This window comes from Streptomyces sp. Tue6028, assembly GCF_002300165.1.
Classification (GTDB): Bacteria; Actinomycetota; Actinomycetes; order Streptomycetales; family Streptomycetaceae; genus Streptomyces; species Streptomyces siamensis.
Genome location: NZ_MLCE01000010.1, coordinates 172,551 through 230,032, shown reverse-complemented (window position 1 = coordinate 230,032; position 57,482 = coordinate 172,551). Strand labels below are relative to the sequence as shown.

54 protein-coding genes (2 of these 54 cut by a window edge) are annotated in these 57,482 nt (G+C 72.2%); 40 read left to right on the top strand and 14 right to left on the bottom strand.

Features of this window, described 5'->3' with window-relative positions; all coding sequences use genetic code 11:
- The 5 genes from pgeF to BKI49_RS09150 all read left to right on the top strand — a co-directional run.
- A protein-coding gene (pgeF, locus tag BKI49_RS09170) for a peptidoglycan editing factor PgeF (protein ID WP_095933702.1) crosses the window boundary here: on the top strand, window positions 1-251 show its final stretch. It extends 487 nt beyond the left edge of the window; the window shows 251 of its 738 coding nt (coding positions 488-738); the start codon falls outside the window, past its left edge; its stop codon occupies window positions 249-251.
- A gap of 6 nt (window positions 252-257) precedes the next feature.
- Entirely contained in the window at window positions 258-977 is a 720-nt protein-coding gene (locus BKI49_RS09165) for a YggS family pyridoxal phosphate-dependent enzyme (protein WP_095933701.1), read from the top strand.
- Between the two features lie 129 nt (window positions 978-1,106).
- Window positions 1,107-1,748: a cell division protein SepF gene (locus tag BKI49_RS09160; protein ID WP_028803187.1), complete on the top strand. Its 642-nt coding sequence runs from the start codon at window positions 1,107-1,109 to the stop codon at window positions 1,746-1,748.
- A 52-nt stretch (window positions 1,749-1,800) separates the two neighbouring features.
- Window positions 1,801-2,085: a YggT family protein gene (locus BKI49_RS09155; protein WP_028803186.1), complete on the top strand. Its 285-nt coding sequence runs from the start codon at window positions 1,801-1,803 to the stop codon at window positions 2,083-2,085.
- 46 nt (window positions 2,086-2,131) lie between these two features.
- Window positions 2,132-3,277, top strand: a complete 1,146-nt coding sequence (locus BKI49_RS09150) for a DivIVA domain-containing protein (RefSeq protein WP_179332373.1) — start codon at window positions 2,132-2,134, stop codon at window positions 3,275-3,277.
- Between the two features lie 365 nt (window positions 3,278-3,642).
- On the opposite strand, the gene ileS is transcribed toward BKI49_RS09150, so the two are convergent.
- Window positions 3,643-6,786, bottom strand: a complete 3,144-nt coding sequence (ileS, locus tag BKI49_RS09145) for an isoleucine--tRNA ligase (RefSeq protein WP_095933700.1) — start codon at window positions 6,784-6,786, stop codon at window positions 3,643-3,645.
- A gap of 582 nt (window positions 6,787-7,368) precedes the next feature.
- On the opposite strand from ileS, the gene BKI49_RS09135 reads away from it, so the two are divergent.
- The 5 genes from BKI49_RS09135 to BKI49_RS09115 all read left to right on the top strand — a co-directional run bounded on the left by BKI49_RS09135 (window position 7,369) and on the right by BKI49_RS09115 (window position 12,446).
- A complete protein-coding gene (locus BKI49_RS09135) occupies window positions 7,369-8,427 on the top strand; it encodes a TraR/DksA family transcriptional regulator (RefSeq protein ID WP_095933699.1) in 1,059 nt (352 codons plus the stop codon).
- A 92-nt stretch (window positions 8,428-8,519) separates the two neighbouring features.
- Entirely contained in the window at window positions 8,520-9,221 is a 702-nt protein-coding gene (gene lspA, locus BKI49_RS09130; protein WP_095933698.1) for a signal peptidase II, read from the top strand.
- A 151-nt stretch (window positions 9,222-9,372) separates the two neighbouring features.
- On the top strand, window positions 9,373-10,317 hold the full coding sequence (locus BKI49_RS09125; protein ID WP_095933697.1) for an RluA family pseudouridine synthase: 945 nt from the start codon (window positions 9,373-9,375) through the stop codon (window positions 10,315-10,317).
- Complete coding sequence (locus BKI49_RS09120) at window positions 10,314-10,781, top strand: GNAT family N-acetyltransferase (RefSeq protein WP_095933696.1); 468 nt, start codon at window positions 10,314-10,316, stop codon at window positions 10,779-10,781. Before BKI49_RS09125 ends, BKI49_RS09120 begins: the two co-directional genes overlap by 4 nt.
- Before the next feature lie 78 nt (window positions 10,782-10,859).
- Window positions 10,860-12,446, top strand: a complete 1,587-nt coding sequence (locus BKI49_RS09115) for a Na+/H+ antiporter (RefSeq protein ID WP_095933695.1) — start codon at window positions 10,860-10,862, stop codon at window positions 12,444-12,446.
- Between the two features lie 301 nt (window positions 12,447-12,747).
- On the opposite strand, the gene BKI49_RS09110 is transcribed toward BKI49_RS09115, so the two are convergent.
- The gene (locus BKI49_RS09110) at window positions 12,748-13,872 is read right to left on the bottom strand and encodes a mechanosensitive ion channel family protein (protein WP_095933694.1); all 1,125 of its coding nucleotides are present in this window, start codon (window positions 13,870-13,872) and stop codon (window positions 12,748-12,750) included.
- 104 nt (window positions 13,873-13,976) lie between these two features.
- Between BKI49_RS09110 and BKI49_RS09105 the strand changes: the two genes are divergently transcribed.
- A complete protein-coding gene (locus tag BKI49_RS09105) occupies window positions 13,977-14,546 on the top strand; it encodes a dienelactone hydrolase family protein (protein WP_095933693.1) in 570 nt (189 codons plus the stop codon).
- A 123-nt stretch (window positions 14,547-14,669) separates the two neighbouring features.
- Here the strand turns inward: BKI49_RS09105 and BKI49_RS09100 are convergent, their stop codons facing one another.
- The 4 genes from BKI49_RS09100 to BKI49_RS09085 form a co-directional block, all read right to left on the bottom strand.
- A complete protein-coding gene (locus BKI49_RS09100; protein ID WP_095933692.1) occupies window positions 14,670-16,340 on the bottom strand; it encodes an alkaline phosphatase D family protein in 1,671 nt (556 codons plus the stop codon).
- A gap of 148 nt (window positions 16,341-16,488) precedes the next feature.
- A complete protein-coding gene (locus tag BKI49_RS09095) occupies window positions 16,489-17,337 on the bottom strand; it encodes a thioredoxin domain-containing protein (protein WP_095933691.1) in 849 nt (282 codons plus the stop codon).
- A 93-nt stretch (window positions 17,338-17,430) separates the two neighbouring features.
- Window positions 17,431-18,117, bottom strand: a complete 687-nt coding sequence (locus tag BKI49_RS09090; RefSeq protein ID WP_095933690.1) for a hypothetical protein — start codon at window positions 18,115-18,117, stop codon at window positions 17,431-17,433.
- 88 nt (window positions 18,118-18,205) lie between these two features.
- Window positions 18,206-19,534, bottom strand: a complete 1,329-nt coding sequence (locus tag BKI49_RS09085) for a DUF2252 domain-containing protein (protein WP_028803173.1) — start codon at window positions 19,532-19,534, stop codon at window positions 18,206-18,208.
- 263 nt (window positions 19,535-19,797) lie between these two features.
- Between BKI49_RS09085 and dnaE the strand changes: the two genes are divergently transcribed.
- A complete protein-coding gene (gene dnaE, locus BKI49_RS09080) occupies window positions 19,798-23,337 on the top strand; it encodes a DNA polymerase III subunit alpha (protein WP_095933770.1) in 3,540 nt (1,179 codons plus the stop codon).
- 190 nt (window positions 23,338-23,527) lie between these two features.
- Here dnaE and BKI49_RS09075 read toward each other — a convergent pair whose 3' ends face one another.
- Window positions 23,528-23,707 carry a hypothetical protein gene (locus tag BKI49_RS09075; RefSeq protein WP_095933689.1) on the bottom strand — a complete coding sequence of 60 codons (180 nt, stop codon included), beginning with the start codon at window positions 23,705-23,707 and terminating at the stop codon, window positions 23,528-23,530.
- A gap of 231 nt (window positions 23,708-23,938) precedes the next feature.
- Here BKI49_RS09075 and BKI49_RS09070 point away from each other — a divergent pair, with 231 nt between their 5' ends.
- The 4 genes from BKI49_RS09070 (at window position 23,939) to BKI49_RS09055 (ending at window position 27,873) form a co-directional block, all read left to right on the top strand.
- Window positions 23,939-25,156, top strand: a complete 1,218-nt coding sequence (locus BKI49_RS09070) for an NYN domain-containing protein (RefSeq protein WP_095933769.1) — start codon at window positions 23,939-23,941, stop codon at window positions 25,154-25,156.
- Window positions 25,157-25,282: 126 nt separating this feature from the next.
- The gene (locus tag BKI49_RS09065; protein WP_095933768.1) at window positions 25,283-26,254 is read left to right on the top strand and encodes an ABC transporter ATP-binding protein; all 972 of its coding nucleotides are present in this window, start codon (window positions 25,283-25,285) and stop codon (window positions 26,252-26,254) included.
- Between the two features lie 118 nt (window positions 26,255-26,372).
- A complete protein-coding gene (locus BKI49_RS09060) occupies window positions 26,373-27,194 on the top strand; it encodes an ABC transporter permease (RefSeq protein ID WP_179332372.1) in 822 nt (273 codons plus the stop codon).
- Window positions 27,195-27,228: 34 nt separating this feature from the next.
- Window positions 27,229-27,873, top strand: coding sequence for an AAA family ATPase (locus BKI49_RS09055; protein ID WP_095933687.1), 645 nt, complete (start codon window positions 27,229-27,231; stop codon window positions 27,871-27,873).
- 288 nt (window positions 27,874-28,161) lie between these two features.
- Here the strand turns inward: BKI49_RS09055 and ybaK are convergent, their stop codons facing one another.
- From ybaK to BKI49_RS09035, 4 genes are all read right to left on the bottom strand, one after another.
- A complete protein-coding gene (ybaK, locus tag BKI49_RS09050) occupies window positions 28,162-28,662 on the bottom strand; it encodes a Cys-tRNA(Pro) deacylase (RefSeq protein WP_095933686.1) in 501 nt (166 codons plus the stop codon).
- 17 nt (window positions 28,663-28,679) lie between these two features.
- Window positions 28,680-29,420, bottom strand: coding sequence for an LON peptidase substrate-binding domain-containing protein (locus BKI49_RS09045; RefSeq protein ID WP_095933685.1), 741 nt, complete (start codon window positions 29,418-29,420; stop codon window positions 28,680-28,682).
- Window positions 29,421-29,431: 11 nt separating this feature from the next.
- Window positions 29,432-30,484, bottom strand: coding sequence for a hypothetical protein (locus tag BKI49_RS09040; RefSeq protein ID WP_095933684.1), 1,053 nt, complete (start codon window positions 30,482-30,484; stop codon window positions 29,432-29,434).
- A 263-nt stretch (window positions 30,485-30,747) separates the two neighbouring features.
- The gene (locus BKI49_RS09035) at window positions 30,748-32,328 is read right to left on the bottom strand and encodes an oxidoreductase (RefSeq protein WP_095933683.1); all 1,581 of its coding nucleotides are present in this window, start codon (window positions 32,326-32,328) and stop codon (window positions 30,748-30,750) included.
- 173 nt (window positions 32,329-32,501) lie between these two features.
- Here BKI49_RS09035 and hisD point away from each other — a divergent pair, with 173 nt between their 5' ends.
- The 13 genes from hisD (at window position 32,502) to BKI49_RS08975 (ending at window position 46,116) form a co-directional block, all read left to right on the top strand.
- Window positions 32,502-33,827 carry a histidinol dehydrogenase gene (gene hisD, locus BKI49_RS09030; RefSeq protein WP_095933682.1) on the top strand — a complete coding sequence of 442 codons (1,326 nt, stop codon included), beginning with the start codon at window positions 32,502-32,504 and terminating at the stop codon, window positions 33,825-33,827.
- Window positions 33,824-34,942, top strand: coding sequence for a histidinol-phosphate transaminase (locus BKI49_RS09025; protein ID WP_095933681.1), 1,119 nt, complete (start codon window positions 33,824-33,826; stop codon window positions 34,940-34,942). Before hisD ends, BKI49_RS09025 begins: the two co-directional genes overlap by 4 nt.
- Window positions 34,939-35,532, top strand: coding sequence for an imidazoleglycerol-phosphate dehydratase HisB (gene hisB / locus BKI49_RS09020; protein WP_010987556.1), 594 nt, complete (start codon window positions 34,939-34,941; stop codon window positions 35,530-35,532). The genes BKI49_RS09025 and hisB overlap by 4 nt, the downstream gene beginning before the upstream one ends.
- A 91-nt stretch (window positions 35,533-35,623) precedes the next feature.
- Complete coding sequence (locus tag BKI49_RS35215) at window positions 35,624-35,788, top strand: hypothetical protein (protein ID WP_028803161.1); 165 nt, start codon at window positions 35,624-35,626, stop codon at window positions 35,786-35,788.
- The gene (hisH, locus tag BKI49_RS09015; protein ID WP_095933767.1) at window positions 35,785-36,426 is read left to right on the top strand and encodes an imidazole glycerol phosphate synthase subunit HisH; all 642 of its coding nucleotides are present in this window, start codon (window positions 35,785-35,787) and stop codon (window positions 36,424-36,426) included. Before BKI49_RS35215 ends, hisH begins: the two co-directional genes overlap by 4 nt.
- The gene (gene priA / locus BKI49_RS09010; protein WP_095933680.1) at window positions 36,426-37,154 is read left to right on the top strand and encodes a bifunctional 1-(5-phosphoribosyl)-5-((5-phosphoribosylamino)methylideneamino)imidazole-4-carboxamide isomerase/phosphoribosylanthranilate isomerase PriA; all 729 of its coding nucleotides are present in this window, start codon (window positions 36,426-36,428) and stop codon (window positions 37,152-37,154) included. The genes hisH and priA overlap by 1 nt, the downstream gene beginning before the upstream one ends.
- Window positions 37,151-37,570 carry a RidA family protein gene (locus tag BKI49_RS09005; protein WP_095933679.1) on the top strand — a complete coding sequence of 140 codons (420 nt, stop codon included), beginning with the start codon at window positions 37,151-37,153 and terminating at the stop codon, window positions 37,568-37,570. The genes priA and BKI49_RS09005 overlap by 4 nt, the downstream gene beginning before the upstream one ends.
- Window positions 37,567-38,322 (top strand): imidazole glycerol phosphate synthase subunit HisF, encoded by a 756-nt coding sequence (gene hisF / locus BKI49_RS09000; protein WP_028803157.1) that lies wholly within the window; start codon window positions 37,567-37,569, stop codon window positions 38,320-38,322. The genes BKI49_RS09005 and hisF overlap by 4 nt, the downstream gene beginning before the upstream one ends.
- 150 nt (window positions 38,323-38,472) lie before the next feature.
- Window positions 38,473-39,072 (top strand): ArsR/SmtB family transcription factor, encoded by a 600-nt coding sequence (locus BKI49_RS08995; RefSeq protein ID WP_095933678.1) that lies wholly within the window; start codon window positions 38,473-38,475, stop codon window positions 39,070-39,072.
- 169 nt (window positions 39,073-39,241) lie between these two features.
- The gene (locus BKI49_RS08990; RefSeq protein WP_179332377.1) at window positions 39,242-40,474 is read left to right on the top strand and encodes an MFS transporter; all 1,233 of its coding nucleotides are present in this window, start codon (window positions 39,242-39,244) and stop codon (window positions 40,472-40,474) included.
- Window positions 40,475-40,938: 464 nt separating this feature from the next.
- A complete protein-coding gene (gene bdeA / locus BKI49_RS08985) occupies window positions 40,939-41,904 on the top strand; it encodes a bis(hydroxyethyl) terephthalate hydrolase (RefSeq protein ID WP_095933676.1) in 966 nt (321 codons plus the stop codon).
- Window positions 41,905-42,547: 643 nt separating this feature from the next.
- Complete coding sequence (locus BKI49_RS08980; protein WP_257004669.1) at window positions 42,548-44,581, top strand: helix-turn-helix transcriptional regulator; 2,034 nt, start codon at window positions 42,548-42,550, stop codon at window positions 44,579-44,581.
- 113 nt (window positions 44,582-44,694) lie between these two features.
- The gene (locus BKI49_RS08975) at window positions 44,695-46,116 is read left to right on the top strand and encodes a PucR family transcriptional regulator (protein ID WP_095933674.1); all 1,422 of its coding nucleotides are present in this window, start codon (window positions 44,695-44,697) and stop codon (window positions 46,114-46,116) included.
- Window positions 46,117-46,163: 47 nt separating this feature from the next.
- Here the strand turns inward: BKI49_RS08975 and BKI49_RS08970 are convergent, their stop codons facing one another.
- Window positions 46,164-46,799 carry a TIGR03085 family metal-binding protein gene (locus tag BKI49_RS08970; protein WP_095933673.1) on the bottom strand — a complete coding sequence of 212 codons (636 nt, stop codon included), beginning with the start codon at window positions 46,797-46,799 and terminating at the stop codon, window positions 46,164-46,166.
- 142 nt (window positions 46,800-46,941) lie between these two features.
- Between BKI49_RS08970 and hisI the strand changes: the two genes are divergently transcribed.
- From hisI to lgt, 11 genes are all read left to right on the top strand, one after another.
- Window positions 46,942-47,343 (top strand): phosphoribosyl-AMP cyclohydrolase, encoded by a 402-nt coding sequence (gene hisI / locus BKI49_RS08965; protein ID WP_095933672.1) that lies wholly within the window; start codon window positions 46,942-46,944, stop codon window positions 47,341-47,343.
- Between the two features lie 11 nt (window positions 47,344-47,354).
- Window positions 47,355-48,833, top strand: a complete 1,479-nt coding sequence (locus tag BKI49_RS08960; protein ID WP_095933671.1) for an anthranilate synthase component I — start codon at window positions 47,355-47,357, stop codon at window positions 48,831-48,833.
- A gap of 106 nt (window positions 48,834-48,939) precedes the next feature.
- On the top strand, window positions 48,940-49,593 hold the full coding sequence (locus BKI49_RS08955; RefSeq protein ID WP_095933670.1) for a TIGR02234 family membrane protein: 654 nt from the start codon (window positions 48,940-48,942) through the stop codon (window positions 49,591-49,593).
- Window positions 49,594-49,750: 157 nt separating this feature from the next.
- Complete coding sequence (locus tag BKI49_RS08950) at window positions 49,751-49,981, top strand: HGxxPAAW family protein (protein WP_095933669.1); 231 nt, start codon at window positions 49,751-49,753, stop codon at window positions 49,979-49,981.
- Window positions 49,982-50,074: 93 nt separating this feature from the next.
- The gene (locus BKI49_RS08945; protein ID WP_095933668.1) at window positions 50,075-50,524 is read left to right on the top strand and encodes a DUF2752 domain-containing protein; all 450 of its coding nucleotides are present in this window, start codon (window positions 50,075-50,077) and stop codon (window positions 50,522-50,524) included.
- Between the two features lie 159 nt (window positions 50,525-50,683).
- Window positions 50,684-51,493 carry an indole-3-glycerol phosphate synthase TrpC gene (gene trpC, locus BKI49_RS08940; RefSeq protein ID WP_095933667.1) on the top strand — a complete coding sequence of 270 codons (810 nt, stop codon included), beginning with the start codon at window positions 50,684-50,686 and terminating at the stop codon, window positions 51,491-51,493.
- A 113-nt stretch (window positions 51,494-51,606) separates the two neighbouring features.
- Window positions 51,607-51,837, top strand: a complete 231-nt coding sequence (trpM, locus tag BKI49_RS08935; protein WP_095933766.1) for a tryptophan biosynthesis modulator TrpM — start codon at window positions 51,607-51,609, stop codon at window positions 51,835-51,837.
- A gap of 337 nt (window positions 51,838-52,174) precedes the next feature.
- On the top strand, window positions 52,175-53,467 hold the full coding sequence (gene trpB / locus BKI49_RS08930) for a tryptophan synthase subunit beta (protein WP_095933666.1): 1,293 nt from the start codon (window positions 52,175-52,177) through the stop codon (window positions 53,465-53,467).
- Window positions 53,464-54,279, top strand: coding sequence for a tryptophan synthase subunit alpha (gene trpA / locus BKI49_RS08925; protein WP_095933665.1), 816 nt, complete (start codon window positions 53,464-53,466; stop codon window positions 54,277-54,279). The genes trpB and trpA overlap by 4 nt, the downstream gene beginning before the upstream one ends.
- A 134-nt stretch (window positions 54,280-54,413) precedes the next feature.
- Window positions 54,414-55,193, top strand: coding sequence for a DsbA family protein (locus tag BKI49_RS08920; RefSeq protein WP_095933664.1), 780 nt, complete (start codon window positions 54,414-54,416; stop codon window positions 55,191-55,193).
- Between the two features lie 120 nt (window positions 55,194-55,313).
- The gene (lgt, locus tag BKI49_RS08915; RefSeq protein WP_095933663.1) at window positions 55,314-56,372 is read left to right on the top strand and encodes a prolipoprotein diacylglyceryl transferase; all 1,059 of its coding nucleotides are present in this window, start codon (window positions 55,314-55,316) and stop codon (window positions 56,370-56,372) included.
- A 69-nt stretch (window positions 56,373-56,441) separates the two neighbouring features.
- On the opposite strand, the gene BKI49_RS08910 is transcribed toward lgt, so the two are convergent.
- Window positions 56,442-57,278, bottom strand: coding sequence for an HpcH/HpaI aldolase/citrate lyase family protein (locus BKI49_RS08910; protein WP_095933662.1), 837 nt, complete (start codon window positions 57,276-57,278; stop codon window positions 56,442-56,444).
- On the bottom strand, window positions 57,275-57,482 hold the end of the coding sequence (locus BKI49_RS08905; protein WP_257004667.1) for a CaiB/BaiF CoA transferase family protein. 1,085 nt of this gene lie beyond the right edge of the window; 208 of the gene's 1,293 nt are visible here — the last part of the coding sequence; the start codon falls outside the window, past its right edge — the gene reads right to left on this strand; the stop codon is at window positions 57,275-57,277. The genes BKI49_RS08910 and BKI49_RS08905 overlap by 4 nt, the downstream gene beginning before the upstream one ends.

Sequence of the window (57,482 nt, the reverse complement as noted above, 5' to 3'; positions counted from 1 at the left end):
GTGGACGCTGCTACGAAGTGCCCGAGGAGATGCGCGCCGAGGTCGCCGCGATCGAGCCGGCGGCGTACGCCGAGACCAGCTGGGGCACCCCCGCGGTCGACGTGACCGCCGGAGTGCACGCGCAGTTGGAGCGGCTCGGGGTGAGCGACCGGGAGCAGTCGCCGGTGTGCACGCTCGAATCGCAGGACCACTTCTCGTACCGCCGCGACCGCACGACGGGGCGGCTCGCGGGCTATGTCTGGCTGGACTGATGGGGCATGACAGAACGTAAGGCTCAACTCGCCGCGAATCTGGCGAAAGTGGAGGAGCGCATCGCGGCCGCGTGCAAGGCGGCCGGGCGGGAGCGCGAAGAGGTGACCCTGATCGTGGTCACCAAGACCTATCCCGCGAGCGATGTGCGGATCCTGTCGGAACTCGGTGTGCGCCACGTCGCCGAGAACCGCGACCAGGACGCGGCACCCAAGGCCGCGGAGTGTTCGGATCTGCCCCTCTCGTGGCATTTTGTCGGTCAATTGCAGACCAACAAGGTGCGTTCCGTGGTCGGTTACGCGCATGTCGTGCAGTCCGTCGATCGTTCCAAGCTCGTCACAGCCTTGTCGAAGGAGGCGGTGCGGGCGGAGCGCGAAGTGGGGTGCCTCATCCAGGTCGCACTGGACGCCGAGGAGAGCGGCCGAGGTGAGCGCGGGGGTGTGGGAGTCGCGGGAATCGAAGAGTTGGCCGACCTCGTCGCGGACTCCCCGGGGCTGCGACTCGACGGGCTGATGACCGTCGCGCCGCTCACCGGACCGTTCGCGGGACGTGAACAGGCGGCGTTCGAGCGGCTGATGGATTTGTCGACTGCCCTGCGCAGCGCTCATCCGGCTGCGAACATGGTCTCGGCAGGGATGAGCTCGGACCTCGAACAGGCCGTGGCAGCCGGAGCGACACATGTACGCGTCGGTACTGCGGTACTCGGAGTCCGACCCAGGCTCGGGTAACGTCGCCAAGAAGTCGGACCACAGCAGAAAATATGGTCATTTCCGCCATAGGCGGGCATAACGACCACGTGGATCGCGGGCACTTGGCAATTCGTCAGCCGATCCACCACAGAGCGGAGGACTCAGAGCATGGCCGGCGCGATGCGCAAGATGGCGGTCTACCTCGGCCTCGTGGAGGACGATGGGTACGACGGCAGGGGATTCGACCCCGACGACGACTTCGAGCCCGAGCTCGACCCGGAGCCCGAGCGGGACCGGCGACGGCATGAACCGTCACATCAGTCACATCAGGCACACCAGTCCCAAAGGGACGATTCGGTACGAGTGGTGCAGCCTCCGGCGCCGCGCGATCCGGTGCCCCATTCCGCTTCGCTCCCCGCGGAATCCGGGCGTCCGGCGCGAATCGCCCCCGTGGCGTCCATCACACAAGAACGTCAGAGCCTGGAGAAGAACGCGCCGGTGATCATGCCCAAGGTCGTGTCCGAGCGAGAGCCGTACCGGATCACCACGCTGCACCCCCGGACCTACAACGAGGCCCGTACCATCGGGGAACACTTCCGTGAAGGCACCCCGGTGATCATGAATCTGACCGAGATGGATGACACGGACGCGAAGCGACTTGTCGACTTTGCGGCTGGTTTGGTGTTTGGTCTCCACGGCAGCATCGAGCGGGTGACGCAGAAGGTGTTCCTGTTGTCGCCTGCTAACGTCGATGTCACGGCGGAGGACAAGGCCCGCATCGCAGAGGGCGGGTTCTTCAACCAGAGCTGAGACGCAGGACCGGAAACAAAGCTGGGAAACAGGGGAGAGGGAAGCACGGATCATGAGCGTGGTCGGGCAGGTTCTCTACATCGCGCTGATGTGTTTCCTCATCGTGCTGATTTTCCGGCTTGTCATGGACTACGTCTTCCAGTTCGCCCGCTCATGGCAACCCGGCAAGGCGATGGTGGTCGTTCTGGAGGCCACCTACACTGTCACCGATCCACCGCTCAAGCTTCTGCGGCGGTTCATCCCGCCGCTGCGTCTCGGGGGCGTGGCGCTCGACCTGTCCTTCTTCGTACTGATGATCATCGTCTACATCCTGATCTCCGTCGTGAGCCGGCTGTGAACGATACGGTCTTGCCGAATGCCGACGACTACGTTGAGGTGAAGAGATGCCGTTGACCCCCGAGGACGTGCGGAACAAGCAGTTCACGACCGTCCGCCTCCGAGAAGGCTATGACGAGGACGAGGTCGATGCCTTCCTCGACGAGGTCGAAGCCGAACTGACGCGCCTGCTGCGCGAGAACGAGGACCTGCGCGCCAAGCTGGCCGCCGCCACGCGTGCCGCCGCGCAGAACCAGCAGCAGGGCATGCGCAAGCCGCCCGAGCAGCAGGACCAGCAGCAAGGTCCGCCGCAGGGCATGCGAGGTCCCGGCGCTCCTGTGCCCGCCGGCATATCGGGCCCGCCGCAGCAGCAGATGGGTGGCCCCATGGGTGGCCCGCCCCAGCTGCCGAGCGGTGCACCGCAGCTGCCCGCAGGCCCCAGTGGCCAGGGCGGTCCGCAGGGTCCCGGCCCGATGGGTCCGGGTCCGATGGGTCCGGGTCCCGGCCAGATGCAGCCGCAGATGCAGCAGCAGATGGGCGGCCCTATGGGCGGTCCCATGGGTGGTCCCATGGGTGGCCACGGTCCGCAGATGCCGCAGCCCGGTCAGGGTCCCGGCGGCGACAGCGCCGCCCGTGTGCTCTCGCTGGCCCAGCAGACCGCCGACCAGGCGATCGCCGAGGCCCGTTCCGAGGCCAACAAGATCGTCGGTGAGGCTCGCAGCCGCGCCGAGGGTCTGGAGCGGGACGCCCGTGCCAAGGCCGACGCGCTGGAGCGGGACGCGCAGGAGAAGCACCGCGTCGCGATGGGCTCCCTGGAGTCCGCCCGCGCCACGTTGGAGCGCAAGGTCGAGGACCTGCGCGGCTTCGAGCGCGAGTACCGTACGCGACTGAAGTCCTACTTGGAGTCGCAGCTGCGTCAGCTGGAGACGCAGGCGGACGACTCGCTCGCCCCGCCGCGTACCCCGGCCGCCGCGTCCCTGCCGTCGCCGTCCGCGCCCTCCATGGCTCCGGCCGGTGCGAGTGCGCCGTCCTACGGTGGCAACCAGGGCATGGGTGGAGCGCCGGCGCCGGCCGCGCCCTCCTACGGTGGGCAGCAGCAGATGTCGCCGGCCATGACCCAGCCGATGGCTCCGGTGCGGCCGCAGGGGCCGTCGCCGATGCAGCAGGCTCCCTCGCCGATGCGTGGGTTCCTCATCGACGAGGACGACAACTGACGGCCTTCAGTACGCCTTAGGCGTCGGCAGCGTTCAGGGCGGGGCCCCCGGGATTCCGGGGGCCCCGCCCTTTTGCGTCCTTCCGCGGCGGCGCGGACCGGGTTCTTTCGCCCCCTCCGCCCCTGCCCGTCCCATGTTCCTGGGGGCTCCGCCCCCAGACCCCCGTATCGGCCTGGACGGCCTCGTCCTCAAGCGCCGGACGGGCTGAAATCAGCCCCTCCGGCGATTGAGGAGCGGGTCCGGGGCGGAGCCCCGGGTACGGGACGGGCAGGGGCGGAGGGGGCAAAAGAAAGGGCCCCGGCGGCCCCGTCCACCGCTGGGGAGCGGGGCGGGGCGCCGGGGCCCAGAGGACCCGGGGCGGCGGGTTACGCCTTGCGCAGGCGGAACGTCAGGGACAGGGACTCGTCCGTGAACGGGGCGCCGTAGGAGTCGTCGGCCTCGCCCTGGGCGAAGTCCGTCGCGAGGACCTCGTCCGCGATGAGCCCGGAGTGCTCGGAGAGCGCCGCGATGACGGCCGGCTCCGTGGACACCCACCGCAGCGCGATCCGGTCGGCCACGTCGAGCCCGCTGTTCTTGCGGGCCTCCTGGATCAGCCGGATCGCGTCACGGGCGAGGCCCGCCTGCCGCAGCTCCTCGGTGATCTCCAGATCGAGCGCGACCGTGGCACCGGAGTCGGACGCCACCGACCAGCCCTCACGGGGGGTCTCCGTGATGATGACCTCGTCCGGGGCCAGCGTCACCGTCTCCCCGTCGACCTCGACCGACGCCGTGCCCTCACGCAGGGCGAGGGAGAGCGCCGCCGCGTCCGTCTCGGCGATGGCCTTCGCCACGGCCTGGACGCCCTTGCCGAAGCGCTTGCCGAGCGCCCGGAAGTTCGCCTTGGCGGTGGTGTCCACGAGTGACCCGCCGACCTCGGAGAGCGAGGCGAGCGAGCTCACGTTCAGCTCCTCGGTGATCTGGGCGTGCAGCTCGGGGTCGAGGACGTCGAAGCCCGACGCGGCGACCAGCGCCCGGGACAGCGGCTGGCGGGTCTTGACGCCCGACTCCGCGCGCGTGGCGCGGCCGAGCTCCACGAGACGGCGTACGAGCACCATCTGCCGCGACATCTCGGGGTCGATCGCGGACAGGTCCGCCTCCGGCCAGGAGGACAGGTGGACGGACTCGGGGGCGCCCGGCGTGACCGGGACGACCAGGTCCTGCCAGACCCGCTCGGTGATGAACGGGGTCAGCGGGGCCATCAGCCGCGTGACCGTCTCGACGACCTCGTGCAGCGTGCGCAGCGCGGCCTTGTCTCCCTGCCAGAAGCGGCGGCGCGAGCGGCGCACGTACCAGTTGGACAGGTCGTCGACGAACGCCGAGAGCAGCTTTCCGGCGCGCTGGGTGTCGTACGCCTCCAGCGCCTGCGTCACCTGGTCGGTGAGCGCGTGGAGTTCGGAGAGCAGCCAGCGGTCGAGCACCGGGCGGTCCGCCGGGGCCGGATCGGCCTCGCTGGGCGCCCAGTCGGAGGTGCGGGCGTACAGGGCCTGGAAGGCGACCGTGTTCCAGTACGTGAGGAGCGTCTTGCGGACGACCTCCTGGATGGTGCCGTGGCCCACGCGACGTGCCGCCCACGGGGAGCCGCCGGCCGCCATGAACCAGCGCACCGCGTCCGCACCGTGCTGGTCCATCAGCGGGATCGGCTGAAGGATGTTGCCGAGGTGCTTGGACATCTTGCGGCCGTCCTCGGCCAGGATGTGGCCCAGGCAGACGACGTTCTCGTACGACGACTTGTCGAAGACGAGGGTGCCGACGGCCATCAGCGTGTAGAACCAGCCGCGGGTCTGGTCGATGGCCTCGGAGATGAACTGCGCCGGGTAGCGGCTCTCGAACAGCTCCTTGTTCTTGTACGGGTAGCCCCACTGCGCGAACGGCATCGAACCCGAGTCGTACCAGGCGTCGATGACCTCCGGGACGCGGGTCGCCGTGCTGCCGCAGCCGTCCTGCGGGCAGGCGAAGGTGACCGCGTCGATGTACGGCCGGTGCGGGTCCAGGGCGGACTGGTCGGTGCCCGTCAGCTCGGTGAGCTCCGCGCGGGAGCCGACACAGGTGAGGTGGTCCTCCTCGCAGCGCCACAGCGGGAGCGGGGTGCCCCAGTAGCGGCTGCGGGACAGCGCCCAGTCGATGTTGTTGTTCAGCCAGTCGCCGAAGCGGCCGTGCTTGACCGACTCCGGGAACCAGTTGGTCTTCTCGTTCTCCTCGAGGAGACGGTCCTTGACGGCCGTGGTGCGGATGTACCAGGACGGCTGCGCGTAGTAGAGCAGCGCGGTGTGGCAGCGCCAGCAGTGCGGGTAGCTGTGCTCGTACGGGATGTGCTTGAACAGCAGGCCGCGGGCGTCGAGGTCCTCGGTGAGCTTCTCGTCGGCCTTCTTGAAGAAGACGCCGCCGACCATCGGGACGTCTTCCTCGAACGTGCCGTCGGGGCGCACCGGGTTGACCACGGGCAGGCCGTACGCACGGCACACCTTGAGGTCGTCCTCACCGAAGGCGGGGGACTGGTGGACCAGACCCGTGCCGTCCTCGGTGGTCACGTACTCGGCGTTCACCACGAAGTGCGCCGGAGCCGGGAACTCCACCAGCTCGAACGGTCGTCGGTAGTTCCAGCGCTCCATCTCGGCGCCCGTGAAGGACTCGCCGGTGGTCTGCCAGCCCTCGCCGAGCGCCTTCTCGACGAGCGGCTCGGCGACGACGAGCTGCTCCTCGCCGTTCGTGGCGACGACATAGGTGACGTCGGGGTGCGCGGCGACGGCGGTGTTGGAGACGAGGGTCCAGGGGGTCGTCGTCCACACCAGGAGCGAGGCCCGGCCGGCCAGCGGACCGGAGGTGAGCGGGAAACGGACGTACACGGACGGGTCGACGACCGTCTCGTAGCCCTGCGCCAGCTCGTGGTCCGACAGGCCGGTGCCGCAGCGCGGGCACCAGGGGGCGACGCGGTGGTCCTGGACCAGCAGACCCTTGTCGAAGATCTCCTTGAGCGACCACCAGACCGACTCGATGTACTCGGGGTCCATCGTGACGTAGGCGTCGTCCAGGTCGACCCAGTACCCCATGCGGGTCGTCAGGTCGGAGAAGGCGTCGGTGTGGCGCAGCACGGACTCGCGGCACCGGGCGTTGAACTCGGCGATGCCGTACGCCTCGATGTCCTTCTTGCCGCTGAAGCCGAGCTCCTTCTCGACCGCCAGCTCCACCGGCAGGCCGTGGCAGTCCCAGCCGGCCTTGCGGGCCACGTGGTAGCCGCGCATGGTGCGGAAGCGGGGGAAGACGTCCTTGAAGACGCGCGCCTCGATGTGGTGGGCGCCCGGCATGCCGTTGGCGGTGGGCGGGCCCTCGTAGAACACCCACTCGGGGCGGCCCTCGGACTGCTCAAGGCTCTTGGCGAAGATCTTCTGCTCGCGCCAGAAGTCGAGCACGGCGTGCTCGAGCGCGGGCAGGTCGACCTGGGCGGGCACCTGGCGGTACTGCGTCGGTTTCATCGGCGAGCTTCCTCCGGCGGACGTTCTGCCTTCCGTCGGAGGGACGAGAGCCTGATCTGCTACGAACGCCGTGTGCGGCGCGCTCCCGCGGTACCACCCTCCTTGGCTCCCCGATGCGCCGTTCGCACCAGTGAGCCCCCTCATTGGGGTCGCGATACCGGGTCTACTGGCCCCTGCGGGGTGTTCTTCCGGCGGCTCCGGGGTGATCTTCACGTCGCGCTGACCCCCGGGCTTCCACCGTCCCCGGGTCGCTCCTGGCCGCGTACGCCGCTACTCGTCCCCATCCACGCTTCTCGCTCCGCCCAGTGTACGGCGCCGCGGGGACAGCGGCCGACCGGTTTACGGGGTGTCCGGGCGGCCGGCGCGGTGACCCGAATGGCGAGGCGGGACCGTCCGGATCCTGGGACGCGGGGCCCGGCGGATTACCCGGCGGGGAGCTGGGCACAACGCAGGCAGGCTTGCCGCGCGGGACCCGCGGGGCGGACGAATCGATGGCGTGCCCCGTTGCCGCGGGCCGGAAGTCGATTTATCGTCCCAGCACGATTCGCGAGCAAGATCACAGTGTGTGAAGGGGCCGCGGCCATGGTGGCGAAGAAGACCGCCGTACAGCAGTCGGCGTCCGGCAGATCCACGGTTCCGGCGGCCAAGGACGTGGGTGGGAAGAAGAGCGCCACGGGGGCACCCGTGTCCCATGAGGCCCGGCCCGTGAAGACGGTCTCCGGGGCGCAGTCCGGATCGAAGCCCGCGGCCGGTGGAACCGCCCCCGGGAAGGCGGACGGCAAGAAGGTGGCCACCAAGAAGGCGGACGGCAAGAAGGCGGACGGCAAGAAGGCGGACGCCAAGAAGGCGGCGGCCGGGAAGAAGCCGGCCAAGAAGGCGGTGACCGGCAAGAAGGCGGCCGCGAAGACGGCGGACGCCCGGGAGCCGGGAGCCGGGAAGACGGCGGAGGAGACCTCCGCGGCGGCGGGGAAGACCCCGGAGGAGACGGGGGCCGGCGCCGCGGCGGAGGGCGGCGCCACGAAGAAGACCCGTGCGAAGGGCGCCACGGCCAGGAAGAGCAGCGGTACGGCGAAGAAGAGCACACGCACGGCGAAGAAGGCGGTCGCTTCCGCGGCCGAGGGCGCGGCCCATGCCGCGAAGACGACGGGAGCCACGACAGTGGTTGCGAAGAAGACTCCTGGCACGGCCACGGCGGCGAAGAAGCCCACGGCCGTCCCCAAGGCGCGGGTCGGCGCGGTGGAGCCCGGCGAGCTCGCGGTGCGCCCCGGTGAGGACCCCTGGACCTCCGAGGAGGTCGAGGAGGCCCGCGCGGAGCTCCAGTCGGAGGCGCTGCGGCTGAGCACCGAGATCTCGTCGTCCGAGGAGGCGCTTGTGGGACTGATGCGCGACTCCGGCGACGGCGCCGGGGACGACCAGGCGGACACGGGCACGAAGAACATCACGCGCGAGCACGAGATGGCGCTCGCGGCCAACGCGCGCGAGATGCTGGAGCAGACCGAGCGGGCCCTGGATCGCCTGGAGACGGGGACGTACGGGCTCTGCGAGAGCTGCGGCAATCCGATCGGCAAGGCCCGTATGCAGGCCTTCCCGCGCGCCACCCTGTGCGTCGAGTGCAAGCAGAAGCAGGAACGCCGGTACTGAACCGCGTGGGAGTGCTCCTGAGCACGTGGGCCGCGCGGGGCGTGCCGTACTCTCGTCCTCAGTCAGGAACCTAGGTCGAGGGACTCACTCACGTGGCAGAGGCGGAGCGCATCATCGGTACGCCGGACATCCCAGGGGCGGCGGGGGCCGAGCCGGAGCAGTCCGACGAGAAGGCGGCGTCGGGCGGCCGGTCCGGTTCCGGTGAGCAGGTGCCCGCCGAGCGGTCCGCCGAGGATGCCGGGCTGCCCTCGCCGGACGCCACGGACGCCGGTGCGGACGGGGCGCCGTCCGCGGACGGGCGGCCCAGGGGCAGGCGCCGGATCGCCGTGCTCTTCACGGTCGCCGTGCTCGCGTACGCCCTCGACCTCGTCAGCAAGATGATCGTCGTCGCGAAGCTGGAGCACCACGACTCGATCGAGATCGTCGGGGACTGGCTGAAGTTCGAGGCGATCCGCAACGCGGGCGCGGCCTTCGGCTTCGGCGAGGCGTTCACGGTGATCTTCACGGTGATCGCCGCGGCCGTGATCGTGGTCATCGCCCGGCTCGCGCGCAAGCTCTACAGCCTGCCCTGGGCGATCGCGCTGGGCCTGCTGCTCGGTGGCGCGCTGGGCAACCTGACCGACCGGATCTTCCGCTCGCCGGGGGTCTTCGAGGGCGCGGTCGTGGACTTCATCGCCCCCAAGCACTTCGCGGTCTTCAACCTCGCCGACTCGGCGATCGTGTGCGGCGGCATCCTGATCGTGCTGCTGTCCTTCCGCGGACTCGACCCGGACGGCACGGTCCACAAGGACTGACGCGCGGCGCTCTCCCGATCGCCCGGACGCCCCGACGACGGGCGGGCCGGGCCTCGGCGGCGGCCTTCACCCGCGCCGGGGACACCACGTAAGGGCACTGACGTTCGGGCCGTGGTCAGGGGGTGTCCGAGCCTTCCGGCATACTCGACGGGTGAGCACGCTTCCCGAGATCCGTACCCTGCCCGTGCCCGACGGCCTGGAGGGCGAGCGCGTCGACGCCGCCATCTCCCGCATGTTCGGCTTCTCCCGTACGAAGGCCGCCGAGCTGGCCGCCGCGGGGAAGGTCGCGGTGGACGGCTCCGTGGTCGGCAAGTCCGAGCGCGTGCGCGGCGGCGCCTGGCTCGAGGTCGAGATGCCGCAGGCGCCCGCGCCCGTGCAGATCGTCGCCGAGCCGGTCGAGGGCATGGAGATCGTGCACGACGACGACGACGTGGTCGTGATCGTCAAGCCGGTCGGCGTGGCCGCGCACCCCAGCCCCGGCTGGTCGGGCCCGACCGTGATCGGCGGTCTCGCGGCCGCCGGGTACCGCATCTCGACCTCCGGCGCCTCGGAGCGTCAGGGCATCGTGCACCGCCTCGATGTGGGCACCTCGGGCCTGATGGTGGTCGCCAAGTCGGAGTACGCGTACACGTCGCTGAAGCGCCAGTTCAAGGAGCGCACGGTCGACAAGCGCTACCACACGCTCGTCCAGGGCCACCCGGACCCGACCAGCGGCACCATCGACGCCCCCATCGGACGCCACCCGAACCACGACTACAAGTGGGCGGTCACGGCCGAGGGCAAGCCCTCGGTCACCCACTACGACCTGGTCGAGGCGTTCCGCGCGGCCTCGCTCCTCGACGTCAAGCTGGAGACGGGGCGCACCCACCAGATCCGCGTCCACATGGCAGCCCACCGTCACCCGTGCGTCGGCGACCTGACCTACGGCGCGGACCCGACGCTCGCCAAGCGGCTCGGCCTCACCCGGCAGTGGCTGCACGCGGTGCGGCTCGGCTTCGAGCACCCCGGGGACGGCCAGTGGGTGGAGTTCGCCAGCGACTACCCCGACGACCTCCGGAAGGCGCTCGACAAGGTCCGCGAGGAGAGCTACGCGTGAGCACCGAGTACGTGGTGCGGGTCGCCGAGGACCCCGCCGACCGCGAGGCCTGCTTCGCGGTGCGCAAGGAGGTCTTCGTCGGCGAGCAGGGCGTCCCCGAGGACATCGAGTACGACGCCTACGACGCCACGGCGCTGCACGTGCTGGCCGTCCGCGCGGACGGCACGGCGCTCGGCACCGGTCGGCTGCTGTACGGCGAGGCCGCGGCCGCGAAGACCGGTGGCGACCTCGCCGTCGGCTCGCTGGGGCGGCTCGCCGTGACCCGCGAGGCACGTGGCCTCGGCGTCGGTGCCGCGCTCGTGGGCGCCATCGAGGACGCCGCACGCGCGCGTGGCCTGGCCGCGGTCGACCTGCACGCGCAGACCCACGCCCTGGGGTTCTACGAACGGCTGGGGTACGTGGCGTACGGGGCGGAGTTCCCGGACGCCGGCATCCCGCACCTGGCGATGCGCAAGGTCCTGTAGCGGGGGATCGTCCCGAGGGCATGGCAGGCTTGGGGGTCTGCCTGTCCTTGATCTCCTAGAGCTGCCGGAGCGCTGACCGTGGATCAGTTGGCCCTGCTGTTCGTCATGCTGCTCGGGGCCGTGGTGAGCGTCCCGGTGGGGGACCGGTTCGGGCTGCCCGCGCCGGTGCTGATGACCCTCCTCGGGATCGCGCTGGCCCTTCCGGACTTCGTCCCCAACGTGGACATCCCGCCGGACCTGATCCTGCCCGCGCTGCTGCCGCCCCTGCTCTACGCGGCGGTGCGGCGCACCTCGTGGAGACAGTTCGCCGCCAACAAGCGCCCGATCTTCCTGCTCGCCGTCGCGCTGGTGTTCGTGACCACCCTGGCCGTGGCCGCCGTCGCCCACGCGATCGTGCCGGGGCTGCCGCTCGCCGCCGCGGTGGCGCTCGGCGCGCTGGTGGCGCCGCCCGACCCGGTCGCGGCGACCGCCGTGGCCGGCCAGCTCGGGCTGCCGCGCCGCCTGGTGTCGATCCTGGAGGGGGAGGGCCTCTTCAACGACGTGACGGCCATCGTGCTCTACCACGTCGCGATCGCGGCCGCGGTGAGCGGCACCTTCTCGCCCTGGGCGGCGGGGCTCGACCTCGTGCTGTCCGCTGTCGTCGCGGTCGCCGTCGGAGTGGCGCTGGGGTGGGCCGCGAACAAGCTGATGTCCCTGCTCGGCGACGCCACCCTGCAGATCGGCCTGACGCTGCTCGTGCCGTACGCCTCGTACGTCCTGGCCGAGGAGCTCCACGGTTCCGGGGTGCTCGCGGTGCTCACCACGGCGCTGTTCCTGGCCGAGTACGCGCTCGACGCCGACGACGTCATGACCCGGCTGACCGGATCGACGGTCTGGGACGTGGTGGACACGCTCGTGACCGGCGTCGCGTTCGGGCTCATCGGGCTCGAACTGCACAACGCCATCAGGACGGCGGCGGGACGCTGGGGCGAGATGCTCGGCTGGTCCGCCACGATCGTCGGCGTCGTCGTGCTCGTACGGCTGGTCTGGCTGCTGCCCGCGACCTGGCTGACCAAGCGGCTGCACGCCAAGCGTGACTACGACGAGGAGATCCCGACGTCGTGGCGGGAGACCGTCGTGATGTGGTGGGCCGGGATGCGGGGTGTCGCCTCCGTGGCCCTGGCGCTGGCGATCCCGCTGGAGATGGACGACGGGTCGCCCTTTCCCGACCGCGACGAGATCGTGTTCATCGCCTTCGGGGTGATCATGGCGACGCTCGTGCTGCAGGGGCTCACCCTGCCGTGGCTGGTGAAGAAGCTCGGGGTGCGGGCCGACGAGGATGTCGAGAAGGCCTTCGAGAAGGAGCTGGCGATCCGTGCCGCGAAGGCCGCGAAGACGCGGCTGCGGGAGATCGAGGACGTGGAGGAGCTGCCCGAGGAGGTCTCCGAGCAGCTGCTGCGGCGGGCCCACGACATCGGGGTGCGGATCAGCCCCGACATGGGGGACGAGGAGCGCCGCGAGGCGTACGAGCAGCGGGCACGGCGGTTGAAGCGGATGCGGCGGATCCAGGCGGAGATGCTGAGTGCGGCGCGGCACGAGGTGCTGGCCGCGCGCAGTGAGCCCGGGGCGGATCCCGAGGTCGTCGACCGCGTGCTGCGGCATCTGGACGTGCGCAGCCTGCGGTGACGGTCCCCTGGGGGTGGGGGCTTCTCGGGGGTGGTGCCTCTCCTTGGCCTGCGGGGTGCGCTCCGGCTGCGGGGCCTGCCCGGCCTGCGGCCGGGTTCGTCTCCCGCCCGCGCACCACCCGTCACCCTCCGCCGAGCGGCTGGACTCTCCTGTGGGGGGTGCGCGCCGTCGGCGGTCTCGGGTGGGCTCTGCCCGTGGTGGGTGTGCAGCAGCCGTGGCCCTTCGCCGAGCGGCTGGACTCTGCCGTGGGGGGTGCGCGCCGTAGCTGATGTGGCGGGACAGTGGCGGCCTCGGCATGGGGCTAGCCGCGGCCCGTGCCTGTGCGTGGGGGCTCGAAGGGGTGGGTCGCGGCGCCGTCCTGGTCGCGGCGCGGGCCCCGCAGCGTCCTGCCCGGAGGCGGTGCCGCCTCGGCCGTGTTGACGCGAGGGAGCGCGTAGGGGTGGTCCTCGGTCAGCCAGCGCATCATCCGCTCACGGACCGTGACCCGCACCGTCCATATGTCGTCCGCGTCCTTGGCCGTGACCAGGGCGCGCACCTGCATGGTGTTGGGGGTGGAGTCCGTGACGGCGAGACCGTAGTCGCGTCCGTCCCAGGCCGGGCACTCGCGCAGGATGTCGCGCAGCTTCTCGCGCATGGCCTGCACCGGCGCCGAGTGGTCGACGTGGAAGAAGACGATGCCGGTCATCTGGGCGCTGCCACGCGACCAGTTCTCGAACGGCTTCGAGGTGAAGTACGAGACGGGCATCGTGATCCGCCGCTCGTCCCAGGTCCGTACCGTCAGAAAGGTCAGGGTGATCTCGTCGACGGTGCCCCACTCGCCGTCCACCACGACCGTGTCGCCGAGGCGCACCATGTCGCCGAAGGCGATCTGCAGCCCGGCGAAGAGGTTCGACAGCGTGGACTGTGCGGCGACACCGGCGACGATGCCGAGGACGCCGGCCGAGGCGAGCAGCGAGGCGCCGGCCGCCCGCATCGCCGGGAAGGTGAGCAGCATCGCGGCGACCGCGACCACGCCGACGATCGCGGACACCACCCGCTGGATCAGCGACACCTGGGTGCGGACCCGGCGGACCCGGGCGGGGTCGCGGTGCGCGGTCGCGTAGCGGGTGTACGAGGTCTCCACGACGGCGGCGGCGATGCGCACCACCAGCCAGGCCGTGGAGCCGATGAGGGTCAGTGTCAGGATCCGGCCGATGCCGATGGAGTGCTCCTCCAGCAGCTTGGCCTCCGCGTAGGACCCTCTGAGCATGGCGGTGCACAGGACGAGTTGGAAGGGGACACGGCCGCGACGGAGCAGCCCCCACAGCGGGGTCTCGTGGTGCCGGCCGTCCGCGCGTCGCAGCAGCCGGTCCACGGCCCACCCGACGAGCAGCGTGAGCACGACCGAGCCGCCGACGACGATCACCGGGCGCAGTACGTTCTCCATGCCCCCGACCGTAACCGGCCCGCAGCGGTCCAAACCTGGAGCCGGAAGCCGTCCGTACGCGGGCCCGCGCGGCGTCGTCGGTCCAGGCTGGCACCATGGAGCCCATGAACGTCATGCTCTTTCACTCCACCTACGGGCTGCGGCCGGCGGTGCGCGCCGCGGCGGACCGGCTGCGTGCCGCGGGGCACGAGGTGTGGACGCCCGACCTCTTCGAGGGCCGCACCTTCGACACCGTGGAGGAGGGAATGGCCTTCAACGAGGAGATCGGCAAGGACGAGCTCCTCAAGCGCGCCGTGCTCACCGCCGCGCCCTACTCCGAGCGCGGCCTGGTGTACGCGGGCTTCTCCCTCGGCGCGTCGATCGCGCAGACCCTCGCCCTGGGCGACGAGAAGGCCCGGGGACTGCTGCTCCTGCACGGCACTTCGGACATCGCGGAGAGCGCCTCGGTGGACGAGCTGCCGGTCCAGCTGCACGTCGCCGAGCCGGACCAGTTCGAGACGGACGACTGGCTGAGCGCCTGGTACCTGCAGATGCGCAGAGCCGGCGCGGACGTCGAGGTCTACCGGTATGCCGGCGCGGGCCACCTGTACACCGACCCCGACCTGCCGGACTACGACGCCGAGGCGGCCGAGGCCACCTGGAAGGTGGCGCTCGGCTTCCTCGACAGCCTGTAGAGCGGCGGCGGGAGCCGGTCCGGCGGCGTCCCGGGGAGCTCCCCGGTCAGCGCGGAGAGCGTCAGCGGCCCGGAGAGCTCCGTCGGCCCGCGGAGCTCTCCGGACAGCGCCGTCGGCACGGCGTCACACCGGGTCGTACGTCCGCTCCACCTTCTGCGTACCGCTGCGCGTGCGGTATGAACGGACCCAGGACGCGGTCGCGTTCGGGTCCGTGCGGTCGGAGAGCACGTAGTAGTCCATCTGTGCGCGGGCACTCGTGATGTCCAGGACGCCGAAGCCGTGGCGGTCGGTGTCGACCCAGTGGACATGCCGGTTGGCCGCGCGGATGATCGGCGACGCCACGGCCGAGACGGTGCCCTCCGGGACCTTGACGATGTCGTCGAGGTTGTCGGAGGAGACCGAGGTGACCACGAACTCGGTGGCGGCGGAGGCGGACAGCGGGTACGTACCCGCGTCGACCGGCACGTCGTTGGCCCAGGCCATGTGGATGTCGCCGGTGAGGAAGACGGTGTTGCGGATCGCCTGGGAACGCAGGTGCGCGAGCAGTTCGCGGCGGTCGTCCGTGTAGCCGTCCCACTGGTCGGTGTTGAGGGCGATGCCCTCCTGCGGCAGCCCGAGCAGCTTGGCGAGCGGCTTGAGCAGATCGGCGGGGAGCGAACCCACCGCGAACGGCGAGATCATCACCGAGTTGCCGACCAGACGCCAGGTGGTGTCCGAGGCCTTCAGCCCCGACTTCAGCCAGTCGAGCTGGGCCCGGCCGGTGAGCGTACGGTCCGGGTCGTCCACCGAGCCGCTGGCCGTGGAGGCCTGCTGCGAGCGGAAGGAGCGCAGGTCCAGCAGCGAGAGGTCGGCGAGCTTGCCGAAGCGCAGCCGGCGGTAGGTGGTGCCCTCGATGGCGGGACGCACCGGCATCCACTCGAAGTAGGCCTGCTTTGCGGCGGCCTGACGGGCCGACCAGGTGCCCTCGGCGCCCTCGGTGTGGTTCACGGCGCCGCCCGACCAGGCGTTGTCGGCGAACTCGTGGTCGTCCCAGATCGCGACGACCGGCGCCTTGTGGTGCAGGGCCTGGAGGTCCGGGTCCGTCTTGTAACGGCCGTGCCGGGTGCGGTAGTCGGCGAGGGTGAGGATCTCGTTCGCGGGGGCGTGCGGCCGGACGACCTTGCCGCGCGCCGCGTACTCGCCCGACTTGTACTCGTAGATGTAGTCGCCGAGGTGCAGCCAGGCGTCCAGGTCGCCGCGGGCGGCCAGGTGGCGGTACGGGGAGAAGTAGCCCGCCTCCCAGTTGGCGCAGGACACCACGCCGAAGCGCAGCCCGGCCACGGAGGCGTCGCCGGCGGGCGCGGTGCGGGTGCGGGCGGCGGGGGAGTCGGTGCCGCCGGCGGAGAAGCGGAACCAGTAGTCCGTGGCGGGTTCCAGACCGCGGATGTCCGCCTTGACGGTGTGGTCCGAGGCGGCCGTCGCGGTGGTGGTGCCCTTGGCGACGATCGTGCCGAACGCCTTGTCCTTGGCGACGGTCCAGCTGACCTCGGTGTCCGGGCCGAGCCCGGAGCCGGGTATCGCCTCCGGGGTGGGCGTCACGCGGGTCCACAGCAGGATGCCGTCGGGCAGCGGGTCGCCGGAGGCGACGCCGTGCAGGAAGGCGGGTGCCTCGTCGGCGGCCCGGGCGGGCAGGGCGGCCGCCAGCGGGGCGGCGAGGACGGCGGTGGCGGCCGCGGCCTTGACGACCGTGCGGCGGCGCGGGGCGCGGGAGTTGAGGGCGCCCGAGGAGTCGGATGATCTGAAGCGACTGGTCACGAGCGATCAGGTTACCGATCGGTACAAGCCAAGAGCGGGCGAACTGGCAAAAGTTCGCCCGCTCTTCGAGAGCCGGTCGTTCAACGCACCCGTGAGGGGCAGCCGATGGCTCCGGTCCCGGTCTCCCACCGGCACCGGAACCGGTGACTCAGGCCTTGAGCGCCGCCTCGATCGCCGTGGTGAACTCGGCGGTCGTCATCGGCGCGTTCTTGCCGTCGGAGCCGGTGAGCTTCTTGCCGTCCATCACCAGGCTCGGCGTGCCGTCGACGCCGTCCTTGTTGGTGTTGAAGGTCTGCGACATCGCGAGGGCCCAGGAGTCGTACGTGCCGTCCTTGACGGCCTTCTGGAACGCCGTGTTGTTCTTGAGCGCGCCGACCGTGTCCGCCACCTTGATCAGGTAGTCGTCGCTCTTGAACTTGTCGTCCGTCTCCTCGGGGTGGAACTTCGCCGAGTACAGCGCGGTCTTGTACTCCAGGAAGGCTTCGGGGCTGACGTTCAGCGCGGCGCCCAGGGCGCTCATCGCGTTCTTGGAGCCTTCGCCGCGGGAGCCGATCTGGATCTTGCCGCTCTTGTCGGAGTCGCCGTCCAGGAATGTGCCGCCGATGAACTGGATCTTGAACTTGCCGGCGTCGAAGTCCGACTTCAGCGTCGAGCCCACGGTCTGCTCGAACTGCGCGCAGATCGGGCAGCGCGGGTCCTCGTACAGCTTCAGGGTCTTCTTCGCGGTGCTCTTGCCGAGGACGACCGTCGTGCCGTTCGTGCCCGTGGTGTTGGCCGGAGCCACCACCTTGTCGTCACTGGCGGTCTCCCAGTAGGTGGGCTTGTCGTTCTGCACGACCGCGTAGCCGACACCGCCGGCGATCGCGAGGACGGCGACGAGGGAGCCGGCGACGACGGCCTGCCGCCTGATCTTCTCGCGCTTGGCCTGACGCTCGCGTTCGAGGCGCAGCTTCTCACGGGCGGCCGACTTCGCCGCCTGGCTGTTCCGCTTGCTCATAGTGGTGATCTCCATGGGGGACGCGCACATGTCGTACGCGGATACGTAAAGGGGACTGCTTGTGCTCCGGGGCGTCGGCCCGGGAGCGGTCGCTCAGACGAGAACGAGTGAGCGGGGCGGTCCCCGTCGTCCCAGGGAGTGCACGAACAGACGCGTGCGGGTGAAGGCCGCGCGGTGCGCGGTGCGCGGCAGCCGGCGCGCCGGAGCGAGCCGCACGGTCACCGCGGCGACCGCGATCAGCAGCGGCCGGAAGGTCGAGGCGCCCACCGCGCGCAGCAGTTGGGCGAGGGCCCGCTCGCCGCGGCGCAGCCAAGCGGCGGCGACGAGTCCGACGGTGACGTGCGCGCCGAGCAGCAGCCAGGCGGCGGTCGGGTCGGTGTGCGCGAGCAGCGTCGCCGCCCGGTCGCCGTGGTCGCCGGTCACCCGGGCCAGCGGGGCGCCGACGCTGCCGCCGCCGCACAGCACGTCGAGGCCGACCGAGCGCAGCGGGCCGGCGACCGGACCGCCGGCCCGGCCGTAACAGACGTGCTGGCCCGTGGTGAACACGGTGTCCGCGGCCAGTTCCAGCGGGATCAGCAGGGCGGCGATCCGCCCGAAGCCGCGCTCGCGGCCGGCCAGCGCGAACGCGATGACGAAGACGGCGGCGGCGATCGCGGCGACGGTGGCGAGCGGCAGCGGAGCCCGGGACAGCAGGACGTGCGACGCGGTGGAGAGGGTCACGACGACAGCCGTGAACAGCACCGCGCGCACGGCTCTGAGTGGGATCCCGGACAAGTCCATAGCGCAGAGAGTCTCCCACGTGCTCCCGTAAGAGTCCCCTAAAGGATTCCCATGAATCACGGGAGCGCCGTGGGAGCGGGCCGGAGCCCTACAGCCCCGGGATGCGGCCGTTGCGGAAGAGGTCCACGAAGATCTGGTGGTCGGCACGCGCCCGTGCGCCGTAGCTGTGGGCGAAGTCCACCAGGAGAGCTGCGAAGCCGTCCTCGTCGGCCGCGATCGCGGCGTCGATGGCCCGCTCCGTGGAGAACGGGACCAGCTCCGAGTGGCCGCTCTCGTCGTCCGCCGCCGCGTGCATCGTGGCCGTGGCCCGGCCGAGGTCCGCGACGACCGCCGCGATCTCCTCGGGGTCGTCGATGTCGCCCCAGTCGAGGTCCACCGCGTACGGCGACACCTCGGCGACCAGCTGGCCCGCGCCGTCCAGCTCGGTCCAGCCCAGCCACGGGTCGGCGTGCGCCTGGAGCGCCCGCTGGGAGATCACCGTGCGGTGGCCCTCGTGCTGGAAGTACTCGCGGATCGAGGAGTCCGTGATGTGGCGGGAGACGGCGGGGGTCTGGGCCTGCTTGATGTAGATCACGACATCGTTCTCCAGGGCGTCGCTGTTGCCCTCGAGGAGGATGTTGTACGACGGGAGGCCGGCCGAGCCGATGCCGATCCCGCGGCGCCCGACGACGTCCTTCACGCGGTACGAGTCCGGGCGGGCCAGCGAGGACTCCGGCAGCGTCTCCAGGTAGCCGTCGAAGGCGGCGAGCACCTTGTAGCGGGTGGCCGCGTCCAGCTCGATGGAACCGCCGCCCGGCGCGAAGCGGCGCTCGAAGTCGCGGATCTCGGTCATGGAGTCGAGCAGCCCGAAGCGGGTCAGCGAGCGCGCGTCACGCAGCGCGTCCAGGAGCGGCCCCTCCGCGGTGTCCAGCGTGAAGGGCGGCACCTCGTCGCTCTTGGCGCCGGTCGCGAGGGCGTGGATGCGCTCGCGGTAGGCCGCCGCGTACACCGTGACCAGTTCGGTGATCTGCTCGTCGCTGAGCGCCTTGGCGTAGCCGACGAGGGCCACGGAGGCCGCGAAGCGCTTGAGGTCCCAGGTGAACGGGCCGACGTAGGCCTCGTCGAAGTCGTTCACGTTGAAGATCAGGCGGCCCTGGGCGTCCATGTACGTGCCGAAGTTCTCGGCGTGCAGGTCGCCGTGGATCCACACACGCGCGGTGCGGTCGTCCAGGTACGGGCCGCCGCGCTTGTCGGCGTCGAGGTCGTGGTAGAAGAGGCACGCCGTGCCCCGGTAGAACGCGAAGGCGGAGGCCGCCATCTTGCGGAACTTCACGCGGAACGCGGCCGGGTCGGCGGCCAGGAGCTCGCCGAAGGCGGTGTCGAAGACGGCGAGGATCTGCTCGCCGCGTTGCTCGTCGCTGAGCTGCGGGACCGACATCGCTGGGTGCCTCCTGGTGCAGGTGATGCGTGACATGGGGCCGGCGCACCGTCCCCGTGGACAAGGGGTCCAGCCATCCCAACGGACGGCGGACCACGGGAGTGCCCGGAATCCGGCGGCGACGGTGCCGCGGCTTACGGGTACCCCGCATGAAGGTACGTGTGATCCTCCGCGGAGTGTCAGTGGCCCGGCATAGACTTCGACGCTGACCCCCCAGACTGTCCGCAGCCTGTCGACGATTGTTCTCCTTGGAGGCCGAAGCCGTGTCGAAGCCGCCGTTCACGCACCTGCACGTCCACACCCAGTACTCGCTGCTGGACGGTGCCGCGCGGCTCAAGGACATGTTCAATGCCTGCAATGAGATGGGCATGACGCACATCGCCATGAGCGACCACGGCAACCTCCACGGGGCGTACGACTTCTTCCACACGGCGAAGAAGGCGGGCGTCACGCCGATCATCGGCATCGAGGCGTACGTCGCTCCGGAGTCCCGGCGCAACAAGCGCAAGATCCAGTGGGGCCAGCCGCACCAGAAGCGCGACGACGTGTCCGGTTCGGGTGGTTACACGCACAAGACGATCTGGGCGGCGAACAAGACGGGCCTGCACAACCTCTTCCGCCTCTCCTCCGACGCGTACGCCGAGGGCTGGCTCCAGAAGTGGCCGCGCATGGACAAGGAGACGATCTCCCAGTGGTCCGAGGGGCTCATCGCCTCCACCGGCTGCCCCTCCGGTGAGCTGCAGACGCGGCTGCGCCTCGGCCAGTTCGACGAGGCCCTGAAGTCGGCCGCCGAGTACCAGGACATCTTCGGCAAGGACCGGTACTTCCTGGAGCTGATGGACCACGGCATCGAGATCGAGCGCCGGGTCCGTGACGGCCTCCTGGAGATCGGCAAGAAGCTCGGCATCCCGCCCCTGGTGACGAACGACTCGCACTACACGTACGCGCACGAGGCGACCGCGCACGACGCCCTGCTGTGCATCCAGACCGGCAAGAACCTCTCCGACCCGGACCGCTTCCGTTTCGACGGCACCGGCTACTACCTGAAGTCCACGGACGAGATGTACGCGGTCGACTCCTCGGACGCCTGGCAGGAGGGCTGTGCCAACACCCTCCTGGTGGCCGAGCAGATCGACACCACCGGCATGTTCGAGGCGAAGAACCTCATGCCGAAGTTCGACATCCCCGAGGGGTTCACCGAGGTCACCTGGTTCAAGGAGGAGGTCCGCCTCGGTATGGAGCGCCGCTTCCCGGGCGGCATCCCCGAGGACCGCCAGAAGCAGGTCGAGTACGAGATGGACGTCATCATCCAGATGGGGTTCCCCGGCTACTTCCTCGTGGTCGCCGACTTCATCATGTGGGCCAAGAAGCAGGGCATCGCGGTCGGCCCGGGCCGTGGTTCGGCGGCCGGTTCGATCGTCGCGTACGCCATGGGCATCACCGACCTCGACCCGATCCCGCACGGCCTGATCTTCGAGCGGTTCCTCAACCCCGAGCGCGTCTCCATGCCCGACGTCGACATCGACTTCGACGAGCGTCGGCGCGTCGAGGTGATCAGGTACGTGACGGAGAAGTACGGCGCCGACAAGGTCGCCATGATCGGCACCTACGGCAAGATCAAGGCCAAGAACGCGATCAAGGACTCCGCGCGCGTGCTGGGCTACCCGTACGCGATGGGCGACCGCCTCACCAAGGCGATGCCCGCCGACGTCCTCGGCAAGGGCATCGACCTCAGCGGCATCACCGACTCCTCGCACCCGCGCTACAGCGAGGCCGGCGAGATCCGCGCGATGTACGAGAACGAGCCGGATGTGAAGAAGGTCATCGACACCGCCAAGGGTGTCGAGGGCCTGGTCCGGCAGATGGGCGTGCACGCCGCCGGCGTCATCATGTCCAGCGAGCCCATCGTCGACCACGCCCCGGTCTGGGTGCGGCACACGGACGGCGTGACGATCACGCAGTGGGACTACCCGCAGTGCGAGTCGCTCGGCCTGCTGAAGATGGACTTCCTCGGCCTGCGCAACCTGACGATCATGGACGACGCCGTCAAGATGGTGAAGTCCAACAAGGGCGTCGATCTCGACCTGCTGGCCCTCCCGCTCGACGATCCGAAGACCTTCGAACTGCTCCAGCGCGGCGAGACCCTCGGTGTCTTCCAGTTCGACGGCGGCCCCATGCGCTCGCTGCTGCGCCTGATGAAGCCCGACAACTTCGAAGACATCTCCGCCGTCTCGGCGCTCTACCGTCCCGGCCCGATGGGCATGGACTCGCACACGAACTACGCGCTGCGCAAGAACAAGCTCCAGGAGATCACCCCGATCCACAAGGAGCTCGAAGAGCCCCTGGAAGAGGTCCTGGCGGTCACCTACGGCCTGATCGTCTACCAGGAGCAGGTGCAGAAGGCCGCCCAGATCATCGCCGGGTACTCGCTCGGCGAGGCCGACATCCTGCGCCGCGTGATGGGCAAGAAGAAGCCCGACGAGCTGGCGAAGAACTTCACCATCTTCCAGGCCGGCGCCCAGAAGAACGGCTACAGCGACGAGGCGATCCAGGCCCTGTGGGACGTGCTGGTCCCCTTCGCCGGCTACGCCTTCAACAAGGCCCACTCGGCCGCGTACGGCCTGGTCTCGTACTGGACCGCCTACCTGAAGGCGAACTACCCGGCCGAGTACATGGCCGGCCTGCTCACCTCGGTCAAGGACGACAAGGACAAGTCGGCCGTCTACCTGAACGAGTGCCGGCGCATGGGCATCAAGGTCCTCCCGCCGAACGTCAACGAGTCCCAGTCGAACTTCGCCGCCCAGGGCGACGACGTGATCCTCTTCGGCCTCTCCGCCGTCCGCAACGTCGGTACGAACGTGGTGGAGGCGATCATCCGCGGACGCAAGGCGAAGGGGAAGTACTCCTCGTTCCCCGACTACCTCGACAAGGTCGAGGCGGTCGTCTGCAACAAGCGCACCACGGAGTCGCTCATCAAGGCGGGCGCGTTCGACACCATGGGGCACACCCGCAAGGGCCTCACCGCGCAGTTCGAGCCGATGATCGACAACGTGGTCGCGGTCAAGCGCAAGGAGGCCGAGGGCCAGTTCGACCTGTTCGGCGGGATGGGCGACGACAGCGCGGACGAGCCGGGCTTCGGCCTCGACGTCGAGTTCACGACCGACGAGTGGGACAAGGCCTATCTGCTCGCCCAGGAGCGGGAGATGCTCGGCCTGTACGTCTCCGACCACCCGCTCTTCGGCCTGGAGCACGTCCTGTCCGACAAGGCGGACGCGGGCATCTCCCAGCTCACCGGCGGCGAGCACGCGGACGGCGCCGTGGTGACGATCGGCGGCATCATCTCGGGCCTCCAGCGCAAGATGACCAAGCAGGGCAACGCCTGGGCGATCGCGACGGTCGAGGACCTCGCGGGCTCCATGGAGTGCATGTTCTTCCCGGCCACCTACCAGCTGGTGTCGACCCAACTCGTCGAGGACGCGGTCGTCTTCGTCAAGGGCCGCCTCGACAAGCGGGAGGACGTGCCGCGCCTGGTGGCGATGGAGCTCCAGGTCCCCGACCTGTCGAACGCCGGCACCAACGCCCCCGTGATCCTCACCATCCCCGCGGTCAAGGTCACCCCGCCCATGGTCAGCCGCCTCGGTGAGATCCTCAGCCACCACAAGGGCGAGAGCGAGGTGCGCATCAGGCTCCAGGGCCCGCGCAGGACGACGGTGCTGCGGCTCGACCGGCACCGTGTGAAGCCGGACCCGGCGCTCTTCGGCGACCTCAAGGTGCTGCTCGGCCCGTCCTGCCTGGCGGGCTGATCACCCGGCCCGCACGGGGCGGGTGATCCGGCGGGCAGGGGCGGGTGATCCGGCCGGCACGGGCTGTCGCGCCCCGGAGGGGCACCGGGCCGGGCGACGGGACACACCGAGCAGAGCGACAAAGGGGGCGCATCCCAGCGGGATGCGCCCCTCAGTGTGTGCCGGGCTTCAACGGCCCGAACGCGCGGCCTCAGTTGTGGCCGAAGCGCTTCTGCTGCTTACGCGCAACATCCGCGGGGCTGCCCTGGGCGTGCGACATCGACGACTGCTGAGCTTCCGCCGAGGAACGCTGCGCCTGCTCGTGGGCCTGCTCGGCCTGCGAGGCGCGGTTCTGCTGGCCGCCCTGCTTGCGGTTCTTGTTCTTGGCCATGGTGATCTGCCTCCTGTGGGGGATCTAGGGGCCAGGGCCGCGACCAGATTCACATAGGCTGACAAGAGGCGCATTTCAGAGAATTACCGTGCGTAATAAGCCCTGTCGAGGGGTGATCCTCCGATACGCCACGCCGAAGATCGAGTTCCGGCCGTTAACCTCCGCGCGGTCGGGCAGACTCGAAGGAAGCCCGAAGCAAACCTCCCGGAGACCGGAAAGAGGGTGGACCGCGTGGACCGCTGCATCGTCCTGGTGGACGCCGGTTATCTGCTCGGGGCTGCTGCCAGTCTCCTGGCCGGGGAGCCGTCGCGATCCCGGATCACCGTCGACCACGCCGCCCTCATCCAGGGCCTGCGCGAGCGCGCCGAGTCCGACACGGAGCGGCCCCTGCTGCGCATCTACTGGTTCGACGGCGCCCCCGACCGCGTACCGCAGCCGGAACACCGCAGGCTGCGCGTGATGCCGCGGGTGACCGTCCGGCTGGGCGCACTGACCCGCAGCGACGGGCGGTGGGCGCAGAAGGGCGTCGACGCGGCCATGCACGCCGAGCTGACCGAGCTGGCGCGCAACCGCGCCTGCTCCGACGTGGTCCTGGTGACCGGCGACGGCGATCTGCTGCCGGGCATGATGGCCGCCAAGGAGCACGGAGTCGCCGTGCACCTGTGGGCCGTGCAGGCCGCCGACGGCGACTACAACCAGTCCGAGGACCTGGTGGCCGAGGCCGACGAGCGCCGCGTCCTCGACCGGGCCTGGATCACCAAGGCCGTACGGGCCAAGGAACTCGGCGGGATCTGCGCGCCGCCGCCCGCGCCGCGCCCCGAGATCGCCGCGATCCTGTCCGCCCCGCTGCCCGACGCGGCACTCGCGGCGGCCGCCGAACGGCCCGCCCCGGAGACCGAGCACCAGACGGCGGCCGAGCCGCGCAACGGCACCGAGGAGCGCGTCCCCACCCCCAAGGGCGTCCCCACGCCGAAGGACCTCGCCGCGCTGCGCGGGCCCGGCACCCAGCCCGCCCAGCACCCGGCGAGCGCGACGCTGCGCTGGTCCTCGGACAAGGGGTGGATCGACCGGCCCGGGGCCCCCGCGGAGCCGGCGGAGGCAGCCGCGCTGCCCACGCTCGCCCAGCTCACCACCGCCGAGCAGCGATGGGCCGACCGCGAAGAGGACATCACCACGGTCGGCGGCGACCCGTACGAGGTCGGACAGGTCTTCGCGCGCCGCTGGATGGCGCGTCTCACCGACCAGAATCATCTGCAGAAGCTGTCCACGATGTACCCGCGCATCCCGCACCGCGTGGACGGTGAGCTGCTGCGCTACGCGGCCCGGTTCGGCCTGCTCGCGCACAAGGACGACCAGATCGACGAGCACGACCGGTACGCGATCCGGGCCGGCTTCTGGCGGGAGATCGACGTGCGGACGGCCGCGGAGCACGCCCCCGCCGGGGAGTGAGCCGCGGCCCGCTCGGGGCCCGAGCCATGGCCCCGGACGCATAACGGGGCATCGGACCCCGTACCCTCGTCCTTCGTGAGTACGCGCACGGCACAGACGGTCCCGGACGGACACGAGGGCGACGTCGTGTGCGCGGTGCGCGGACTGACCAAGACCTATCCGCCGCTGCGCGGACACCGCGGCACCCCGTCGACGCCCGAGGTGCGGGCCACCGACGGCGTACGCCTGGACATCCGCCGTGCCGAGATCTTCGGACTGCTCGGACCCAACGGTGCCGGGAAGTCGACCCTCGTGCGGCAGCTGACCGGGCTCATGCGCCCCGACAGCGGCAGCGTCGAGATCCTCGGGCACGACATCGTGCGCCACCCCGACCGGGCGGCCCGCATCCTCGCCTACCTCGGCCAGGAGTCCACCGCGCTGGACGAGCTGACGGTGTCGCTTGCGGCCGAGACGACCGGGCGGCTGCGCGGACTCGACCTGCGGCAGGCGCGCTCGGAGCGCGACGCGGTACTCGACGAGCTGGGCCTCACCCCGCTGGCCTCCCGCCCCCTGAAGAAACTCTCCGGCGGGCAGCGGCGGCTCGCCTGCTTCGCCGCGGCGCTCGTCGGGGAGCGCCCGCTGCTGGTCCTCGACGAGCCGACCACGGGTATGGACCCGGTGGCCCGCCGTGCCGTCTGGGCGGCCGTGGACCGGCGCCGCGCCGAGCGCGGCACGACCGTGCTGCTGGTCACCCACAACGTCATCGAGGCCGAGACCGTCCTCGACCGGGTCGCCGTGCTCGACCGGGGCCGCGTCATCGCCTGCGACACCCCGGCCGGGCTCAAGGAGCGGGTGGCCGGCGAGGTGCGGGTCGAACTCGTGTGGCGTGAGCGCGCCCCGCTGGAGGTGCCCGAGGTCGCCGCGCTGCGTGCCCGTGCCGTCGAGTCGGGCCGCCGCTGGACCCTGCGCCTGGCCCCCGAGGAGGCCCGCGCGGCCGTCGCGACCGTCACCGGCGGCGCGGCCTTCGCGGCCCTCGACGACTTCACCCTGGCCACCCCGAGCCTGGAGGACGTGTACCTGGCGCTCGGGGGCAACACGCAGGGGCTGGTGAAGGCGTGAGTGCGCGGGACGCACGATCCGTACGTACCCTTCGAGGGCCCGCGGGTGCGCGGAACCCGGGGGAGACCGTGGGCGTTGGAATCAGGACGGCTGCCGAAGCGAAGGGAAGCAGCTCGACGTGAGTGTCGTACCCGCCGGAGTGCTGACGGGCAGTGCGCTGCCCGTGGCCGAGGACCCCGGTGCCGCCGTGGAGCTGGGGCCGCGTGCGCGGCTGTGGCCCTCGCTGGCCGCCGTGTACCGGGCGCAGCTCTCCCGGGCGCGTGTCGCGCGCATCCCGCTGCTGTTCGTGGCCACCTTCCAGTCCGTCGGGATCATGATCCTGATGCGCGGAGTGGTGGACGGCGGCGCCGAGGCGCGGGCCGTGGTCGCCGGGTCGTCGGTCCTGGTGGTCGCCTTCGTCGCGCTCAACCTCCTCGCGCAGTACTTCGGGCAGCTCAGGGCGAGCGGCGGGCTCGACCACTACGCGACGCTGCCCGTGCCGCCCGCCGCCGTCGTGCTCGGCGCCGCGGGCGCCTACGCGTCCTTCACCGTGCCCGGGACCATCGCCACCGCGGTCTTCGGCAGCGTGCTCTTCGGGCTGCCGATGGCCCACCTGTGGGTGCTCGCCGCGGTCATCCCGCTCGCGGGCGCCGCACTCGCGGGCCTCGGGGCCGCGCTCGGACTCCTCGCCCCGCGGCCCGAACTCGCCACTCTGCTCGGCCAGTTGGGGATGTCGGCGGCGCTGCTGCTGGGCGTGCTGCCGGCCGACCGGCTGCCCACGGTCGTGCAGTACGGCCGTGACCTGCTGCCCTCGACGTACGGCGTCGAGGCCTTCGCCCGCACCTTCGGGGCGCATCCCGACTGGACCGCGGTCCTCGTGGACCTGGCCGTCTGCGCGGGTGTCGGGGCGGTCTCGCTGGCCCTCGCCACCTGGGCGTACCGCCGGGCCGCCGTCCGGTGACGCGCCCGTCGGCCGGGCCTGGCACGATGTCAGGGTGACCGCTCCGCTGACTCCGCCCCCGCCGCCGCACCGACAGCCCCCGCACGACGCCTGGCAGGTTCCCCCCGCCGGTGGCGTCGCGTACGAACAGGACGGCCCCGGGATGAAGACCGAAGTGCGCGAGGCCGCCGTGATCACCGTGGCCGTGGCGCTCACGGGACTGCTCCTCGGGGTGCTCTGGTGGTGGCTGGCGCCGCATGTGCCGCTGATCGCGGACGACAGCGCCGTGTATCTGAAGGACACCGAGGGCGAGCAGGCCATCGGTGTCGACGGAACGTTCACCCTGCTCGCGCTCGCGTTCGGCGCGGTGAGCGCGCTCGTCGTGTTCCTGGTGCGTCGGCGCGGCGGTGTGCCGCTGGTCGTGGCGCTGGCCGTCGGCGGGTTTCTCGGTTCGCTGATCGCGTGGCGGATCGGGGTCTGGCTCGGGCCCACGCAGAACGTGGTGGCGCACGCCAAGGCCGTGGGCAAGGGGGTGACGTTCTCCGCGCCGCTGAAGCTGGGCGCCAAGGGGGCGTTGCTGGCCTGGACCGTGGCGGCGCTCGTCGTCCACCTCGGGCTCACCGCGCTGTTCGGTCCGCGGGATCCCGATCCGTACCAGAGCCCCTACAGCGGCGGGCCCTCCGCGCCTCCGGCCGCCTAGGCCCTGTCGGACAGGCCCTGGCAGGCGCTCGACGCCCGCTGCGCCCGGCGGGCGGCCCGCCCGCCGGGTCCCTGCTCGTCGTCCGCCAAGGGGCCCGCGCCCTCCGGAGCCCCCGTTCCGTCCCGTACGGCCCGTTCCTGGGCCGCCCGACGGGTCGGCACGGGGGAGTGGGTCACGCCGGACGGCGGCCGTGGTTGGAGCGGCCCTTTTTGATGCGCCACTTGCGTTTGCGCGTTTTCTTCGACATGTCCCTCGTACTTAACCGAGGACGCGACGTCCGTCGAGGGGTCACGCACGGCCCACGGACGCGGAGACCGCGTCCGTGAGCTTCGCCAGGTCGTCGGGCGACAGTTCCACCTCCAGGCCCCGGCGGCCCGCCGAGACGCAGATCGTGGCGTGCGCCGCGGCCGAGGAGTCCAGGACCGTGCGGAGCCTCTTGCGCTGGCCCAGGGGCGAGATGCCGCCGCGGACGTAGCCCGTGGTGCGCTCGGCCGCCGCGGGGTCGGCCATCGCCGCGCGCTTGCCGCCCACCGCCGTGGCCAGCGCCTTCAGGTCGAGGGAGCCCGCGACGGGGACCACGGCGACCACGAGGGCGCCGTCCACGTCCGCCACCAGGGTCTTGAAGACCCGCTCCGGCGAGACGCCCATGGCCTCGGCGGCCTCCTCGCCGTACGAGGGGTGGGACGGGTCGTGCTCGTAGGAGTGGACCGTGAACGCGACGCCCGCGTCCGTGAGCGCCACCGTCGCCGGGGTGCCCCCGGACTGCTGCTTCTTCGACTTCTTCGCCATCGGCCTTCTCGGATGCGTCAGTTGAGACTCGTCGGGCCGCGCGTCAGGTCGGACGCCGGCAACGAGGGCAGATTACGGATGATCGCGGTCTCCGCGCGCAGGAGTTTCAGCTCCTCGCGCAGCCGGGACGCCGTGTCCGGCGCCTGGAGCAGCCGCTGCTTCGCCGGGATGTCCAGCATCACGGCGGCCGCGACGAGGTACGAGACGACGGACGGCTCGTCCGGCAGGTCGGCCCCGGTGGACAGGGACCTCTCCCGGGCGCCCGCCAGCCGCTTCTGGTACTGGCGGAAGGCCCGTAGGACGCCCTCGGCGAGCGCCCCCGCCTCCTCGCCCTGGTCCTCGGGCAGCTCCTCCAGCTCGGCCGTCAGGAACGCCCCCGAGGCGTCCACCGAGAGCAGTCGTACGCGTGTGGTGCCCGTGGCGAGCACCTCGAAGCTGCCGTCGGCGCGCTCCCGGATGGTCGCCGCGTCCGCGATGCAGCCGGTCTGGTGGAAGGCCTTGGCAGGGTCGTCGCCGAAGCCGGCGGCGGGTCCGCGTTCGGGCACGGCCGTCTGGTCCGGCATGCCTGGCGCGGACGCAGCGACCTCGTGCCCGTCGCGGATGGCGACGACGGCGAATCGGCGCGGTTCGTCCTCGGGGGTCTTCAGCAGATCGCGCATCATGGCGCGATAGCGCTCCTCGAACACGTTCAGAGGAAGCACGAGCCCCGGGAAGAGCACCGAGTTCAGGGGGAAGAGCGGGAGCCGGACGGTGGTCACGACGGGAAAGCCTAATGGTCGCCGGAGCGGGCGCGTCCGTCGTGCCCACTCCCCGGATGCGGATCGGGGCCCGGCGAGCGCAGCGGAAGGCCCGAGGCGACCTCCAGCCGGATGCCGTCGCGCAGCTCCAGGAACTGGCCGAGCGGGTCGTCGGAGACCCTGTCCCAGGGGAACGACGTGGCGTACGGGCCGATGAGGCGCAGCTGTTCCAGCGCGTCCGTCCAGCGCTCCAGCCGGACCAGGACGTACATCAGCAGGTTGCGGACCTCCGCGGGCCACGGATCGGACTCCGTGTACGTCGCGGACAGGGCCACGGCGAGGTCGGCCGCCGCGTCCAGACGTTCGCGAGGGACCTTCGCCCCGCCGCCCTCGGTCAGGTAGGCGAAGGCCGCACGCACCGGGAGCGCCTGCACCAGAGAGCCGGGGAGCGCGTCCTGGGCGGCCGTCTCGGCGAAGTCGAAGCATTCGCGGTGCGAGCCGTACCAGGCGGCCGACAGGTACTGGAGGGCCGCGACGTGGCAGCCGTAGTGGTGCGGGGAGCGCCGTACGGCCTCGCCCCACAGCTGCCCGAACTCGGAGTGCCCGACGTTCGTGCCGCGGGCGTGGTCGAGCGCGATCCGCCAGGGGACCGGGTCGCGCGGATCACCCTCGGCGGCCGCGGTGATCAGCGGCCCGACCTCGCGGAGCAGCTCGGCACGGGCCGGGGACTCCCAGCCCCGGCGCACCGCCAGCTCGGCCTTGACGAGCAGGGCGTCCGGATCGTGCGGCGCGGCGGCCTGCCACTCCCGCAGCCACGCGTCCCGGGAGCGGGCGAAGGTCGCGAGGCGCATCGCGTAGCGGTCGCGGTTCTCCCACTCGGCGGCCTCGCGTGTGGTGGTGAGCAGCTTGGCGGCCGGTCCGTACTCGCCGCGGGCCGCCGCCACGAGGGCGGGACCGAGACGCTCGTCGGGGGCGTCGAGCAGTACCTCGTCGTCGGCCGGCAGTCCGGCGGCGAGGCGCGAGGTGTTCCTAGCCATCCGTGCCGTACGGATGAACGCGCGCAGCAGTGCCATGGTGTCGACCATTGAAAGACGCAGGTCGGGGGTCTGCCAGGGGGTATGCGGTGACACTTTTGTAACCGTCGTTTGGTTGTATCCACACTGGTCAAGGACGAGTAAAAGCTGACTGTTGCTCACCTGTTCGACGGCTGTTCGTGCGACATGCGGGGGGCGTGTGTGCGAGTCCGGGGGAACCCTCGCACCGCTCGCCCCGCAGGCCCTACAGGCCCCACGTCGGCGGCCGGCCCCGCGCCTGCCGCCCGGCCCCGCGTCAGCGGCCGGGCCCCGAGTCAGCCGCGCCGGAGCAGCCGGGTCGCGCCCGCCGCCACCGTCGTCGCGAGGATCCAGCCGAGGAGGATCACCGCCGCGGCCAGCCACTGCCAGCCGCCGCGCAGCTGCCAGAAGCCGGCCTGGCCCAGGTCGATGACGGGCAGCAGCAGGTCCAGGGCGAACAGCGAGGCGTTCCACGGCGGATGCCCGTTGCCGTCGATCGGCGGATGGCTGGCGTGCGAGAAGGCGATCGACGAAGCCGCCCACAGCACCGCCATCCACAGCGCGGCCCGTCCCGGCCGGTACCCGTAGGCGACCGTCCAGTCCTGCGCGTACCCCCACAGCTTGGCGGCCAGCGGCAGGGTCTCGCGACGGCGGCGCTGCTTGGCGAGCAGCACCTCGCGCGCGTCCTCGTCCTCCCCGGAGTTGCGCAGCACCGTGGCCAGCCGCTCGTACGGCTCGGGGTTGTACTCGGCGGTCGCCGCCGCCACCCATTCCAGCCGCCGGGTCAGCGGGAAGGCACCCTGCGGCACCAGGCTCTCGTAGGTGAAGCCGCCCATGTGGAGGCTGCCGGGCCTCGGCCAGCTGGACGCCCGGTCGATCAGGTTGACGACCCGCGCGCCGGACAGCACCACCCGACCCCGCTCCGGCTTCTCCCCGAGGAAGCGCAGCTCGGGCGTCTGGACCCGGCGCAGCGACAGCTCCTGGTCGTCGTCGAGGACGAACCGGGCCCGTTCGAGGTCGACGGCGTCCCCGAACCGGCCGTCGTCCAGGCGGATGCCGCCCTGGCACTCGAAGCGCTGCACCAGCGTGCCGCGGGCCGGCGTGGTGCCGCTGGTCAGCAGCGGATTGCCGATGCCGGCGGGCGTCATGTACAGCGTGCGGTTGACGGTGAGCTGGGGGGCGTTCAGGGCCAGCCGTGTGTACGGGTTGTTCAGCTTGCTGCCGCGCAGGCTGAGCGAGACGCCGATGGTGGCGCCGCGCAGGCTGAGCTCGCCGTGCGACTCCAGCATCTCGGCCTGGAGGTCCTGCCCGACGGTCATGCCGTCGCCGGTGAGCGAGCGCCCCCGCCGGTCCCGGTAGACGACGGCCTGGTTGAGCAGCAGGTCGGTGCCGATGTGCGCGTCGGTCAGGCGCACCCCGTTGTGGAAACGGCAGCGGGGCAGGTGCAGGTCGCCCTCGGTGTGCAGCCGGGCCGCCTCCAGCCGGGGCACCGAGCAGTCCACCAGCCGTACGGTCGTGAAGCGGGCCTCCGGCAGCAGGACCTCCTTCTCGAACCGGCACCCCTTCAGCTCGACGTACGGCACCACGGTGCCGCCGGCGAGGTCGAGGACGTCGGTGATCATGACACCGGTCAGCTTCAGGGACGAGACCCTGCCCTGGAGGGCCGGAGGGCCGTCGAGCAGCAGCCACGCCACGATCCGCGCCCGCACGCTGCGCTCGGGCCCCCACGGATGGCCGCCGTGCGGATCGTCGACGGTGGTGTCCCCGCTGCGCAGGTCGTACACGCTGCCGTTGCGGAAGGCCTGCCACATCCCGGCTTCGGCGGCGGTCAGTTCGTCCGGCAGGTCCCCGTTACGGATGCCGGCACCCTCGGTCACGGCTCTTCCTTCCTCCCCAGCTACTCGCGGGTTTCGTACAATCGTTCAATGCCCGCTCGGTGACGGCCCGAACGCTACTGGTGACGAGGATCTTCCGGTGAACCGAAGGTGGCCTGTATCAGCCATTGATACGGGCGTCCGGCGCCTTGTCGCCGTCTGAGAGAATTGGGCCTGTGATCTCCCGAATCGATCTGCGCGGCGACGCCCTCCCCGAGGGCTCCGCCCTGCGCGACCTGCTGCCCCGAGCCGACTTCGACGTTTCGGCCGCACTGGAGAAGGTGCGTCCGATCTGCGAGGCCGTGCATCATCGGGGCGACGCGGCGCTGATCGACTACGCGGAGAAATTCGACGGCGTCCGGCTGGAATCGGTACGCGTCCCGGCCGAGGCGCTCCGTGACGCGCTCGACACGCTCGACCCGGCCGTACGGGCCGCCCTGGAGGAGTCGATCCGGCGCGCCCGGCTCGTCCACCGCGAGCAGCGGCGCACCGCCCACACGACCCAGGTCGTGCCGGGCGGCTCGGTGACCGAGAAGTGGGTGCCGGTCGACCGCGTCGGTCTCTACGCGCCCGGCGGCCGGTCGGTCTACCCGTCCTCCGTGATCATGAACGTCGTCCCCGCTCAGGAGGCCGGCGTCGGCTCCATCGCGCTCGCCTCACCCGCCCAGGCCGAATTCGGCGGGCTGCCGCACCCCACGATCCTGGCCGCCTGCGCGCTGCTCGGCGTCGACGAGGTGTACGCGGCGGGCGGCGCGACCGCCGTCGCGATGTTCGCGCACGGCACCGAGTCCTGCCCGCCCGCGAACATGGTCACCGGCCCCGGCAACATCTGGGTCGCCGCCGCCAAGCGGTACTTCGCGGGCAAGATCGGCATCGATGCCGAGGCCGGTCCCACGGAGATCGCGATCCTCGCCGACGCGACCGCCGACCCGGTGCACGTCGCCTCGGACCTGATCAGCCAGGCCGAGCACGACCCGCTGGCCGCCGCCGTCCTCGTCACGGACTCCGTGGAGCTTGCCGACGCGGTCGAGAAGGAGCTGGAGCCGCAGGTCGCGGCCACCCGGCACATCGAGGACCGGATCGTCCCGGCGCTCGGCGGCAGGCAGTCCGCCGTCGTGCTCGTCGACGGCGTGGAGGAGGGCCTGCGGGTCGTCGACGCGTACGGCGCCGAGCACCTGGAGATCCAGACCGCCGACGCCGCCCGCGTCGCCGACCGCGTCAGGAACGCGGGCGCGATCTTCGTCGGCCCCTGGGCGCCGGTCTCGCTGGGCGACTACGCGGCGGGCTCGAACCACGTCCTGCCCACCGGCGGCTGTGCCTGCCACTCCTCCGGCCTGTCCGTCCAGTCCTTCCTGCGCGGCATCCACATCGTGGACTACACGAAGGACGCGCTGGCCGACGTGGCGCACCACGTGGTGACGCTCGCGGAGGCGGAGGACCTGCCCGCGCACGGCGCGGCGATCAAGGCCCGGTTCGGTTGGAAGGTGCCTGAGAGCAAGTGAGCTTCGGAATCGACGATCTCCCCGTACGGGACGAGCTGCGCGGCAAGTCCCCCTATGGCGCGCCCCAGCTCGACGTCCCCGTGCGCCTGAACACCAACGAGAACCCGTACCCGCTGCCCGAGCCGCTCGTCGAACGGATCGCCGAGCGGGTGCGCGAGGCCGCCCGTGACCTCAACCGCTACCCCGACCGGGACGCGGTGGAGCTGCGCACGGAGCTGGCCAAGTACCTGACGCGGACCGGCGGCCACCGGGTCGGCCGGGAGAACGTCTGGGCGGCCAACGGGTCGAACGAGGTCATCCAGCAGCTGCTGCAGACCTTCGGAGGCCCCGGCCGCACGGCGATCGGCTTCGAGCCGTCGTACTCGATGCACGCGCTCATCGCGCGCGGCACCGGTACCGGCTGGATCTCCGGCCCCCGCAAGGAGGACTTCACGATCGACGCCGCGGCGGCCGAGCAGGCCATCGCCGAGAACCGGCCCGACGTGGTCTTCATCACCACCCCCAACAACCCCACGGGCAACGCGGTCCCGCCCGAGACGGTCCTCGCGCTGTACGAGGCGGCCCAGGCGGTCAAGCCGTCGATGGTGGTCGTGGACGAGGCGTACATCGAGTTCAGCCACGGCGACTCGCTGCTGCCGCTGCTCGAAGGTCGGCCGAATCTCGTCGTCTCGCGGACCATGTCCAAGGCCTTCGGGGCGGCGGGGCTGCGCCTCGGCTACCTCGCCGCGCACCCCGCCGTCGTGGACGCCGTGCAGCTGGTCCGGCTGCCGTACCACCTGTCGGCCGTCACCCAGGCGACCGCGCTGGCCGCCCTGGAGCACACCGACACCCTGCTCGGATACGTGGAGCAGCTCAAGGCCGAGCGTGACCGGCTGGTCGCCGAACTGCGCGCGATCGGCTACGAGGTCACCGAGTCCGACGCGAACTTCGTCCAGTTCGGGCGGTTCGACGGCGCGGACGGCTCCCACGAGGCCTGGCGGCGGATCCTCGACCGGGGCGTCCTGGTCCGGGACAACGGCGTGCCGGGATGGCTGCGGGTGTCCGCCGGGACCCCCGAAGAGAACGACGCGTTCCTCGACGCGGTCCGTGAACTGAAGAAGGAGCAGAGCGCATGAGCCGCGTAGGACGCGTGGAGCGCACCACGAAGGAGACGTCGGTCCTCGTCGAGATCGATCTCGACGGGTCCGGCAAGGTCGACGTGTCGACGGGTGTCGGCTTCTACGACCACATGCTCGACCAGCTCGGCCGGCACGGTCTGTTCGACCTGACCGTGAAGACCGAGGGCGACCTGCACATCGACTCGCACCACACCATCGAGGACACCGCCCTCGCCCTGGGCGCCGCCTTCAAGCAGGCGCTCGGCGACAAGGTGGGGATCTACCGCTTCGGCAACTGCACGGTCCCGCTGGACGAGTCGCTCGCCCAGGTCACCGTCGACCTCTCCGGCCGCCCCTACCTCGTGCACACCGAGCCCGAGAACATGGCGCCGATGATCGGCGAGTACGACACCACGATGACCCGGCACATCCTGGAGTCCTTCGTCGCCCAGGCGCAGATCGCGCTGCACGTGCACGTGCCCTACGGGCGCAACGCGCACCACATCGTGGAGTGCCAGTTCAAGGCCCTGGCCCGGGCCCTGCGGTACGCCTCCGAGCGCGACCCGCGCGCCGCCGGCATCCTGCCCTCCACGAAGGGGGCGCTGTGAGCGGCGCACGTGCGGCCGCCGGGCCGCGGACGACGATGACGATGCCCCGGCCGCCGCGCCGCCGGGGCGCAGAAGCGAACGGAAAGACACTGTGACCGGCCTGTCGAGCATCCTGATCGTCGTCGGACTCTTCCTCCTCGGCGGCGTCTACTCCTTCGCCAAGCAGAAGATGCCGCGGAGCCTCATCGTGCTGCTCTCCATCGGTGCCGCGATGTGTCTCGTCGCGGGCGTCATGCGGCTGGAGGTGTGGGCGTGAGCGACCCGAAGAAGGTCGTCGTCTTCGACTACGGCTTCGGGAACGTACGGTCCGCCGAGCGGGCCCTCGCCCGCGCGGGCGCCGAGGTCGAGATCACCCGCGACTTCGACACCGCCATGAACGCGGACGGGCTGCTGGTGCCCGGCGTCGGCGCCTTCGCCGCCTGCATGAAGGGTCTCAAGGAGGCCCGTGGCGACTGGATCATCGGCCGCCGGCTCTCCGGCGGCCGCCCGGTGATGGGCATCTGCGTCGGCATGCAGATCCTCTTCGCCCGCGGCATCGAGCACGGCGTGGAGGCCGAGGGCCTGGACGAGTGGCCCGGCACGGTCGGACCGCTCCAGGCCGACGTGGTGCCCCACATGGGCTGGAACACGGTCGAGGCGCCGGCGGGCTCGGAGCTCTTCGCGGGCCTCGACGCCGACGCCCGCTTCTACTTCGTGCACTCCTACGCCGTCCACGACTGGTCCCTGGAAGTCGCGAACCCGGCGATGCGCGCACCCAAGGTCACCTGGTCGAGGTACGGCGAGCCCTTCGTGGCCGCTGTCGAGAACGGCGCCCTGTGGGCCACGCAGTTCCACCCCGAGAAGTCCGGCGACGCCGGAGCGCAGCTGCTGAACAACTGGATCGGAACCCTCTGATGGCTTCGAAGCTCGAACTCCTCCCCGCCGTCGACGTCCGCGACGGGCAGGCCGTCCGCCTGGTGCACGGCGAGTCCGGTACCGAGACGTCCTACGGCTCCCCCCTGGAGGCCGCCCTCGCCTGGCAGAGCGCGGGCGCCGAGTGGCTGCACCTCGTCGACCTGGACGCCGCCTTCGGCACCGGCGACAACCGCGCCCTGATCGCCGAGGTCGCCAAGGCCATGGACATCAAGGTGGAGCTGTCCGGCGGCATCCGCGACGACGACACGCTCGCCGCGGCCCTCGCCACCGGCTGCACCCGCGTCAACCTCGGCACCGCGGCGCTGGAGACCCCCGAGTGGGTCGCCAAGGTCATCGCCGAGCACGGCGACAAGATCGCGGTCGGGCTCGACGTCCGCGGCACCACGCTGCGCGGCCGCGGCTGGACCCGCGACGGCGGCGACCTCTACGAGACGCTGGAGCGACTGAACTCCGAGGGCTGCGCGCGGTACGTGGTCACCGACATCGCCAAGGACGGCACGCTCCAGGGCCCGAACCTGGAACTGCTGAGGAACGTGTGCGCGGCGACGGACCGCCCGGTCGTGGCCTCCGGCGGCGTGTCCTCCCTGGACGACCTGCGGGCCATCGCCGAGCTGGTGCCCCTGGGCGTCGAGGGCTCGATCGTCGGCAAGGCCCTGTACGCCAAGGCGTTCACGCTGGAAGAGGCGCTGGAGGCGGTCTCCGTATGACCGACGACGGAGTACGGCGGATCTCCTCGGGCGGTCCGTTCGAGGACGCGGTCGGCTACTCGCGGGCCGTGGAACTGCCCAACGGCCTGGTCCTGGTCTCCGGTTGCACCTCCGTGGTCGGTGGCGTGATAGACGCGGGCACGCCGTACGAGCAGGCGGTCAACGCCTTCCGGGCGGCGCTCGACGCGCTGAAGACCCTGGGGCTCGGCCGCGAGCACGTGGTGCGCACGCGGATGTACATCACCCACGCCCGCGACGTCGACGAGGTGGGCCGCGCCCACAAGGAGCTCTTCGACGACGTGCGCCCCGCCACGTCCATGCTGATCGTCTCCGGCTTCATCGACCCGAGCCTGGTCGTCGAGGTCGAGGTGGAGGCGTTCCGCCCCCGTGCGGAGAACGGAGGTGCGCAGTCATGACGCTCGCGGTACGCGTCATCCCCTGCCTGGACGTGGACAACGGCCGGGTCGTCAAGGGGGTCAACTTCCAGAACCTGCGCGACGCGGGCGACCCCGTCGAGATGGCCAAGGTGTACGACGCCGAAGGCGCCGACGAGCTGACGTTCCTCGACATCACGGCGTCCTCCGGCAACCGGGAGACCACGTACGACGTGGTGCGCCGCACGGCCGAGCAGGTCTTCATCCCGCTCACGGTGGGCGGCGGCGTCCGCACCGCCGAGGACGTGGACAAGCTGCTGCGGGCCGGCGCGGACAAGGTCGGCGTCAACACCGCGGCCATCGCGCGGCCCGACCTCATCCGGGAGATCGCGGAGCGGTTCGGGCGGCAGGTGCTGGTGCTGTCCGTGGACGCCCGGCGCACCGAGGCCGGCTCCTTCGAGGTCACCACGCACGGCGGCCGCAAGGGCACGGGCATCGACGCCGTCGAGTGGGCGCACCGCGCCGCCGAGCTGGGCGCGGGCGAGATCCTGCTCAACTCGATGGACGCGGACGGCACGAAGGACGGGTACGACATCGAGATGATCGAGGCCGTACGCAAGCATGTGAGCGTCCCGCTGATCGCCAGCGGCGGCGCCGGCCGGCTCGCGCACTTCCCGCCCGCCATCGACGCGGGCGCGGACGCGGTGCTGGCCGCGTCGGTCTTCCACTTCGGGGATCTGCGGATCGGCGAGGTGAAGGAGACGCTGCGAGGGGCAGGGCATCCCGTCCGCTGAGCTCCCGCCGGAGTCCGCCGCCGCGGACCCGCCGGCAGGCGTCGTCGAGCCCCGGTCACCTGGTGACCGGGGCTTCTTCGTGGAGTGATGCGAAAGAAAAGTTGCGCAATTTATGTTGCGCAACTTTCCTTTCGCATCTACGGTGAGGGCATGGCGGATGAAGAGAGTCGCAAGGAGAGCCGCAGGGTCTCGGATCTGGGAACGCTCAAGGCGCTCTCGCACCCCCTGCGGATGAATCTGTACCGCTCCCTGCACGTGGCCGGCGCGGCCACCGCGTCGCAACTGGGGGAGCAGGTCGACGAGGCCCCCTCCCTGGTGAGCTACCACCTGCGCAAGCTGGCGGAGCACGGACTGATCGAGGAGGCGCAGCCGCGCAGCGGCGACGGTCGCGAGCGGTGGTGGCAGCCGGCGTCCGAGGGGGTGAGCTTCCACGACGAGGACTTCCGCGGCGCCCCCGAGACGGCCGCCGCGCACACCGCGTTCGCCCGGCTCCTCGTCGACCAGCGAGCCGACCTCTACCGGCGCTACCTGGACGAGCGGCACGCCTGGGCGCCCGAGTGGCGCACCGCCTCCTCCGACTCCGAGTCCAGCCTGCGTCTGACGGCGGCCGAACTCGCCGAGCTCAACGAGGAGTTGCTCGACCTCGTCAGGAAGTACGACGAGCGGGGCCGCACGGCCGAGGAGGCCGGCGACACCGAAGGCCGCGAGAACGTCGCGGTGCACCTGTACGGCTTCCCGTTCCGCGCCTGACCCCCTCGCAGGGACCTCGTCCGGCACGCGACGCGGTCCGGCGCGAGAGCCGCGCCCGCGCGGCACCTCGCCCGCGTCCCGGGACCTGCTCCCGGCCCGTACCCCGCACATGCCTCCTTCCGTGCTCGTCTCAGCGTCTGAGAGGACCTGGACCGTGACCACGACCGTCATGACACCGGCCCCCGCCGCCGAAGCCCGCCCCGCCCACCGCGACGGCAACGTACTGCGCTGGCTCGGCGCCTACACCTCGTCGATGATCGGCGACAACGTCTACTACATCGCGCTGTCCTGGGCCGCCGTGCAGACCGGGACACCCGCGCAGGCCGGTCTCGTGATGACCGTCAGCGCGATTCCGCGGGCCCTGCTGATGCTGGGCGGGGGAGTGGTCGCCGACCGGTTCGGACCGCGGAAGGTCGTCATCGGGAGCGACGCCGTGCGCTGCGCGGCCGTGCTGGCGGTGGCGGCCCTGCTGTTCGCTACCTCCCCGGGGCTGTGGCCGCTGGCCCTGCTGGGCCTCGTCTTCGGCACCGTCGACGCGGTCTTCATGCCCGCCGTCGGCGCCCTCCCGGCCCGCATCACGAGCCGCGGTCAACTGGCCCGCGTCCAGGGCATGAGGGGCCTCGCGATCCGCTTCGCCAACGTCGCCGGCGCCCCGCTCGGCGGCCTCGGCGTCGCGCTCGGCGGCGCCGCCGCGGCGTTCGGGCTCGCGGGGGCGCTGATCGCCTTGTCCGTGCCGCTGCTGGTCTCCGTCCGCGTGCGGGAACTGCCCGCCGACGACGCGGCCGCGGAGCGCACCCCGTGGCGTGACCTGCGCGAGGGCCTCGGCTACATCCGGCGCCATCGGGTCCTCGCGCCCCTCGTGGTCGCCATCGCGCTCGGCGATCTCGGCTTCGTAGGGCCGCTCAACGTGGGCCTGACCCTGCTGGCCGACCGGCGCGGCTGGGGGGCCTCCGGCATCGGCTGGGTGCTCGCCGGGTTCGGGATCGGCGCGGGCGCCGCGGCCCTGCTCCTCACCGTGCGCGGCAGGCTGCCGTACGCGGGCCGGGTGGCCGCGGTGGCGATCCTCGCCGGCTCGGTCGCCATCGGCGGGCTCGCGTTCGTGCCGACCGTGGCCGCGGCCGTCGGAGTCGCCCTGGTCGTCGGCCTGTTCGCCGGGCTCAGCGGTGCCCTGTGCGGCGCGCTGCTGCAGACCCACGCCGACCCCGCCTTCCTCGGCCGGGTCAGCTCCGTCGCCACCATCGGGAGCCTGGGGCTCGCCCCGCTGAGCATGCCGCTGACCGCCGCCGCGATCGGCTGGTGGGGCACCGGGCCCGTCTTCGTCGTCAGCGCCGCGGTGTGTGGCCTCGGCGGGGTGGTCACCCTCTGCGTCCGCGACCTGCGCCGCGCCGAACTGCCCCGCTGAACACCGCCCCGGCGGACCTGCGCCGTCGCCGCTGCCGTCACCGGTGTGGTGCGTGGCCCGCGGGTCTCCGGGAGGGTCGGGCGTGGGTACGGGTGGGGGCCGCGGGTCTCCGGGAGGGTCGGGCGTGGGTACGGGTGCGGGCCGCGGGTCTCCGGGAGGGCCGGGCGCGGGCCACGGGAGCCCGGGAGGGCCGGGCGTGGGCCACGGGACCCCGGGAGGGCCGGGCGCGGGCACAAGGTGCGGACCAATGGACCCCCGGGAGGAAGGGGCGCGGACACAGGTGCGGGCCAAGGCCGGTGATTCTGCCGATGTGCGCGGCCGGGGCACGGGCGGACAGTTGCCACCGCAACCCACCGAGACGGACCCCGCCGCTTCGGAGCGTGCGCCGTCCGACACCCACGCCCCGGCCGCGCACCGACCCGCGGCGCGGGTCCGTCGCCCCTCACCGAGAGGACGCACCCGCCGTGCAGCAGCCGAACAACGCCTCCCCCGCCGCACCCGTCGGCCCCGACCCTTCCGCCCCGCGCTCGCACCGGTCCACGAACCGTCTCGTACGGGCCGGCCTCGCGGTGCTCCTGGCCGCGGGAGGCCTGGTGGCCGCGCAGGCCGCCGGAGCGCAGGCCGCCCCGGCGCAGGCGGCCGCCGCGAACCCGTACGAGCGCGGCCCCGCGCCCACCGAGGCGAGCATCGAGGCGGCCCGCGGGTCGTACGCCGTCTCGCAGACCACCGTCTCCTCGCTGTCCGTGTCCGGATTCGGCGGCGGCACCGTCTACTACCCGACCTCGACCAGCGACGGCACCTTCGGCGCGGTCGTCATCTCGCCCGGGTACACCGCGTACCAGTCGTCCATCGCCTGGCTCGGACCCCGGCTCGCCTCGCAGGGCTTCGTGGTGTTCACCATCGACACCCTCACCACCCTCGACCAGCCCGACAGCCGGGGCCGTCAACTGCTGGCCGCGCTCGACTACTTGACGCAGAGCAGTTCCGTGCGGACCAGGATCGACAGCAGCCGGCTCGGCGTCATGGGGCACTCGATGGGCGGCGGCGGCACGCTGGAGGCCGCGAAGAGCCGTCCCTCGCTCCAGGCGGCGATCCCGCTGACCGGCTGGAACCTGGACAAGACCTGGCCGGAGATCAAGACGCCGACCCTGATCGTCGGCGCCGACGGTGACACGATCGCACCGGTCGCCACCCACTCCGAGCCCTTCTACGAGAGCCTGCCGAGCTCGCTCGACAAGGCGTATCTGGAGCTCAACGGCGCCACCCACTTCACGCCCAACAGCTCGAACACGACGATCGCGAAGTACAGCATTTCGTGGCTGAAGCGATTCATCGACAATGACACCCGCTACGAGCAGTTCCTCTGCCCGTTGCCGCGGCCGTCCCTCACGATCGACGAGTACCGAGGCAACTGCCCGCACACCTCCTGACCCGTCCCGGAGTCGTCGAGTCCGCGCCCGGGGTGCCCTCACGGCACCCGGGGCGCACTGCTTGTGCGTGCGCACAGGCAGGGTGCGCCGGGTCTGGGAGCGCGCCCATCCCGCGCCCGCCCCGTGCCTCCCCGACGGCCCTCTTCTCCCTGGTCACAGGGGGCCTCCGGGCGTGCGGGGCAAGCGAACCCGGCACTTCCGCCTTCGTTTACGCGGAAGTAACGTGACGCTCGTGACCGGAATGACGACTGCGCGAAGTCCACTCCGGACAGCGGGCCGGAGTACGTCACCCCCACCCGTGCGGGGGGTGTCGGATCCATCGAGCCGGAGCCGTGCGCCCGGGGCGCCGACCGCCGCGGGCACCGAACCGCCGGAGGACGGCACGGCGCCGCCGATGCCGCCGCCCCCGGCGGTGGACGCGACGGCGGTCCCGGCGGCGCATGCGACGGCGGCGCCCCTCCCGGACCCACCGACGGCGCGGGCGGAGAGCGGGCGGGGCCGCACCGGCCCGCCTTCTGCCGCCCCATCGGCACTCGATGCGGACGACCCCACCCGGACCGACACACCGCCGGGCTCCCGCCGCAGGGGGTCGGCCGGCGCCGCGAGCTCCACCACGCCCTCCGGCTCCGCGGTGCCGGCCGCCGTGGGCGATGCCGTGTGGCCCGGTGAACGGCCTCCCGGGCAGGGCGAGTTGATGCTGCTGGCGGCTGCGGAGGGGGAGCGGGGCGCGAGGGGCGCCGCAGTGGACGCCGCGGTGGTCCGCAGAGCCGCCGGTGCGGGCGGGCTCGACACGGGTGTCCTCGACGCGGCGGAGGCCGCGGGCCTCGTCCGGCTCACCGGAGGCCGGATCGGCATCGTGGACCCGCGCACGGCCCGCACCTTCTACGCGACCGCGCCGCCCGCCCGGCGGCGCGAGGCCCACCGTCTGCTGGCCGAGGCCCATGCCGGGGGCCCGCATGTGCTGCCCGTGCTCTTCCACCGGGCCGCGGCGGCCACGGCACCCGCACCCGGCCGCGGCGACGCCCTCGCCGCCGCCGCGGCCCGGGCGCCGGTCGGGACGGACTCCGCGGAGCTGTCGGCGGCCTGGGCGCGGTCCGCCGAACTCGCCGCCGAGGACGGTGTGCGCGCCCTCCGTCTGATCCACGCCGCGGAGCACGCCCGGCTGGCCGGGCTGCCGCGGCGCGCGCGGGACCTGCTGGCGCAGGCCGGGTACGAGGGTGCGCGGGACGCCGTGCGCGGAGCGGCCGAACTGGTCGGCGGACGGCTCGCCCTCCAGGACGGCCCGGTCGCCGACGCACGCGAAGCGCTGCTCCTGGCGGCCGAGTTGCTGGCTCCCGCCGACGCGAGCCGTGCGCAGGCCGCCCGGCTCGCCGCCATGGAGGCGGCCTGGGCGACGGGTGACGCGGCGGCCTGCCTGGAGGCCCTGGAACCCGCTCCGGTACAGCCCGGCACCGACGCCGACCGTCGGCTCACGGCGTACCGGGAGGGGATGACCGAGGTGATGCACGGACGTCTGGAGGCCGGACGGGAGCGGCTGCGAGAGGTGGTGGCGGGCGCGTCCTGCACCACCCCGCAGGGCCCGGAGACGCTCCTGCGGGCCGGGGGCGCCGCCCTGGTGGCGGGCGATCTGCCGGCCGCCTGCCGGGCCAACTCCCGTGCCCTCGCCGTCGCCCGGGCCAGGGGCCCGCGCCTGCTCGTCGCCCAGGCGCTGGAACGCCTGGCCTACGCCGAACTGCGCGCCGGCCGGCACGCCCGTGCCCGCGCCCACGCCGAGGAGGGGCTGCGCACCGCCCGTGACGCCGGCCAGGACAACCTCGCGGCCCACCACCACGCGATCCTCGCGCTCGTGGCGTCGGTCGAGGGTTCCGCGGACGTCGTCGCCGAGCACGCCGACGCCGCCGAACGTGTCGCCGCGCCCCACGGACTCGCGCAGGCGGCCACACTCGCCCAATGGGCGCGGGCCCGCGCCGACCTGGCCCGCGGCCGGGTGGCCGAGGCCGCCGCGCGACTCGGCCCGCTGGTGGGACCCGGTCCGCGCCGCGGTCACTTCGCGGTGCGGATGCTCGCCGTCCCCTGCTTCGTGGAGGCGGCGGCCCGCACCGGCCAGGCGGAGCCCGCCCGTGCGGCGGTGGCCGAGTTCGCCCGGTGGGCCGGTCAGGGCGCCGACCCGCAGGCACCGGCCCAACTCGCCCGCTGCCGCGCCCTGCTGAGCGACCATCAGGAGTGCGAGGCGCTGTTCGCCGCCGCGCTGGCCCGCCACGAGGAGGCGACCGGGGACTTCGAACGCGGCCGTACCCAGCTGCTGTACGGGGCGTGGCTGCGACGGCGGCGCAGACCGGGTGAGGCCCGCGGCCGTCTGCGTGACGCGCTGGTCTCCTTCGAGCGGGGCGGCGCGCTCGGCTGGGCCGCGCAGGCACGGGCCGAACTGCGCGCCACCGGGGACGCCGCACCGCGTGAACCGTCCGGCCCGCTGGCGCTGCTGACGCCCCAGCAGCTGCGGATCGCGCGGTGCGTGGCGGAGGGCGCCACCAATCGTGAGGTGGCGCTCAGCCTGTCCGTGAGTCCCCGCACCGTCGACCACCACCTGCGGAATGTCTTCGCCGTCCTGGGGATCCGCTCCCGCGTCGAGCTCTCCCGACTGGTGGACCGGGCCGAGAAGACCATCGCACACCCCTAGGTACCGACCGGGCGGTATGTCATCCTGCGGGATCAGGAGGTCCGGAGCACCCGTGTGCCGCGCGTCGGCGCACCGGGCCGGCCGGACCGAGCCGACTCCGGTGGAGGACAGCGATGCAGCACCTCGTACCCGCCCACGTCCGGCCCCTGCCCGGACCGCGGCCCCCGGTACCCGCCGCACGCCCGGCCGTCGACGCGGAGGCACTCTCCGTACTGCACCGCGCGGCCCGGACGCTCATGGCGGGGCTGCCCGAGCTCACCGAACGCCTGATGACCCTCCTGAGCGAGTGCGAACCCGCCTACCGCACGGCCGTGCGGACCGACCCGGAGAACGTGCGCGACGAGGTGCAGCGCTCGCTGCGGCTCAACGTGGGATCCCTCATCCGGCCCGGCGAGCTGCGCGAGGCCGCCCGCCGCTGCTCCTGGGCCATCGGCAGGGCCCGCGCCGAGGACGGCCTCCCGCTGGACGCCCTGCTGCGCGCCTTCCGGCTGGGCGGCGGCATGGTCTGGCAGGGGCTCGTCGACGAGACGGCCCGCCGCGACCCCGCCGACGTACGGCTGCTCGTGCACGTGGCCGCCGACGTGTGGAACTTCGTCGACGACCACTGCGCGATCGTCGCCGACGCCTACCGCCAGACCGAGCGCGAGCTGATGTGGCGCCGGGAGAACAAGCTGCGGCTGATGACGACCGCGCTGCTGGACGGCACCGCGCGCATCGCCGACCTGCCCGCCACCGCGGCCGCCCTGGGGCTCCCCGAAGCGGGCCGGTACGCCGTCGTGCTGGCCCGCCCGCCCGCCGTCCGGGCGGGTGCGGACGTACGGGCCCGGCTGCACCTGCCCGGCCTGCGCGTCCTGTGGTCCCGTGATCGCGACGGCGGCGGGAGCTACGGGATCGTCCTGCTCGGCGGTGACCTCGACGTGCCCCACGGCGGGGGCGAGCCCGGCCATGGCCACGACGCCGGTCTCGGCGCCCGGGGCCCGGAGCGCACGGCAGCCGTGCCGGACGCCGGCGGCCCGGGCGGCGGCGACGGCCCCGACGGGGAGCACGCCCGGATGCACGAGACCGACGCGGACGCCGGAGAGATCGCCCGCCTGCTGTCCTCCCCGCCCGGTTCCCGGATAGGGGTGAGCCCGGTGGTGGAGGGCCTCGCCGCGATCGGCGACGCCCGCCGCCTGGCCGACACGGCGCTCCGGGCCTGCCCGCGCTCCGGGGGGACCGTCGTACTTGAGGAGCACCTGCCCGCCGCCCTCGTCGTCTCCGCTCCGGCCCTCGGGGCGGCGCTCGCCGAGCGGGTCCTCGGCCCGCTGCTGCGGCTGGACGTCTCCGACCGGGACATCATGCTGGACACCCTGACGGCCTGGCTCGCCTGCGACGGCTCCGCCCAGCGTGCCGCCGGCCGGCTCTACTGCCACCGCAACACGGTCCTGAACCGGCTGCGCCGCTGCGAGCAGCTCACCGGCCGCTCCCTGACCCGGCCCGCGGACGTCGTGGAGCTCTCGCTCGCCCTGGCCGCCCGCAACCTGCTGGACCCCTGACGGACACCCGTGGGCGGCGCGGGCGGACCGCCCGTCCGCCGGCCGGGTCAGATCCCGAGCTGCTTCGCCTCGTGCAGCTTCGTGATCGCGTCCTTGTCGCCGTCCAGTTCCACATCGGCCACCTGCTGCCGGCCGAGCGCGAACATCAGCAGCTCCGCGGGCTCACCCGTCACCGTCACGACCGGAGTGCCCTTGTGCGCGACGGCGGTCTGGCCGTCCGGGCGGCGCAGCACCAGGCCGGTCGGGGAGCCGCGGCCGGCCAGCCGGGCCGTCCGCTCCAGCCGGGACCACAGGGCGTCCTGGAACACCGTGTCCAGCTCGCGCGGCGTCCAGTCGGGCTGCGCGCGCCGCACGTCCTCGGTGTGGACGTAGAACTCGACCGTGTTCGACGCCTCGTCGATCTGCTTCAGGGAGAACGGCGAGAACCGCGGCGGACCCGTACGGATCAGCTGGATCAGCTCCTCGTACGGCTTCTCGGCGAACTCCGCCATCACCCGCTCCAGCCGCGCTGCGAGCGGTTTGATCAGGATTCCGCCGGCGGCGTCCGCGCGGCGCTCGCGGATCACCACGTGCGCGGCGAGGTCCCGGGCGTTCCAGCCCTCGCACAGGGTCGGGGCGTCCGGGCCCACGGCCTCCAACAGATCGGCCAGGAGAAGTCGTTCACGCTTGGCATGGGTCGACATGCGGCAAGCCTACGACCGCCCCCTCCGTCCGCCCAGTGGACACCGGCCGCCGGGACGGCGTGCCCGCGCCGGACGGCACGGCCGGCGTCCGGCCCGTGGACGACGGCGGGACGCGCCGTCGCGGCGCGGCAGAATGGCACCCATGACCAGCACGCCTCAGCCCAGCAGCCCCAGCGGCCTGGACCCCGAGATCGCCGCGCGCCTCAAACGCAGCGCCGACGGGCTCGTCCCCGCCATCGCCCAGCAGTACGACACCGGCGAGGTGCTCATGCTCGGCTGGATGGACGACGAGGCGCTGCATCGCACCCTCACCACGGGCCGCTGCACGTACTGGTCGCGCAGCCGCCGGGAGTACTGGGTCAAGGGCGACACCTCCGGCCACGTCCAGCACGTGAAGTCCGTGGCCCTGGACTGCGACGCCGACACGCTCCTGGTGAAGGTCGACCAGGTGGGCGCGGCCTGCCACACCGGCGCCCGCACCTGCTTCGACGCCGACGTCCTGCTCAAGGACGCCGATTCCGGCGTACCGTCACTGGATCAGTAGGGTCAGCCGCCATGGACCTCGAGACCTTCCGCAAGCTGGCCACGGACCGCCGTGTGATCCCCGTCAGCCGCAAGCTCCTCGCGGACGGCGACACGCCGGTCGCGCTCTACCGCAAGCTCGCCGCCGAGCGCCCCGGCACCTTCCTCCTGGAGTCCGCGGAGAACGGCCGCTCCTGGTCCCGCTACTCCTTCGTGGGCGTCCGCTCGGCCGCGACGCTCACCGAGCGGGACGGGCGGGCGCACTGGCTCGGCACCCCGCCCGTCGGCGTCCCCGTGGACGGCGACCCGCTGGCCGCCCTGCGCGCCACCATCGAGGCGCTGCACACCCCGCACGGCGAGGGCCTGCCCCCGTTCACCGGCGGCATGGTCGGCTATCTGGGCTACGACATCGTGCGCCGCCTGGAGAAGATCGGACCCGGCGAGCGGGACGACCTGAAGCTGCCCGAGCTGACCATGCTGCTCACCAGCGACCTGGCCGTCATGGACCACTGGGAGGGCTCGGTCCAGCTGATCGCCAACGCGATCAACCACAACGACCTCGACACCGGCGTCGACGAGGCCTACGCGGACGCCGTCGCCCGCCTCGACGCCATGGAGGCCGACCTCTCGCGCGCGGTGTCCCAGCCGCCCGCCGCGCTCCCGCCCTCCGAACTGCCCGAGTACACCGCCCTGTGGGGCGGCGCCGACTTCCGGGACGCCGTCGAGGACATCAAGGAGCGCATCAGGGCGGGCGAGGCCTTCCAGGTCGTCCCCTCCCAGCGCTTCGAGACGCCCTGCACGGCGAGCGCCCTGGACGTGTACCGCGTCCTGCGGGCGACCAACCCGTCGCCGTACATGTACCTGTTCCGCTTCGACGGCTTCGACGTCGTCGGCTCGTCCCCCGAGGCCCTGGTCAAGGTCGAGGACGGGCAGGCGATGGTGCACCCCATCGCGGGCACCCGGCCGCGCGGCGCCACCGTCCAGGAGGACCAGGCCCTCGCCGACGAGCTGATGGCCGACCCCAAGGAGCGCGCCGAGCACCTCATGCTCGTCGACCTGGGCCGCAACGACCTCGGCCGGGTCTGCGAACCCGGCTCGGTCGAGGTCGTCGACTTCATGTCCATCGAGCGGTACTCGCACGTCATGCACATCGTGTCGACCGTGACGGGGCGGGTCGCGCGGGGGCGTACGGCCTTCGACGTCCTGGCCGCCTGCTTCCCCGCGGGCACCCTGTCCGGAGCCCCCAAGCCGCGCGCGATGCAGATCATCGACGAACTGGAGCCGTCCCGGCGCGGGTTGTACGGCGGCTGCGTGGGCTATCTGGACTTCGCGGGCGACTCCGACACCGCCATCGCGATCCGCACGGCCCTGCTGCGCGACGGCACGGCGTACGTCCAGGCGGGCGCGGGCATCGTCGCCGACTCCGACCCGGTCGCCGAGGACCACGAGTGCCGCAACAAGGCGGCGGCCGTCCTGCGCGCGGTGCACACCGCGAACCGCCTGGGCCGGTAGCGCCGTTGGCCCCCGGCCGCGGGGGCCGCCGGACCGTCCGGCTCCCGGCAATAGGACGAGGCTCACGTGAACCCCGGGTGACGGTTCGCCCGGGGTTCAGGCGATAGTGGAGTACGTGACTGCTGTACCTCACCCCCGATCCGAAGCCGCCGGCCCCGCCGGGTCCGGCCGCCGCAGCCTCGGAGTGGCCCTGCTCAGCGGCGCGCTCGGCGCGGCCGTGGCCCTGCTGTCCACCCGGCGCAGCTGGGCGGAGGGCACCGCGACGGTGGCCGGCGGCGACTTCCCGCTGACCGCCAAGGGCAGCGACGTCACGGGCGTGCCCGCGGCGCTCGCCATAGTCGGCCTCGCCGCGCTCGTCGCCGTGTTCGCCGTACGCCGCTCCGGGCGCCTGCTCGTCTCCGCGCTGCTCGCCCTCTCCGGCGCGGGCACCGTCGTCGCGGCCGTGCTCGGCGCGGGCGACAGCTCCGCACTCGACGAGAAGGCCGCCGCCGCGTCCGGCAACACCGCCGCCACCGCCGACGCGCTCAGCCACACCGCCTGGCCGTACGTCGCGGCGGCGGGCGGGGCGCTGCTCCTCCTCGCGGGGCTGCTCGCGCTGCGCTACGGCCGCCTGTGGCCCGCGATGTCGGGCCGCTACGAACGGGACGGGACGCCCCGGCCGCGGAAGGCCAAGCCGGTCGACCCCGACCGCCCCGAGGACCTGTGGAAGGCGCTCGACCGCGGCGAGGACCCGACGGGTCCGGACCCGGCCGGGACCTGAGCACTCCGCCGCGTCCCCGGCCCGCCCCGCGCACCGGTCACGCACCGGCACAGGCGGCGCGCGAGGACTGACCCCCCGCTCACGGCTCGCGTCCGAGTACGGGACAATGGACGTGAGCGTCCGACTCACATACGCATACAGCAACGAGGAGCAAGTCATGGCGGGCAGCAGCCACGGTCACACCCCGGCCGCCTGGACCGGTGTCATCATCGCCTTCATCGGTTTCTGCGTCGCGGGTGCCTTCATGGTGATGGCCCAGCCGCTGGGTTTCTGGGCGGGCATGGTCGTCGTCGCGCTCGGCGGTGTCGTCGGCTTCATCATGAAGTCCGCGGGCCTCGGCCAGCAGAAGTCCACCCCGGTCCGCGAGACGGCGGGTGCCCAGGGCTGACCGCCCCGCGAACCTCCCGAGAGGCGGTCCCGGCACGGCCGGGGCCGCCTCTCGCGTTCGCGTGACAGGCGCGCGACGCGGGAGAGGGGCACAATGCGTGGGGTGAACGCAGAAACCCAGAGGGTGACGCGGGCGGCCGGACTTCCGGACGTGCTGCGCCGGCTCCTCGTCCCCGGTGGGGTGCTGGCCGCTGTCGCCGGTGCCTTCGCGTACGTCGGGGCCGTCGACCCGAACCAGCCCGGCCACTACCCGGTCTGCCCGCTGCTGCGCTTCACCGGCGTGTACTGCCCCGGCTGCGGAGGTCTGCGCAGCGCGCACGCCTTCGTCCACGGGGACATCGCGACGGCGCTCACCGACAACGTGCTCGCCGTCGCGGGATACCTGGTCTTCGCTGCGGTGTGGGCCGTCTGGGTGGTCCGCTCGGTCCGCGGACGGCCGGTGCGGCTGGATCTCGGACCGGTCCACCTGTGGAGCCTGGGCGCGTTGGTACTGGTCTTCACCGTTGTCCGGAACCTGCCGTTCGGCGGCTGGTTGCATCCTTGATCAACGGGCAAACGTCCAGGTAGTGGGACCGGCGTCAACCGGATGCAAGGCCTACGCCTTCCTCCGGATACCATCACAAGTGACCCGTCCGAACCGTCCGGGACGGTGCACCCCGGGTCGACTGCTTCAACCCTCCACCGCAGGAAGGGGGCCGCTCGCGTGAGCGTGCTCGACGAGATCATCGACGGAGTCCGTGCCGACCTCGCGGAGCGGCAGGCGCGCGTCAGCCTCGACGAGCTCAAGGAGCGCGCGGCGAAGGCTCCGGCGGCCAAGGACGGCGTGGCGGCCCTGCGCGGTGACGGCGTCAAGGTCATCTGCGAGGTCAAGCGATCCAGCCCCTCCAAGGGCGCGCTGGCCGCGATCGCCGACCCGGCCGGCCTCGCCGCGGACTACGAGGCGGGCGGCGCAGCCGTCATCTCCGTCCTGACCGAGGAGCGCCGCTTCGGCGGCTCGCTCGCGGACCTCGAGGCCGTCCGCGCCCGCGTGGACATCCCGGTCCTGCGCAAGGACTTCATCGTCACGTCGTACCAGCTGTGGGAGGCCCGGGCGTACGGCGCCGACCTCGTGCTGCTGATCGTCGCCGCCCTCGACCAGCCCGCCCTGGAGTCCCTCATCGAGCGCGCCGAGTCCATCGGGCTCACCCCGCTCGTCGAGGTGCACGACGAGGACGAGGTCGAGCGCGCGGTGGACGCGGGAGCCAAGGTCATCGGCGTCAACGCGCGCAACCTGAAGACGCTGAAGGTCGACCGCACGACCTTCGAGCGCGTCGCGCCGGAGATCCCCGACTCCATCGTCAAGATCGCCGAGTCCGGCGTCCGCGGCCCGCACGACCTCATCGCGTACGCCAACGCCGGCGCCGACGCGGTCCTGGTGGGCGAGTCGCTCGTGACCGGCCGTGACCCGAAGACCGCGGTCTCCGACCTCGTCGCGGCCGGGGCCCACCCCGCGCTGCGCCACGGACGGGACTGACCCGCCCCGTGTCCGTCGCGCCCTCCGCCGTCGCCGACTCCCGTCCGGGCCTCCGCCCCGACGGTGAGGCGGCACGCCCGGGGCGCGGGAGCACACACACCGGCCGGCCCGCCGTGCGCTCCGCCGCGGCACCGTCCCCCGCCTCGGCGGTCCGGGACCCGTACGCCCGCCTCGCCCGCGGCTGCCGTCCGCGCGGCTGCCGGGCGCCCGCGCGGCGTGTGCACGGCCGTCGGGTCCGTTACGTCATCGGCGACGAGCCGGGCCAGGTCAACGGCATGCGATGGCCCGAGCGCGTACGCGCGCTCGCGCCCCTTCCGGCCACGTCCTCCCTTCGGGCGGTCTGAGCCGGAGGCCGGCACCGGCCACTCCAGGAGATCCGCCCCGGCACACCGCCGGGCGCGGTTCCGGGCGAAGGGCGGGCTCCGCCCGTCCCGCCGTCGAGTGGCTCCGCCCGGCGCGGCACCGCCGATCTCCGCCGCACGGCCGCATGCCGTCGTGGCGGACCTCCCCACCCCACCGGTGACCCGTCCGGTCCGCCCGGCCGCCCTGCGGCGGGGCGTCCGCCGTGGAGGGGGGACGGGACGGCTCGGCCCCGTGCCGTGGGCACATCGCGGGCGTACGTGGCTAACGTGACCACTGACCGGCCTTCAACCGGGGCGACAGCCCCTGCGAGGTAATCGCATGCCCAGCGAGTTCTTCATTCCCGACCCGGAGGGTCGAGTTCCCAGCGCCGAGGGCTACTTCGGCGCGTTCGGCGGCAAGTTCATCCCGGAGGCGCTCGTCGCCGCCGTGGACGAGGTCGCCGTCGAGTACGACAAGGCGAAGGCGGACCCCGAGTTCGCCCGCGAGCTCGACGACCTGCTCGTCCACTACACCGGACGGCCGAGTTCGCTCACCGAGGTGCCCCGGTTCGCCGAGCACGCGGGAGGCGCCCGAGTCTTCCTGAAGCGGGAGGACCTCAACCACACCGGCTCCCACAAGATCAACAATGTGCTCGGCCAGGCCCTGCTGACCAAACGGATGGGCAAGACGCGCGTCATCGCGGAGACGGGGGCCGGCCAGCACGGCGTCGCCACCGCGACCGCCTGCGCGCTCTTCGATCTCGAATGCACCATCTACATGGGCGAGATCGACACCCAGCGCCAGGCGCTGAACGTGGCCCGGATGCGGATGCTCGGCGCCGAGGTCATCGCCGTGAAGTCCGGCAGCCGCACCCTCAAGGACGCCATCAACGAGGCGTTCCGCGACTGGGTCGCCAACGTCGACCGCACCCACTACCTCTTCGGCACCGTCGCGGGCCCCCACCCCTTCCCGGCCATGGTGCGCGACTTCCACCGGGTCATCGGCGTCGAGGCCCGGCGGCAGATCCTGGAGCGCGCCGGACGCCTCCCCGACGCCGCCGTCGCGTGCGTCGGCGGCGGCTCCAACGCCATCGGGCTCTTCCACGCCTTCATCCCGGACGCGGACGTCCGCCTGATCGGCTGCGAGCCCGCCGGGCACGGGGTGGAGACCGGAGAGCACGCCGCGACCCTGACCGCCGGCGAGCCCGGCATCCTGCACGGATCGCGGTCGTACGTGCTCCAGGACGAGGAGGGGCAGATCACCGAGCCCTACTCGATCTCGGCCGGACTCGACTACCCCGGCATCGGCCCCGAGCACTCCTACCTCAAGGACAGCGGCCGGGGCGAGTACCGCGCCGTCACCGACGACGCGGCCATGCAGGCGCTGCGCCTGCTCTCCCGCACCGAGGGGATCATCCCGGCCATCGAGAGCGCCCACGCGCTCGCGGGGGCCCTGGAGGTCGGCAAGGAGCTGGGCAGGGACGGGCTGATCGTCGTCAACCTGTCCGGCCGCGGAGACAAGGACATGGACACGGCCGCCCGCTACTTCGGCCTGTACGACGAAGGCACCGACGCGGTCGTCCCCGCGGACGCGGCCGGTGAGAACGCCGAGATCGAGGGGGACGCCAAGTGAGCGGCAACATCCAGCTGTTGAGTGACACCCTCGCCGGCGCGAGGGCGGAGGGGCGCTCCGCCCTCATCGCCTACCTGCCGGCCGGTTTCCCGACGGTCGACGGCGGCATCGCCGCGATCAAGGCCGTCTTCGAGGGCGGCGCGGACGTCGTCGAGGTGGGCCTGCCGCACAGCGACCCCGTCCTCGACGGCCCCGTCATCCAGACCGCCGACGACATCGCCCTGCGCGGCGGCGTCAAGATCGCCGACGTGATGCGGACGGTCCGGGAGGCCTTCGAGGCGACCGGGAAGCCCGTCCTCGTGATGACGTACTGGAACCCCATCGACCGCTACGGCGTCGAGCGCTTCACCGCCGAGCTCGCCGAGGCGGGCGGCGCGGGCTGCATCCTGCCCGACCTGCCCGTCCAGGAGTCGGCGCTGTGGAGGGAGCACGCGGAGAAGCACGGCCTCGCGACCGTCTTCGTCGTCGCGCCCAGCAGCAAGGACGCCCGGCTCGCCGAGATCACCGCGGCGGGCAGCGGCTTCGTGTACGCCGCCTCGCTGATGGGCGTCACCGGCACCCGCGAGTCGGTGGGCGCCCAGGCGCAGGACCTGGTGCGGCGCACCCGGGCCACCACCGAGCTGCCCGTCTGCGTCGGCCTCGGCGTCTCCAACGCGACCCAGGCCGCCGAGGTGGCCGGGTTCGCCGACGGCGTGATCGTCGGCTCGGCGTTCGTGCAGCGGATGCTGGACGCGCCGGACGAGGCCGCAGGTCTCGACGCCGTGCGCGCCCTCGCGGGCGATCTCGCCGAGGGCGTGCGCAAGAAGGCGTGAGGCCGGCACCGGGGGAGCCGGCGGAGCTGTCGCGCCGGCCCCCGACAGGTGCGTAACGGACAATCCGCTCACTCGAAGGGGTGGACCTGGGACCGGGGAGGCGCGCTGCGCCTCCCCGGTTCGTTCTGCCGGATGTGAGCGAGAACAACCGTGACGTAAAGCGCAATGCCCGCGAGCGGCTGGCGGTCGAGCGAGAGAAGCAGAAGGCCGCGGAGAAGCGCCGGCGCGCGCTGATCGTGGGGGCGTCGGTGGTCTGCGTCCTGGCCCTTGCCGCGGTGGTCGGCGTCCTGGCCGCCAACTCCGGCAAGGAGACCAAGAAGACCGACACGGCGGGACCGGCCGTGTCGCCGTCGGGAGCCACCGGCAAGGACGGTCTCGCCATCCCCGTCGGGAAGGACGGCGCCAAGTCGACCCTCACGGTGTGGGAGGACTTCCGCTGCCCCGCCTGCCAGGCCTTCGAGGCCATGTACCGGCCCACGATCCACGAGCTGGTCGACGCCGGACAGCTGAAGGTCGAGTACCACCTGGTCACCCTCATCGACGGGAACATGGGCGGCAGCGGCTCCCTGCGCGCGGCGAACGCCGCGGCCTGCGCCCAGGACGCCGGCAAGTTCACCGAGTACCACGACGTGCTCTACGAGAACCAGCCCAAGGAGACCGACGACGCCTTCGCCGACAACGCCAAGCTCATCGAGCTGGCGGGCAAGGTCGACGGCCTGGACACCCCGGCCTTCCGCAAGTGCGTCAATGACGGGACGCACGACAGCTGGGTCGTGAAGTCGAACACCGCCTTCCAGAACAACGGTCTGCACTCGACCCCGACCGTGCTGCTGGGCGCGACGAACATCTATGCGGACCAGACGATGACGCCCGCCAAGCTGAAGCAGTTGGTGGAGGCGGAGAACAAGTCCTGAGGTCCCCGCACGCCCGCTGCCCCCGGCCCGCCGCCCGGCCCGGGGGCAGCCGCACGTTATGGACCCGTTGCCGGGCCTCTTGCCTCAGGTGAGGTCCGGCACGGTAGCGTCGACCCTGCCATGGAACTTGCCTTCATTCCCAGCCCGTCGCGCAGTGTGCTGCATCTCGGCCCCATTCCGCTGCGCGCGTACGCGTTCTGCATCATCATCGGCGTCTTCGTGGCCGTCTGGCTCGGCAACAAGCGCTGGATCGCCCGGGGCGGGCGATCCGGCACCGTTGCCGACATCGCGGTCTGGGCCGTCCCCTTCGGTCTCCTCGGAGGCCGGCTCTATCACGTGATCACGGACTACGAGCTGTACTTCAGCGAGGGCCGTGACTGGGTGGACGCCTTCAAGGTGTGGGAGGGCGGGCTCGGCATCTGGGGTGCCATCGCGCTCGGCGCTGTCGGCGCCTGGATCGGCTGCCGCCGCCGCGGCATCCCGCTGCCGGCGTACGCCGACGCCATCGCCCCCGGCATCGCCTTCGCGCAGGCCATCGGGCGCTGGGGCAACTATTTCAACCAGGAGCTGTACGGCAAGGCCACGGACCTGCCCTGGGCGCTGCACATCACCTCCTCCACGGACGGCCGCGTCCCGGGCTACTACCACCCGACGTTCCTGTACGAGTCGCTGTGGTGCATCGGCGTCGGTCTCCTGGTCATCTGGGCCGACCGCCGCTTCCGGCTGGGCCACGGGCGCGCCTTCGCGCTGTACGTAGCCGCCTACTGCGTCGGCCGCGGCTGGATCGAGTACATGCGCGTCGACGACGCCCACCACATCCTCGGCCTGCGTCTGAACGACTGGACCGCGATGGTGGTCTTCCTGCTCGCGGTGCTGTACATCGTGATCTCCGCGCGCCGCCGTCCGGGCCGGGAGGCCGTCGTGGAGCCTGGCGCGGACACCCCCGACGACAAGGACGGCGAGACCGCCGCGGCCACCGAGGCCTCCGCCAAGGACGCGGACGACTCCGCCAAGGACGCGGACGACTCCGCCAAGGACGCGGACGACTCCGCCGACCGGGCGAAGCCCGCCGACGCGGACGCCGACCGACCCGGTGAGTCCGCCGACAGCGACACCGACGCCGTCGAGGACGTCGAGTCGGCGACCGCCGACGAGGCGAGGTCGGCCAAGAAGGGCTGACCTTCCGAACCCTGAAGGGGGCGCCGCGTCCGGGACGCGGCGCCCCCTTCGTGTGCCGGGCCGGGCCCGCTACGTCAGACGGCGCGCCAGCGCGAGGGTGCGATGGGCGGCCATCACCACCGCCGCGTCGACGAACCGGCCGTCGGGCAGGGCCTGGGCGCCCGCGTCGCTCTCGGCGGCCTTCACGACGGCCTCGGCCGAGTCGATCTCCGCCGAGGTGGGGAGATAGGCCTGCTCGATGATGGGCAGCTGGCGGGGATGGATCGCCGCACGCCCGAGGAAACCCAGTGTGCGGCCGTGACCGCAGGACGAGGCCAGCCCCTCCACGTCACGGATGTCCGGGTAGACCGACTGGACGGGCGGGGGCAGGCCCGCCGCACGCGCGGCCACGACCACACGGGCGCGCGACCAGTCCAGGCCCGTGTCGTTGCGGACGCCGAGGTCGGCCCTCAGGTCGGTCTCCCCGATGGCGATGCCGTGCAGTGCCCGGTGCGACGAGGCGATGGCGAAGGCGTGCTCCACCCCGAGCGCCGTCTCCAGGAGCGCGTACAGGGGAATCGCGGCGCCGTCGGCGGGCGTGGCCTCCAGCGCGGCCCGTGCGACGTCGGAGGGCGAGGTCACCTTGGGGAGCCGGATGCCGGACAGACCGGGGAGCGGGGAGAGGGTCTTGAGGTCGGTCTCCGTCAGCGGGTTGTCCAGGGCGTTGACGCGGACGTGGACCGGGACGGGCGGCGGATCGCACAGCAGGTCGGCCGTGGCCTCGCGGGCGTACGCCTTGCGGTCCGGGGCCACCGCGTCCTCCAGGTCCACCAGCACGACGTCCGCTCCGGAGGCCAGGGCCTTGGCGACCACGGCGGGACGGTCCCCGGGGGCGTACAGCCAGGTGAGGGGGAACTCCGCGGTCACAGAGCGCCCTCCGCCCGCAGCGCGCCGATCTCCGCCCCGGTCAGACCGAGCTCGGTGAGGACGCGCTCCGTGTCCGCGCCGTGCGGGCGGCCCGCCCAGTGGATCGCGCCCGGCGTGCCGGAGAGCCGGAAGAGGACGTTCTGCATGCGCAGCGGTCCGAGGTCGGGGTCGTCGAGGGTGGTCACGGTGTCCAGGGCCGCGTAC

Coding starts and splice junctions, on each gene's coding strand:
- BKI49_RS09165 (WP_095933701.1), top strand. CDS start 258: ATGACAGAACGTAAGGCTCAACTCGCCGCGAATCTGGCGAAAGTGGAG.
- BKI49_RS09160 (WP_028803187.1), top strand. CDS start 1,107: ATGGCCGGCGCGATGCGCAAGATGGCGGTCTACCTCGGCCTCGTGGAG.
- BKI49_RS09155 (WP_028803186.1), top strand. CDS start 1,801: ATGAGCGTGGTCGGGCAGGTTCTCTACATCGCGCTGATGTGTTTCCTC.
- BKI49_RS09150 (WP_179332373.1), top strand. CDS start 2,132: ATGCCGTTGACCCCCGAGGACGTGCGGAACAAGCAGTTCACGACCGTC.
- ileS (WP_095933700.1), bottom strand. CDS start 6,786: ATGAAACCGACGCAGTACCGCCAGGTGCCCGCCCAGGTCGACCTGCCC.
- BKI49_RS09135 (WP_095933699.1), top strand. CDS start 7,369: ATGGTGGCGAAGAAGACCGCCGTACAGCAGTCGGCGTCCGGCAGATCC.
- BKI49_RS09110 (WP_095933694.1), bottom strand. CDS start 13,872: ATGGAGAACGTACTGCGCCCGGTGATCGTCGTCGGCGGCTCGGTCGTG.
- BKI49_RS09105 (WP_095933693.1), top strand. CDS start 13,977: ATGAACGTCATGCTCTTTCACTCCACCTACGGGCTGCGGCCGGCGGTG.
- BKI49_RS09095 (WP_095933691.1), bottom strand. CDS start 17,337: ATGAGCAAGCGGAACAGCCAGGCGGCGAAGTCGGCCGCCCGTGAGAAG.
- BKI49_RS09090 (WP_095933690.1), bottom strand. CDS start 18,117: ATGGACTTGTCCGGGATCCCACTCAGAGCCGTGCGCGCGGTGCTGTTC.
- BKI49_RS09085 (WP_028803173.1), bottom strand. CDS start 19,534: ATGTCGGTCCCGCAGCTCAGCGACGAGCAACGCGGCGAGCAGATCCTC.
- BKI49_RS09075 (WP_095933689.1), bottom strand. CDS start 23,707: ATGGCCAAGAACAAGAACCGCAAGCAGGGCGGCCAGCAGAACCGCGCC.
- ybaK (WP_095933686.1), bottom strand. CDS start 28,662: ATGGCGAAGAAGTCGAAGAAGCAGCAGTCCGGGGGCACCCCGGCGACG.
- BKI49_RS09040 (WP_095933684.1), bottom strand. CDS start 30,484: ATGGTCGACACCATGGCACTGCTGCGCGCGTTCATCCGTACGGCACGG.
- hisB (WP_010987556.1), top strand. CDS start 34,939: ATGAGCCGCGTAGGACGCGTGGAGCGCACCACGAAGGAGACGTCGGTC.
- priA (WP_095933680.1), top strand. CDS start 36,426: ATGGCTTCGAAGCTCGAACTCCTCCCCGCCGTCGACGTCCGCGACGGG.
- BKI49_RS09005 (WP_095933679.1), top strand. CDS start 37,151: ATGACCGACGACGGAGTACGGCGGATCTCCTCGGGCGGTCCGTTCGAG.
- hisF (WP_028803157.1), top strand. CDS start 37,567: ATGACGCTCGCGGTACGCGTCATCCCCTGCCTGGACGTGGACAACGGC.
- BKI49_RS08995 (WP_095933678.1), top strand. CDS start 38,473: ATGGCGGATGAAGAGAGTCGCAAGGAGAGCCGCAGGGTCTCGGATCTG.
- BKI49_RS08990 (WP_179332377.1), top strand. CDS start 39,242: ATGACACCGGCCCCCGCCGCCGAAGCCCGCCCCGCCCACCGCGACGGC.
- BKI49_RS08975 (WP_095933674.1), top strand. CDS start 44,695: ATGCAGCACCTCGTACCCGCCCACGTCCGGCCCCTGCCCGGACCGCGG.
- BKI49_RS08970 (WP_095933673.1), bottom strand. CDS start 46,799: ATGTCGACCCATGCCAAGCGTGAACGACTTCTCCTGGCCGATCTGTTG.
- hisI (WP_095933672.1), top strand. CDS start 46,942: ATGACCAGCACGCCTCAGCCCAGCAGCCCCAGCGGCCTGGACCCCGAG.
- BKI49_RS08960 (WP_095933671.1), top strand. CDS start 47,355: ATGGACCTCGAGACCTTCCGCAAGCTGGCCACGGACCGCCGTGTGATC.
- BKI49_RS08950 (WP_095933669.1), top strand. CDS start 49,751: ATGGCGGGCAGCAGCCACGGTCACACCCCGGCCGCCTGGACCGGTGTC.
- BKI49_RS08945 (WP_095933668.1), top strand. CDS start 50,075: ATGCGTGGGGTGAACGCAGAAACCCAGAGGGTGACGCGGGCGGCCGGA.
- trpB (WP_095933666.1), top strand. CDS start 52,175: ATGCCCAGCGAGTTCTTCATTCCCGACCCGGAGGGTCGAGTTCCCAGC.
- lgt (WP_095933663.1), top strand. CDS start 55,314: ATGGAACTTGCCTTCATTCCCAGCCCGTCGCGCAGTGTGCTGCATCTC.